This window comes from Bradyrhizobium sp. LB8.2 (assembly GCF_040548035.1).
Classification (GTDB): Bacteria; Pseudomonadota; Alphaproteobacteria; order Rhizobiales; family Xanthobacteraceae; genus Bradyrhizobium.
On sequence record NZ_JBEPQV010000033.1, the window covers coordinates 1 to 54,466 of the forward strand.

58 protein-coding genes and 5 pseudogenes (1 of these 63 cut by a window edge) are annotated in these 54,466 nt (G+C 63.2%); 34 read left to right on the top strand and 29 right to left on the bottom strand.

Annotated elements, in window-relative coordinates; all coding sequences use genetic code 11:
- Together ABIB06_RS30860 and ABIB06_RS30865 are read right to left on the bottom strand one after the other, a co-directional pair.
- Positions 1-240: transposase (locus tag ABIB06_RS30860; protein ID WP_354051777.1), on the bottom strand; the 240-nt coding region annotated here is incomplete at its 3' end.
- Positions 241-317: 77 nt separating this feature from the next.
- Positions 318-1,256, bottom strand: coding sequence for a LysR family transcriptional regulator (locus ABIB06_RS30865; RefSeq protein ID WP_247446539.1), 939 nt, complete (start codon positions 1,254-1,256; stop codon positions 318-320).
- Between the two features lie 212 nt (positions 1,257-1,468).
- Here ABIB06_RS30865 and ABIB06_RS30870 point away from each other — a divergent pair, with 212 nt between their 5' ends.
- The 12 genes from ABIB06_RS30870 to ABIB06_RS30925 all read left to right on the top strand — a co-directional run bounded on the left by ABIB06_RS30870 (position 1,469) and on the right by ABIB06_RS30925 (position 12,155).
- Positions 1,469-2,548, top strand: a complete 1,080-nt coding sequence (locus ABIB06_RS30870) for an ABC transporter ATP-binding protein (RefSeq protein WP_354051775.1) — start codon at positions 1,469-1,471, stop codon at positions 2,546-2,548.
- 35 nt (positions 2,549-2,583) lie between these two features.
- Positions 2,584-3,300: an HAD family hydrolase gene (locus ABIB06_RS30875; protein WP_354069793.1), complete on the top strand. Its 717-nt coding sequence runs from the start codon at positions 2,584-2,586 to the stop codon at positions 3,298-3,300.
- A 15-nt stretch (positions 3,301-3,315) separates the two neighbouring features.
- Positions 3,316-4,623, top strand: coding sequence for an NAD(P)/FAD-dependent oxidoreductase (locus ABIB06_RS30880; protein ID WP_247446535.1), 1,308 nt, complete (start codon positions 3,316-3,318; stop codon positions 4,621-4,623).
- 28 nt (positions 4,624-4,651) lie between these two features.
- Positions 4,652-5,698: an ABC transporter substrate-binding protein gene (locus ABIB06_RS30885; RefSeq protein WP_247446534.1), complete on the top strand. Its 1,047-nt coding sequence runs from the start codon at positions 4,652-4,654 to the stop codon at positions 5,696-5,698.
- A 68-nt stretch (positions 5,699-5,766) separates the two neighbouring features.
- A complete protein-coding gene (locus tag ABIB06_RS30890; RefSeq protein ID WP_247446545.1) occupies positions 5,767-6,579 on the top strand; it encodes an ABC transporter permease in 813 nt (270 codons plus the stop codon).
- Positions 6,576-7,361: an ABC transporter permease gene (locus ABIB06_RS30895; RefSeq protein ID WP_247446533.1), complete on the top strand. Its 786-nt coding sequence runs from the start codon at positions 6,576-6,578 to the stop codon at positions 7,359-7,361. The genes ABIB06_RS30890 and ABIB06_RS30895 overlap by 4 nt, the downstream gene beginning before the upstream one ends.
- Before the next feature lie 164 nt (positions 7,362-7,525).
- Complete coding sequence (locus ABIB06_RS30900) at positions 7,526-8,131, top strand: phospholipase effector Tle1 domain-containing protein (RefSeq protein ID WP_247446532.1); 606 nt, start codon at positions 7,526-7,528, stop codon at positions 8,129-8,131.
- Positions 8,132-8,280: 149 nt separating this feature from the next.
- On the top strand, positions 8,281-8,658 hold the full coding sequence (locus ABIB06_RS30905; RefSeq protein WP_247446531.1) for a hypothetical protein: 378 nt from the start codon (positions 8,281-8,283) through the stop codon (positions 8,656-8,658).
- A 9-nt stretch (positions 8,659-8,667) separates the two neighbouring features.
- Positions 8,668-9,117 carry a hypothetical protein gene (locus ABIB06_RS30910; RefSeq protein WP_247446544.1) on the top strand — a complete coding sequence of 150 codons (450 nt, stop codon included), beginning with the start codon at positions 8,668-8,670 and terminating at the stop codon, positions 9,115-9,117.
- Between the two features lie 3 nt (positions 9,118-9,120).
- Positions 9,121-9,846 carry an SOS response-associated peptidase gene (locus ABIB06_RS30915; protein ID WP_354051770.1) on the top strand — a complete coding sequence of 242 codons (726 nt, stop codon included), beginning with the start codon at positions 9,121-9,123 and terminating at the stop codon, positions 9,844-9,846.
- A 153-nt stretch (positions 9,847-9,999) separates the two neighbouring features.
- Positions 10,000-10,407: a hypothetical protein gene (locus tag ABIB06_RS30920; RefSeq protein WP_354051768.1), complete on the top strand. Its 408-nt coding sequence runs from the start codon at positions 10,000-10,002 to the stop codon at positions 10,405-10,407.
- On the top strand, positions 10,308-12,155 hold the full coding sequence (locus tag ABIB06_RS30925; protein ID WP_354051767.1) for an exonuclease domain-containing protein: 1,848 nt from the start codon (positions 10,308-10,310) through the stop codon (positions 12,153-12,155). Before ABIB06_RS30920 ends, ABIB06_RS30925 begins: the two co-directional genes overlap by 100 nt.
- A gap of 274 nt (positions 12,156-12,429) precedes the next feature.
- Here the strand turns inward: ABIB06_RS30925 and ABIB06_RS30930 are convergent, their stop codons facing one another.
- Positions 12,430-14,121 (bottom strand): recombinase family protein, encoded by a 1,692-nt coding sequence (locus ABIB06_RS30930; protein ID WP_247446528.1) that lies wholly within the window; start codon positions 14,119-14,121, stop codon positions 12,430-12,432.
- 239 nt (positions 14,122-14,360) lie between these two features.
- Here ABIB06_RS30930 and ABIB06_RS30935 point away from each other — a divergent pair, with 239 nt between their 5' ends.
- A complete protein-coding gene (locus ABIB06_RS30935) occupies positions 14,361-14,630 on the top strand; it encodes a hypothetical protein (RefSeq protein ID WP_354051764.1) in 270 nt (89 codons plus the stop codon).
- A 54-nt stretch (positions 14,631-14,684) separates the two neighbouring features.
- Here ABIB06_RS30935 and ABIB06_RS30940 read toward each other — a convergent pair.
- The 4 genes and pseudogenes from ABIB06_RS30940 to ku form a co-directional block, all read right to left on the bottom strand.
- Positions 14,685-14,998, bottom strand: a pseudogene (locus tag ABIB06_RS30940) (DUF1330 domain-containing protein).
- Positions 14,999-15,074: 76 nt separating this feature from the next.
- Positions 15,075-15,380, bottom strand: coding sequence for a hypothetical protein (locus ABIB06_RS38935; RefSeq protein WP_456664274.1), 306 nt, complete (start codon positions 15,378-15,380; stop codon positions 15,075-15,077).
- Positions 15,381-15,642: 262 nt separating this feature from the next.
- A complete protein-coding gene (locus tag ABIB06_RS30950; protein ID WP_247446525.1) occupies positions 15,643-15,870 on the bottom strand; it encodes a hypothetical protein in 228 nt (75 codons plus the stop codon).
- A 20-nt stretch (positions 15,871-15,890) separates the two neighbouring features.
- Complete coding sequence (ku, locus tag ABIB06_RS30955; RefSeq protein WP_247446524.1) at positions 15,891-16,820, bottom strand: non-homologous end joining protein Ku; 930 nt, start codon at positions 16,818-16,820, stop codon at positions 15,891-15,893.
- A 165-nt stretch (positions 16,821-16,985) separates the two neighbouring features.
- Here ku and ABIB06_RS30960 point away from each other — a divergent pair, with 165 nt between their 5' ends.
- The 3 genes from ABIB06_RS30960 to ABIB06_RS30970 all read left to right on the top strand — a co-directional run bounded on the left by ABIB06_RS30960 (position 16,986) and on the right by ABIB06_RS30970 (position 17,951).
- Positions 16,986-17,210, top strand: coding sequence for a hypothetical protein (locus ABIB06_RS30960; RefSeq protein WP_247446523.1), 225 nt, complete (start codon positions 16,986-16,988; stop codon positions 17,208-17,210).
- A 1-nt stretch (position 17,211) separates the two neighbouring features.
- Positions 17,212-17,460 (top strand): hypothetical protein, encoded by a 249-nt coding sequence (locus ABIB06_RS30965; protein WP_247446522.1) that lies wholly within the window; start codon positions 17,212-17,214, stop codon positions 17,458-17,460.
- Positions 17,461-17,750: 290 nt separating this feature from the next.
- Positions 17,751-17,951 (top strand): hypothetical protein, encoded by a 201-nt coding sequence (locus tag ABIB06_RS30970; RefSeq protein ID WP_345946939.1) that lies wholly within the window; start codon positions 17,751-17,753, stop codon positions 17,949-17,951.
- Positions 17,952-18,035: 84 nt separating this feature from the next.
- Here ABIB06_RS30970 and ABIB06_RS30975 read toward each other — a convergent pair whose 3' ends face one another.
- Positions 18,036-18,824, bottom strand: coding sequence for a GGDEF domain-containing protein (locus ABIB06_RS30975; RefSeq protein WP_247446521.1), 789 nt, complete (start codon positions 18,822-18,824; stop codon positions 18,036-18,038).
- A gap of 194 nt (positions 18,825-19,018) precedes the next feature.
- Positions 19,019-19,333 (bottom strand): annotated as a pseudogene (locus ABIB06_RS30980) (hypothetical protein); the annotation flags it as partial.
- Positions 19,334-19,420: 87 nt separating this feature from the next.
- On the opposite strand from ABIB06_RS30980, the gene ABIB06_RS30985 reads away from it, so the two are divergent.
- Positions 19,421-20,128, top strand: coding sequence for an alpha-L-arabinofuranosidase C-terminal domain-containing protein (locus ABIB06_RS30985; RefSeq protein ID WP_247446520.1), 708 nt, complete (start codon positions 19,421-19,423; stop codon positions 20,126-20,128).
- Positions 20,129-20,212: 84 nt separating this feature from the next.
- On the opposite strand, the gene fdhD is transcribed toward ABIB06_RS30985, so the two are convergent.
- Positions 20,213-21,040 (bottom strand): formate dehydrogenase accessory sulfurtransferase FdhD, encoded by an 828-nt coding sequence (fdhD, locus tag ABIB06_RS30990; protein ID WP_345946938.1) that lies wholly within the window; start codon positions 21,038-21,040, stop codon positions 20,213-20,215.
- A 117-nt stretch (positions 21,041-21,157) separates the two neighbouring features.
- On the opposite strand from fdhD, the gene ABIB06_RS30995 reads away from it, so the two are divergent.
- Both ABIB06_RS30995 and ABIB06_RS31000 read left to right on the top strand, forming a co-directional pair.
- Positions 21,158-23,479, top strand: a complete 2,322-nt coding sequence (locus ABIB06_RS30995) for an FdhF/YdeP family oxidoreductase (RefSeq protein WP_354051759.1) — start codon at positions 21,158-21,160, stop codon at positions 23,477-23,479.
- An 84-nt stretch (positions 23,480-23,563) separates the two neighbouring features.
- Complete coding sequence (locus ABIB06_RS31000; protein ID WP_354051757.1) at positions 23,564-23,998, top strand: PPC domain-containing DNA-binding protein; 435 nt, start codon at positions 23,564-23,566, stop codon at positions 23,996-23,998.
- A 4-nt stretch (positions 23,999-24,002) separates the two neighbouring features.
- Here ABIB06_RS31000 and ABIB06_RS31005 read toward each other — a convergent pair whose 3' ends face one another.
- The 6 genes from ABIB06_RS31005 to ABIB06_RS31030 form a co-directional block, all read right to left on the bottom strand.
- Positions 24,003-26,423 (bottom strand): membrane-bound PQQ-dependent dehydrogenase, glucose/quinate/shikimate family, encoded by a 2,421-nt coding sequence (locus ABIB06_RS31005; RefSeq protein ID WP_354051756.1) that lies wholly within the window; start codon positions 26,421-26,423, stop codon positions 24,003-24,005.
- Between the two features lie 126 nt (positions 26,424-26,549).
- Entirely contained in the window at positions 26,550-26,825 is a 276-nt protein-coding gene (locus ABIB06_RS31010; protein ID WP_247446515.1) for a cytochrome C oxidase subunit IV family protein, read from the bottom strand.
- Positions 26,822-27,463, bottom strand: coding sequence for a cytochrome c oxidase subunit 3 (locus tag ABIB06_RS31015; RefSeq protein ID WP_247446514.1), 642 nt, complete (start codon positions 27,461-27,463; stop codon positions 26,822-26,824). Before ABIB06_RS31015 ends, ABIB06_RS31010 begins: the two co-directional genes overlap by 4 nt.
- Positions 27,456-29,063, bottom strand: a complete 1,608-nt coding sequence (gene ctaD, locus ABIB06_RS31020; RefSeq protein ID WP_247446513.1) for a cytochrome c oxidase subunit I — start codon at positions 29,061-29,063, stop codon at positions 27,456-27,458. The genes ABIB06_RS31015 and ctaD overlap by 8 nt, the downstream gene beginning before the upstream one ends.
- Positions 29,060-30,001, bottom strand: coding sequence for a cytochrome c oxidase subunit II (locus ABIB06_RS31025; RefSeq protein ID WP_247446512.1), 942 nt, complete (start codon positions 29,999-30,001; stop codon positions 29,060-29,062). The genes ctaD and ABIB06_RS31025 overlap by 4 nt, the downstream gene beginning before the upstream one ends.
- 35 nt (positions 30,002-30,036) lie before the next feature.
- The gene (locus tag ABIB06_RS31030; RefSeq protein WP_247446511.1) at positions 30,037-30,420 is read right to left on the bottom strand and encodes a hypothetical protein; all 384 of its coding nucleotides are present in this window, start codon (positions 30,418-30,420) and stop codon (positions 30,037-30,039) included.
- Positions 30,421-30,510: 90 nt separating this feature from the next.
- On the opposite strand from ABIB06_RS31030, the gene ABIB06_RS31035 reads away from it, so the two are divergent.
- From ABIB06_RS31035 to ABIB06_RS31060, 6 genes are read left to right on the top strand one after another with little or no spacing between them, the layout of a single operon-like run.
- Entirely contained in the window at positions 30,511-31,167 is a 657-nt protein-coding gene (locus ABIB06_RS31035) for a cytochrome c3 family protein (protein WP_247446510.1), read from the top strand.
- Positions 31,164-34,049 (top strand): TAT-variant-translocated molybdopterin oxidoreductase, encoded by a 2,886-nt coding sequence (locus tag ABIB06_RS31040; protein ID WP_247446509.1) that lies wholly within the window; start codon positions 31,164-31,166, stop codon positions 34,047-34,049. Before ABIB06_RS31035 ends, ABIB06_RS31040 begins: the two co-directional genes overlap by 4 nt.
- Entirely contained in the window at positions 34,046-35,401 is a 1,356-nt protein-coding gene (gene nrfD, locus ABIB06_RS31045) for an NrfD/PsrC family molybdoenzyme membrane anchor subunit (RefSeq protein ID WP_247446508.1), read from the top strand. Before ABIB06_RS31040 ends, nrfD begins: the two co-directional genes overlap by 4 nt.
- The gene (locus tag ABIB06_RS31050) at positions 35,394-35,924 is read left to right on the top strand and encodes a DUF3341 domain-containing protein (RefSeq protein ID WP_247446507.1); all 531 of its coding nucleotides are present in this window, start codon (positions 35,394-35,396) and stop codon (positions 35,922-35,924) included. The genes nrfD and ABIB06_RS31050 overlap by 8 nt, the downstream gene beginning before the upstream one ends.
- Entirely contained in the window at positions 35,921-36,451 is a 531-nt protein-coding gene (locus ABIB06_RS31055; protein WP_247446506.1) for a c-type cytochrome, read from the top strand. The genes ABIB06_RS31050 and ABIB06_RS31055 overlap by 4 nt, the downstream gene beginning before the upstream one ends.
- Entirely contained in the window at positions 36,448-37,551 is a 1,104-nt protein-coding gene (locus ABIB06_RS31060; protein ID WP_247446505.1) for a hypothetical protein, read from the top strand. The genes ABIB06_RS31055 and ABIB06_RS31060 overlap by 4 nt, the downstream gene beginning before the upstream one ends.
- Here the strand turns inward: ABIB06_RS31060 and ABIB06_RS31065 are convergent.
- Positions 37,493-38,476 (bottom strand): thioredoxin domain-containing protein, encoded by a 984-nt coding sequence (locus ABIB06_RS31065; protein WP_354051752.1) that lies wholly within the window; start codon positions 38,474-38,476, stop codon positions 37,493-37,495. The genes ABIB06_RS31060 and ABIB06_RS31065 overlap by 59 nt on opposite strands.
- Positions 38,477-38,548: 72 nt before the next feature.
- On the opposite strand from ABIB06_RS31065, the pseudogene ABIB06_RS31070 reads away from it, so the two are divergent.
- Positions 38,549-38,752, top strand: a pseudogene (locus tag ABIB06_RS31070) (cysteine hydrolase); the annotation flags it as partial.
- A gap of 977 nt (positions 38,753-39,729) precedes the next feature.
- Entirely contained in the window at positions 39,730-40,173 is a 444-nt protein-coding gene (locus ABIB06_RS31075; RefSeq protein ID WP_247446502.1) for a nucleotidyltransferase family protein, read from the top strand.
- Here the strand turns inward: ABIB06_RS31075 and ABIB06_RS31080 are convergent.
- Positions 40,163-41,527 (bottom strand): carbohydrate porin, encoded by a 1,365-nt coding sequence (locus tag ABIB06_RS31080; RefSeq protein ID WP_354051748.1) that lies wholly within the window; start codon positions 41,525-41,527, stop codon positions 40,163-40,165. The two genes, ABIB06_RS31075 and ABIB06_RS31080, sit on opposite strands and share 11 nt — an antisense overlap.
- Before the next feature lie 266 nt (positions 41,528-41,793).
- Between ABIB06_RS31080 and ABIB06_RS31085 the strand changes: the two genes are divergently transcribed.
- Both ABIB06_RS31085 and ABIB06_RS31090 read left to right on the top strand, forming a co-directional pair.
- Entirely contained in the window at positions 41,794-41,994 is a 201-nt protein-coding gene (locus ABIB06_RS31085; protein WP_247446500.1) for a hypothetical protein, read from the top strand.
- Positions 41,995-42,013: 19 nt separating this feature from the next.
- Positions 42,014-42,418 (top strand): hypothetical protein, encoded by a 405-nt coding sequence (locus ABIB06_RS31090; RefSeq protein WP_247446499.1) that lies wholly within the window; start codon positions 42,014-42,016, stop codon positions 42,416-42,418.
- 318 nt (positions 42,419-42,736) lie between these two features.
- Here ABIB06_RS31090 and ABIB06_RS31095 read toward each other — a convergent pair whose 3' ends face one another.
- The 6 genes from ABIB06_RS31095 to ABIB06_RS31120 all read right to left on the bottom strand — a co-directional run bounded on the left by ABIB06_RS31095 (position 42,737) and on the right by ABIB06_RS31120 (position 48,825).
- Entirely contained in the window at positions 42,737-43,186 is a 450-nt protein-coding gene (locus ABIB06_RS31095) for a low affinity iron permease family protein (RefSeq protein WP_354125685.1), read from the bottom strand.
- 30 nt (positions 43,187-43,216) lie between these two features.
- Positions 43,217-44,089: an SDR family oxidoreductase gene (locus ABIB06_RS31100; RefSeq protein ID WP_247446497.1), complete on the bottom strand. Its 873-nt coding sequence runs from the start codon at positions 44,087-44,089 to the stop codon at positions 43,217-43,219.
- Positions 44,082-45,923, bottom strand: a complete 1,842-nt coding sequence (locus ABIB06_RS31105) for a glycoside hydrolase family 15 protein (RefSeq protein ID WP_247446496.1) — start codon at positions 45,921-45,923, stop codon at positions 44,082-44,084. The genes ABIB06_RS31100 and ABIB06_RS31105 overlap by 8 nt, the downstream gene beginning before the upstream one ends.
- A 799-nt stretch (positions 45,924-46,722) precedes the next feature.
- On the bottom strand, positions 46,723-47,142 hold the full coding sequence (locus ABIB06_RS31110; protein ID WP_247446495.1) for a cupin domain-containing protein: 420 nt from the start codon (positions 47,140-47,142) through the stop codon (positions 46,723-46,725).
- Positions 47,143-47,236: 94 nt separating this feature from the next.
- The gene (locus ABIB06_RS31115; protein ID WP_247446494.1) at positions 47,237-48,001 is read right to left on the bottom strand and encodes a molybdate ABC transporter substrate-binding protein; all 765 of its coding nucleotides are present in this window, start codon (positions 47,999-48,001) and stop codon (positions 47,237-47,239) included.
- Between the two features lie 659 nt (positions 48,002-48,660).
- Positions 48,661-48,825 (bottom strand): hypothetical protein, encoded by a 165-nt coding sequence (locus ABIB06_RS31120; protein WP_247446493.1) that lies wholly within the window; start codon positions 48,823-48,825, stop codon positions 48,661-48,663.
- Positions 48,826-49,131: 306 nt separating this feature from the next.
- Between ABIB06_RS31120 and ABIB06_RS31125 the strand changes: the two genes are divergently transcribed.
- From ABIB06_RS31125 to ABIB06_RS31140, 4 genes and pseudogenes are all read left to right on the top strand, one after another.
- Positions 49,132-49,341 carry a response regulator gene (locus ABIB06_RS31125; protein WP_247446492.1) on the top strand — a complete coding sequence of 70 codons (210 nt, stop codon included), beginning with the start codon at positions 49,132-49,134 and terminating at the stop codon, positions 49,339-49,341.
- Positions 49,342-49,565: 224 nt separating this feature from the next.
- Positions 49,566-49,721: a hypothetical protein gene (locus tag ABIB06_RS31130; protein WP_354051743.1), complete on the top strand. Its 156-nt coding sequence runs from the start codon at positions 49,566-49,568 to the stop codon at positions 49,719-49,721.
- 98 nt (positions 49,722-49,819) lie between these two features.
- Positions 49,820-50,038 (top strand): hypothetical protein, encoded by a 219-nt coding sequence (locus tag ABIB06_RS31135; protein WP_247446490.1) that lies wholly within the window; start codon positions 49,820-49,822, stop codon positions 50,036-50,038.
- A 520-nt stretch (positions 50,039-50,558) separates the two neighbouring features.
- Positions 50,559-51,422: pseudogene (locus tag ABIB06_RS31140) on the top strand (3'-5' exonuclease).
- Between the two features lie 234 nt (positions 51,423-51,656).
- On the opposite strand, the gene ABIB06_RS31145 reads toward ABIB06_RS31140, so the two are convergent.
- From ABIB06_RS31145 to ABIB06_RS31165, 5 genes are all read right to left on the bottom strand, one after another.
- Positions 51,657-51,824: a hypothetical protein gene (locus ABIB06_RS31145; protein ID WP_247446546.1), complete on the bottom strand. Its 168-nt coding sequence runs from the start codon at positions 51,822-51,824 to the stop codon at positions 51,657-51,659.
- Positions 51,824-52,129: a hypothetical protein gene (locus ABIB06_RS31150; protein WP_247446489.1), complete on the bottom strand. Its 306-nt coding sequence runs from the start codon at positions 52,127-52,129 to the stop codon at positions 51,824-51,826. Before ABIB06_RS31150 ends, ABIB06_RS31145 begins: the two co-directional genes overlap by 1 nt.
- Positions 52,130-52,164: 35 nt before the next feature.
- A complete protein-coding gene (locus ABIB06_RS31155) occupies positions 52,165-52,374 on the bottom strand; it encodes an ATP dependent DNA ligase (protein ID WP_345946937.1) in 210 nt (69 codons plus the stop codon).
- Between the two features lie 82 nt (positions 52,375-52,456).
- The gene (locus ABIB06_RS31160) at positions 52,457-52,795 is read right to left on the bottom strand and encodes an ATP-dependent DNA ligase (RefSeq protein ID WP_354069806.1); all 339 of its coding nucleotides are present in this window, start codon (positions 52,793-52,795) and stop codon (positions 52,457-52,459) included.
- 185 nt (positions 52,796-52,980) lie between these two features.
- The gene (locus ABIB06_RS31165; protein WP_247446488.1) at positions 52,981-53,151 is read right to left on the bottom strand and encodes a hypothetical protein; all 171 of its coding nucleotides are present in this window, start codon (positions 53,149-53,151) and stop codon (positions 52,981-52,983) included.
- Positions 53,152-54,279: 1,128 nt separating this feature from the next.
- Between ABIB06_RS31165 and ABIB06_RS31170 the strand changes: the two are divergent.
- A pseudogene (locus ABIB06_RS31170) lies at positions 54,280-54,466 on the top strand (PHP domain-containing protein) (it continues 1,495 nt past the right edge of the window).

The window sequence follows — 54,466 nt, forward strand, 5'->3', positions numbered from 1 at the left end:
CATCAGCTGGCGTTCCGAGCGGATGCCGTAGAACACCTGCAGCAGCAAGGCGCTCAGCAATTGCTCCGGAGGGATCGAAGGACGTCCCTCGCTGGTGTATAGCTTTCCAAGGCGGTTCAAATCACTCAAAACATCCCGGACAAGTTCCCGGACCTTCCGCAGCGGATGGTTCGCTGGCACTCGCTTATCCGGCGCGATGTACGAAAACAGGCCGCCCTGATCCGTAGACCTGCCGCGCATGATCGTCTCCGCCGATTCGAGATGACAAAGTGAATCATCAAGTCCCCTCCCTGGCGAGGGGGTTCTTCAGCAGAGTGCTAGTAGCACGCCGCCATCGCGCCGAGTTTCGGATAGAGCTTGTCGATGGCCGCGATCTCGCTGCGCATCTGGGCGGTGATCCAGTCGCGGATCTCCGCGGCGATGGGGCGCATCGGGCGATTGCGCGGCGGCAGGAATTCGCAGATGCGGCGGGTGGTGGTGAGCCTGTCGGAGGCCGGCACCAGCGCGCCGGTCAGCAACCAGTGCGAGGCGACCGTCAGCCAGCCGAGCGCGATGCCCTGGCCGAGCAGCGCTGCCTGCATCACGATGGCATAATCGGTGAAGCTCAACGCCTTGGCGGCGCCGCGGCGGCCCTTGAGCAGCGACGAATAATCCGCGGCCCAGTCGCCCGGCGTCTCGGCGAGGCGGATGATGGTGTTGCTCTCTGCGGGATCGGTCTCGCCGAGATAGCTGGGGCTGCACATCGGCAGCATCACTTCCTTCATCACCAGCGTGCCGCCGGAGGATGGCTCTTCGCGGTCACGAAAGCGCATGCCGACGTCGACATTCTCCACCGGTCCGCGCAACGCGCCGGAGATCAGCTGGAAGCGCAGATCGACCTGTGGGAATTGCCGCTGCAGCTTGTCGATGCGCGGCATCAGCCAATGCGTGGTGAAGGCGGAGGAGACCGACAGCGTCACCGTCTCGGTGCCCTTGCGGCGCCGCTCGATCTCGATGAGGCCGGTTTCGATGCTGCGAAAGCCTTCGAGCACGCGGCGATACAACAGCTCGCCTTCCTCGGTCAGCACCGCGCGCCCCGCTTTGCGGTCGAACAGGCGGACGCCGAGATGCTCCTCGAACTGGCCGAGCATGCGGCTCACCGCCGGCTGGGTGACATTCAATTCGGCGGCGGCAGCCGTGAAGCTGCCATTGCGCGCTGCTGCGTGGAAGACGAACAGGGCGTTACTGGAGGGCAGCATCCGGCGCAGCTCGGGCATAACGCCATGTTATGAGCGCGGTGAGAATTTGGCAATTGCCGAGTTTTGCCAAGTCTGGTGACATTGGCATCGCAGCCCAAAGATAGGGCGTTCGGGAGAAGATTTGGTGCGGCGCACGCTGCGGCCGTGAATGCTCCAGGACGCTGTCTATAATGCAGGCTCATGGCGCGCAGTGAGGCACGCCATTGCAGCGAACGAGGCGAGGTCGATCGTTGGACAAGCGGGCGGAAAGCGTCGAGATCAGGTCCGCGAGCAAGGCGTACGGCGCCGTTCGCGCCCTCGACGACGTTTCCCTCAATGTCGGCGCCGGCGAGTTTGTGTCGCTGCTCGGTCCCTCCGGCTCCGGCAAGACCACGCTGCTCGGAATACTGGGCGGCTTCATCCTGCCGACTTCGGGCACAATTCTCTTCGGCGGCCGTGACGTCACCTACATGCCACCGCACAAGCGCGACATCGGCGTGGTCTTCCAGAACTACGCGCTGTTCCCCCATATGAGCGTCGGCGAGAACGTCGCCTTTCCCTTGCGGGCACGGCGCCTGCCGAAAGCGAGCTGGCCCGACAAGGTGCGCGCGGTGCTTTCGATGGTCGGCCTCGCCGGCTACGAGGAGCGGGGCATTGCGCAGCTCTCCGGCGGCCAGCGCCAGCGCATCGCGCTCGCGCGCGCCATGATCTTCGAGCCGCGGCTGATCCTGATGGACGAGCCGCTCTCCGCGCTCGACAAACAGCTCCGCGAATCCATGCAGATCGAGCTGCGCGCGCTGCACCGACGTATCGGCGCCACCATCATCTATGTCACGCATGATCAGCGCGAGGCGCTGACCATGAGCGACCGTGTCGCGGTGATGAAGGACGGCCGGCTGATCCAGATCGATGAGCCCGAGCGGCTGCACGATCATCCCGCTGATTCCTTTGTCGCGAGCTTCATCGGCGAGGCGACGATGCTGCCGGTCCGCCGCGTCGATGCCTCCAGCGTAGCGCTCGGCAACGCGCTTTTGCGCAGCGCCCGCGCCATTCCCGACGGCGACGCGCTGATGCTCGCCGTGCACAGCGAAAAGCTCCTGATCGACGATGGCGCGCAGGATGCCGCCTGCAACCGCTTGACCGGGACGGTCACCGACATTGTCTATCAGGGCGAGAGCCTGCGCATTTTTCTTTCGCTCACTGACGGCATCGCGCTCAGCCTGCGCCAGCCGAGCTATCACCAGGCCTATAGCCGCATCCCGCCGCTCGGCGGCAGCCTCACCGTCACCCTTCACCCCGAGGACACCATCGTCGTGCCCCGGACGAACTGAACCCACGCCTTGTCCAACCGAGAGAATAAGCCAAAATGTCGACCCAAGCCGCTTTCAGCAATTTCAAGATTCTCACCTTCGACGTCGTCGGCACCTTGATCGATTTCGAGACCGGCGTGCTCTCCGCGGTGCGCAGGATCTCCGGCAAGTCGCCGACCGAGCTCAGCGACGACAAGATCTTCGAATTCTACAAGCGCGGCCGCGACCAGCATTACGAGCGCTCCAGCGAGGTGATGTTCCACGTCTATCGCCACCTGGCCACCGAGCTCGGACTGCCGGCTGACGATGCCTCCTGCGACGTGTTCCAGCTCTCGGTGCTGCGTTGGGGACCGTTTGCGGATTCGGTCGAGGCGCTGAAGCGCCTGCGTACCAAATTTCGGCTGGTGGCGATGACCAATGCGGACCGCGTCGCGCTGTCCTGCTACGCGCACGCGCTCGGCAATCACTTCGACGACACCGTCTGCGCCGACGACACCGGCGTGGCAAAGCCGAACCCGGAGTTCTTCGCCTACAACAAGGGGCGTCAGTCCGCTTTCGGCTACAAGCAGTCCGATATCCTGCACGTGGCGCAGAGCCAGCACCACGACATCGGGATCGCGCGGAAGCTTGGCTACAAGGTGTGCTGGATCGAGCGCCGCCAGGGCATGGCAGGCTTTGGCGGCACGCCGGCCGTCGAGACGCTGACCAAGCCGGACTTTCATTTCCCGACGCTGAAGGCGCTGGCCGACGCGGCCATCGGGCCTGCGGCGTAATCCATGAGCGCGGGCATGACACGGGACTGGAGCGCGCTGCCATCGGCCAATTCGCTGTGGGAAGCCACGGCGGGGCCGGCGCGCGCTTTTCCCGTGTTGTCGGGCGAGAGTAAAGCCGATGTCGTGATCATCGGTGCGGGCTATACCGGCCTGTCCGCCGCGCACCACATCGCCAGGAGCGGCCTGTCGCCGGTCGTGCTGGAAGCCAACCGGCCCGGCTGGGGCGCGAGCGGGCGCAATGGCGGCGTGATCACCGCAAAATTCCGTCTCTCGTTCCGCCAGATCGACGCCACCCATGGCCGCGCCATGGCCAAGCGGATGTATGAGATCGCGCATGAATCGACCGATATGGTCGAGGAGCTGGTGTCCGAATTCGGCATCACCAGCGCAAACCTGACCCGCACCGGCCAAGTCAAGGCCGCGCATAACGCGACCACGCTGAAGGCTGCGATCGACGAAGCCAATTGGATGGCGGGCGAGATGGGCGACGCCGAGCTCCGCATCCTCGACAAGCGTGGAGTGCGCGACGAGACCGGCTCGGACATCTTTGTCGGCGGCGTGCTCAATCCCGGCTCGGGCGGCATTCATCCGCTGAACTATCTGCGCGGCCTCGCCGATGGTGTCGCGCGCCGCGGCGTTTCCATCTTCCAGGAATCGCCGGTGATGAAACTCCGGCGCGAGCAGGGCGGCATCGTCGCCGAGACGCCGCAGGGCGCGGTGCGAGCAAAACAGGCGATCATCGCCACCAACAGCTATTCCGATCTCAGCGGCGCGACCGCGCATCTACAGCGCACGCTGATCCCGTTCCGCAGCGCCCTCATTGCCACCGAGCAGCTGCCGCAGAATCTCGCTGGCAAGCTGATGCCGACCGGGCGCACCTACACCGAGACCAAGCGGATGATGCGCTGGTTCCGCATGGTCGACAACCGCGTGATTTTTGGCGGCCGCGGTGCCTTCGGGAAGCAGGACTCGAAAGCCGCCTTCGACGCGCTGCGCAAGGCGATGATCGGCATCTTCCCTGATCTCGCCGATCTGCCGCTCGCCTACAAATGGTCGGGCCTGGTCGGCATGACCTTGGACTCGGTGCCGCATATCGGCCGGATCGACGATCGCACGCTGGTTTCGATGGGCTACAACGGCGCGGGCGTGGCGATGTCGAGCCTGATGGGGCGCTATCTCGCCGCCTTCGTGCGCGGCGAAACGCCCGCGGTCGGGTTGCTCGAGGTTAGCCGCATGAAGGCCATTCCGTTTTATCCGTTGCGCGAGCCCGCCGTGCGCATGGTCGCCGGCTGGTACCAGTTTCTCGATGCGATCGGTCAGTGAGATCTCTTTGGCGATGGAGGAGGCGAGAATGAAGGCGAAACGGAATTTGGGATTGGGCTGCGCGTTGCTGGGCGCGATCGGAGTTACCACCGCGGCGAATGCCGCCGAGCAGATCACTTTCGTCTCGCAGGGCGGCGCCTATCAGCAGGCGCAGACGGTGGCGATCCTCGATCCCTCCGCCAAGAAGCTCGGCATCACCATCAATCAGGATTCCATTCCCGACGCCTGGCCCGCGATCAAGACGCAGGTCGGCAGCGGCAAGCCGATCTGGGACGTCGTCGATACACCTACCGGCTATTGCCTGCGCGGCGGCGAGCAGGGCCTGATCGAGAAGCTCGACTTCTCGAAGATCCCGAACGCCGCGGCGATGCCGGAGGGCTATCGCAGTCCCTATTCGGTGTCCTACGAGTTCTATTCCAGCGTGCTGGCCTACAGCCAGAAGACCTTCCCGAAGGACCCGCCGAACAGCTGGGCCGATTTCTGGGACGTGAAGAAATTCCCTGGCCGGCGCGCGCTGCGCAACCATCCGATCGCTACGTTAGAGGCCGCGCTGATGGCCGACGGCGTTGCGCCTGACAAGCTCTATCCGCTCGACGTCGACCGCGCCTTCAAGAAGCTGGAAGAGATCAAGCCGAGCATCACGGTGTGGTGGACATCGGGCGCGCAGTCGGCGCAGCTCCTCAATGACGGCGAGGTCGACATGGAGATGGCGTGGAACGGCCGCGTCAGCGCGGTCGCGAAGGAGGGCGCGAAAGTGTCGTTCACCTACAACCAGGGCATCCTGCAAAGCACCTCGCTCTGCATCCTCAAGGGCGCGCCGAACCTCGACACCGCCGTGAAATTCCTCAACGAGGCCGTCGATCCCGTGCACCAGGCCAATCTGCCGCTCAACATCGATTACGGCCCGGGCAATCCCAAGGCGTTCGAGACCAGCGTGATCAAGCCGGAGCGCGCCGCCCAATTGCCGAGCGAGCCGGCCAACGCGGCCAAGCAGGCGCTGATGTCCTACGCCTGGTGGTCCTCGCCGGCCGGCGAAGCCGCCGAGAAGCGCTGGGCCTCGTTCATGCAGAAGTAAGCGAGGCAGCGTTGACGATGTCTGTGCCAGATCCATCGCAAAAGCATCAACGTCGTGAGCACGGCCTGATGCTGGCACTGGTGTCGCCGGCGCTGCTCGTGATTTTGCTGCTGATCGTGCTGCCGGTCGGCTGGCTGGCCTGGCAGTCGATCTACCATGACGGCTTCACACTGGAGAATTATCGCCGCGTCTTCACCGAGGACATTTACTGGCGGAGCTTTGCGCTGACCTTCGAGATCAGCCTCGCGGTCACCATCATCGCGCTGCTGCTCGGTTACCCCGTGGCCTATCTCGCCAATTCCGTGCCGAAAGGCTGGAGCATCCTGATCCTCTCGCTGGTGGTGCTGCCGTTCTGGACCAGCGTGCTGGTCCGCGCCTATGCGTGGCTGGCGCTGCTCCAGCGCACCGGCGTGATCAACCAGTTTTTGCGTTATCTCGACGTCATCTCCGAGCCGTTCGCGCTGGTGCACAACACATTCGGCACAGTGGTCGCGACCGTGCACATCCTGCTGCCGTTCATGGTGCTGCCGCTCTACGCCACCATGCAGAAGATCCCCGGCGATCTCATGCAGGCCGGCGCCAGCCTGGGCGCGAGCCCGTCGCTGACGTTTGTCCGCGTGTTCCTGCCGCTGTCGCTGCCGGGCGTGCTCGCCGGCTGCACCATGGTGTTCGTGCTCTGCCTCGGCTTCTACATCACGCCGGAACTGCTCGGCGGTGGCCGTACCGTGATGGTGTCGATGCTGGTGAGCCGCAATGTCGAGCTCTACAACCAGTTCGGTGCGGCGAGTGCGGTCGCTGTGGTGCTGCTCGCCAGCGTGCTCGTGATCTTCTTCGTCGTCAGCCGCTTCATTTCGCTCGATCGCGTGCTGGGGCAGAAATGACGCGCATCTCGCCCGCACGGATCGCCCTCTACGTGATCAGCACGCTGGTGCTGGTCTATCTGATCCTGCCCGTGCTGATCATCGCGCCGATCTCGTTCTCCAGCGCGCGCTTCCTGACCTTTCCGCCGCCGTCCTTCTCGCTGCGCTGGTATCAGCAATACTTCGCCAATCCGACATGGATGCAGGCGACGCGGGTGACGCTGACAGTCGCGTTTCTCACCGTCGTGATCGCGACCCCGCTGGGTGTCGCAGCTGCCTACGCCATCAGCCAGTCGAAATTGCGCGTCATGCGGCTGATCCATATGATGCTGCTGCTGCCGCTAGTGGTGCCGATCATCATCACCGCGGTCGGCATCTTCTTCGTCTATGCCAAGGTCGGGCTGGTCGCGACCCTGCCGGGCCTCGTGCTGGCGAATGTGATGCTGGGCCTGCCTTACGTCATCATCTCGGTGCTCGCAGGCTTGCAGAGTTTCGAGCCGGCGCAGGAGATGGTGGCGCGCAGCCTCGGCATGAACCGCCTGCGCAGTTTCTTCGCGGTGACTCTGCCTCAGATCAAGTCCAGTGTGGTTGCGGGCGGCATCTTTGCTTTCATCTCGGCAATGGACGAGACCATCGTCGCGCTGTTCATCTCCGGCGGCCAATATCAGCCGCTGACCAAGCGCATGTTCACGGCGCTGCGCGACGAGATCGACCCCACGATTGCCGCGATCTCGACGCTGATGACGGCGGCGTCGTTCATGCTAGTGCTGCTGGCGAGTGCGCGGCAGAAGAAGGGCGAGTGAAGGGGCGATCCTCACCCATTCTCGGTGTCATCGCCCGACTTGAGATCGGGCGATCCAGTATCAAGATTGGGAAGCCGAGCGGTGGCGACGCCGCGCCAGACCGATGGGCCGCGTGTAGCGGATTTCCCCTCTTTCGCCCTCTTTCGCGGGGGATGACAGCTGGAATGTGGGAGGCCGCTCCGGACTCGTTGCATCGGTCACTTCGACGAATTGTGGCATCGTGTCAGGATGTTCGCCGGCATGCTCTTTGCGCGCTCGCCATCGATGAGCATCGCGCCAAGTTCGCCCCCACGATCTGGGACGTCCATCGCAGCACCGCCAAGCCGCGACCACTTTCGAGCGTTGAACAACGTTGGTTCGTGGGCGCGCACGCCAACGTCGGCGGCGGCTATGAGACCGACCTGCTCGCGCAGTCTCCGCTGCGCTGGCTGATGAAGAAGGCGGAATCGCAGGGGCTGGCGTTCCGGTCGGAGGTCGATCTGGACGGCGACGACGTCACCGGGAAGATCAAGAACTCCTATAGTGAATTCATGTATGGCGCCTACCAGATCATTTCCCCACCGTCATTCTATCGAACTATTGGCGCTGCGCCGGATGCGCGCGACGACGGGATCCACACCAACGTCAACGAGACCATCGACGCCAATGTTTTCAAACGATGGCGAGCCGATCCAACCTACCGGCCGCAGAACCTCGTGAAAAGGCCCAGCGCAAACACGTGGATCCAAGCCAGCTGCAGACTTCGGTCCGCGCCGACGATCCCGGCGTAGTCGTGCCTGATCCATAGCCGTTCGGATGCTCGCCGAACTTCCACATTGGAGCCGAGCGGACAATAGGGGCCGTGGTCAGAGTTTCCGACTCGACTGATTGTTCTTGTTATGTTCTTATGCGGCATGACCGACCGCCCGCGAGCTGGCGCATGCCGACACCCCGACAGATGGAAAAGCTGGCCACAGCCGTCGGCAGGAAGGCCCCTGCGGCGCGTGGGTTGAGCCCGGGCGATGACTTGCCGCCCGAATATTGGCAGGCTCTCCTGGACGATGCGGGCGCCGACGCCGGCGATCCGGACCCGGGGCCGTCCGGACGCCTGCTGCCACTGAGCCAAATTCCCCAGCATTTACTCCGAGTGGGCTGCCGGCGCTGCGGCCGGACCGTCGAGATCCAGAAGACGGATGCCGCGCGTTTGTACGGTCCGGAGGCGATCTGGCGGGACATCGGCCAGCGCCTCTTGGACAACACCTGCACGCAGCGGACCGGTCGCCATGAGGAAGACGGCTGCTGGCCGCGATTCGAGTAGGCCTCGGCGATTGCGCCGAAGTACCACCCGACGCCCCTCTCCGGAGGCGACCGCAAGGCCCTCGCTAGGGAACTCGGCAAGTCTCGGGCGATGACCTCGATCCTGGCCGCCCAGTCTGCCGATGCCCGGGCCAAAGGGGAGGCGCTAATCCGACAAGCCGACAGGCTGCTGTGCGAGTCGTGGAACGAGCGCATGTGGGCCAACGGCGAACCGATCGATCCGTCGCCGACGATCGACCAGGCCGTCAACGGTGGCCATCCTTGGCTCGAGATCGAATGTTCGCGGTGCAGGACCAAAAGGGACGTCGACTTGGCCGCGCTGCGCCATCCGCCGACGACCTTCGTGCACGACTTGGCAAGCCGGCTCCGCTGCGGCAAGTGCGCCAAGGCCAATCGCCGGCCGGCGGCCAGGCTGCTACAGTTGGCGCAGCGCCCCCGGCAGGCCGCTCCGGAGACCTGACGGATGTGCAACCTCTATTCCATCACCACCAACCAGGCGGCCATCAGCGCGCTGTTCCGCGTCGTCAACCGTTACGTCGGCAACCTCGCGCCGATGCCCGGCGTCTTCCCGGACTACAAGGCGCCGATCGTCCGGACCGGTGCCGAGGGCCGCGAGCTCGCGACCGCGCGCTGGGGCATGCCGTCGTCGTCGAAAGCGCTGATGGACGCCACCAAGAAGCGCGCCGAGAAGCTGCAAGCCAAGGGCAAGACCGTCGATTTCAAGGAATTGCTCCGGATGGAGCCGGATGGCGGCACGACCAACATCCGCAACGTGAAGAGCAAACACTGGACGCGCTGGCTTGGTCCGGAGAACCGCTGCGTGGTGCCATTCAACAGTTTCAGCGAGTTCAACAAGGCCGAAGGGGGCGACATCTGGTTCGTGCTCGACGAAAGCCGACCATTGGCGTGCTTCGTCGGCATCTGGACCAACTGGACGTCAGTGCGGAAGGTGAAGGAAGGCGAGACGACCAACAACCTCTACGCGTTCCTGACGACGGAGCCGAATGCCGAAGTCGGCGCCATCCACCCGAAGGCGATGCCGGTGATCCTGACGACGCCCGACGAGGTCGAAACCTGGATGACGGCACCGGCGGACGAAGCTTTGAAGCTGCAACGGCCGCTTCCGGACGGGGCGCTCCGGATCGTCGCCCGCGGCGCGAAGGAAGATACCGCACCTGCGCTTTCCTAACACCGCGCGAGTCCGGGTCCTGGGTTCGTGCGGCGGAAGGACGGCGCAGCCGGCGAACATCGACGGGCATTCTAGAGCCCATCGAGGCGCTTGACTCCATGCATGCCATTCGAACAAAACTAGAACGAACGATTCCCTCCGCGAAGGTACCGCTTGGCCAAACTGCCGCAACTGCCCGTCTACTATTACCTCGACCACTTCGCCGAGATGCTCGGGTTCGTGCAGCGGACGTATGAACCCGTTCTCGGTCCGGATCATCACGCGTTCATAGCGCGGTTCGAGCGCCTCTCGAGAGACGCCCGATGCCTGTTGGTTCGTATGATCAACCGGCGTGGTGCCATATTCAACCGATCCCTGTTCAACTACTCCGAGATCGATGACGTCGAGCGGGCAATCTTCGATTTGACAGCGGCCGGTCACGCGCGCGCGCTCGGGGAGGCCGACTATGCGGCTTTCGTCTCATGCCTGCCGAAGGACGTCCTCGTCACAGGCGCGCAGGCGGCGGCCGAGGAGATGTGCGCAGATCATGGTCGAAGCCGAAGTTCATCGACTACTATCTAGAGCTTATCCCCTTTTCGGTCGCGGCGCAGCACTGCGGCGCACACAACTTCATCGCGCTCGATGGAACGCGGCCGATCCAGTTTCTGCTGTACCTGTATTTCGGCAAGACCGAGGTGAGCTTGAAGAACTTCGCGCTGCGCGACCTGGGGATCCTTCGCACCAATCGCGAGACCTCGTTCAGCGCGCGCTTCACCGATGCGGAGGAAGCGCTTGCCTCGTTCCACTACAGCCAGGTTCTCGACAGCCTCGAAGAAGGATCAGAGCCCGTCCACAGGCGGGCCGCCATCGACGTGCTCACCGGGCCCGCCTGCGGGACCCAGTTCGGCGGCGATCTGCGCAATCGAGCCGCGCATCAGACGGGACTCTTCTTCGAGAAAGCGGGCGAGAGCGATCTTGCCCGACAGCTGTACCGGGCGGGGTCTTCGCCGGACTGCAACGAGCGCCTGGTTTGCCTGCTTTACAACACCGGCGATCGGATCGGAGCCGAAGAACTGCTGCACCGGATGATCGATGATCCCGCCAGCGACGGGGAGCACCTTTTCGCCACCGACTTCTACGCCCGCAAGTTCGGCGGACGGCGTACGGGCCTCTACACCGAAGTGTTGCGGTCCGGCCGCGCGATCACCGTCGACGACACTTATCGCGGCAACCCCGAAGCCGGCGTCGCCGGCGTTCTGCGGCGCGAGGGCACCAAGGTTTTCTTCGCTGAGAATGTGCTGTGGCAAACTCTGTTCGGCCTGCTCTTTTGGGACGAGCTCTTCGAGAGCACCCGGATGCCCAGCGGGTTCGATTGGCTACCCCATTGCCTGAAGGACCGCAGCTTCCGTCGGCTGTTCGCCGCGACGATTGACGAGAAGCTGGCTGCCATCACGTCCGGAGCTACTCTTCCGTTGATCCTCCGCACCGTCGCAGCGAAATGGGGCCGCCCAAATGGGATATTCAGCTGGGATCACGTGCAAGTGGACGCGCTGCGCGCGCTGCTCGAAGGATCCGATCCGGCTGGCATCGCCAGCATCATCGGCAGCATGTGTGACGACTTCCGCGGGATGCGAGACGGTTTCCCCGACCTGATGCTGGTGCAGGACGGGAAGGCGTCCTTCATGGAGATCAAGGCGGAAGGGGATGTGATTCGCCGTAACCAGTTGACCCGCCTCCGCCAACTCGGCGCCGCTGGCATCATGGCCGAGATCGGCCGGGTCGATTACCGTTTCGACCCCGCGCAGGATTACGTGGTGGTCGATATCGAGACGACCGGCTCCTGGTCGAACGGCGATCGCATCACCGAGATCGGTGCGGTGAAGGTTCGCAATCACTGCGTCGTCGACGAATGGCATTCTCTCATCCATCCGCAGCGCTCCATTCCCGCAAAGATCGTTCAGCTGACCGGCATCACGAACGAAATGGTTCGCGACGCGCCTTTGTTCGCAGAAGTTGCGGATCCATTCATGGAGTTCATGGCCGACGGCATTTTCGTCGCCCATAATGTCAGTTTCGACTACGGCTTCATCGCCTACGAATTCGAGCGGATTGGGCGACGCTTCAGATTCCCGAAGCTCTGCACGTGCGCCGGAATGCGGCGGCGCTATCCGGGACACAAATCCTACGGACTTGGAAAGCTTTGCGAGATCTACGGCATAGACCTCAAGAATCATCATCGCGCCTTGTGCGATGCGAGGGCCTCGGCGCAGTTGTTGAATCTCATCAATCGGAAGCGGAGCGAAGAGAGACACAGCGCTGAAGCAGCGTAAGGTCTCTGATACGAAAAGCTGCCAGGAACCGCGCCGTGTGGCCGATATTCAAGCGAATCCAGTCGATCGTGACAACAGTTCATTAGCCGCAGCGTTCAGGCTCATTTCTGATAAAGAGAAATATCACTTGCTCCGTCGGGCAAAACAGTGGTTCATAAGGCGCTGGTCCTAGCTGACGAAGGAACCAGCCCGATGGCAAATGACGTCCACACTTCCTCGGAACTGTCCAAGATTGCGAAGCTGAATGGTGACTTCCGAAGGAATTACGGCACGCTCATCGGAGCGATTTTGTATCTCCGCACCGTGGGCGCCGCCCGCAGAAGCCGTTGGCTTTGGGCCGGCCTGATTTCGATCGCTTTTTCGACGGTTCTGAGCTGGTTGGGGCGGCACGGTTGGTTTTTGCCAGCGTTGCCTTGATGGCACCGAACAATGCCCCCTTTTCCTCGTAAAGCGCGCCCCGACGTCGACGAAGGGAGTCAGATGAGAGCCAGACATAGCGTCCTGACCTCAACGGTGCAGGCAACAGCACGTAGTCCTCGATCTCCCGATTCGCCGCATCCAACCGCATCACGGCAAGTAGGCCCGATGAGATCTGCCTTCGGTAGGCTTTCCATTGCGCAGCGTGGTCCTTTCCACGATGCGCCAGTCGTCGCGCGACCAGAAACGAAACCACCCGCGCGCCTCCGACATCAAGCCCGATGCCGTCCGGAACAAGATCAGCCTGGAGACCAAGTTCCGTTCGCAGCGCCTCGGCGAGTTCGCTGGCATGCCTCGATTGTTCAGCGGCCCAAAAATCCCGGTTATCGATCCAGTCGCAGTCGCGCGGCGACACATATCCGATCAGCGCATAGGCCTTCCGCAGCGAACCGAAGTGCTTCACGTACGAGGAGACGTGATTGAGACCCAGCGTCGTATTGATGATGCGCGAGTTGAGCTTACCCCGCCGGCGGAGCGCGAGACGAAGGCGCAACAGCATCTCATCTTCCGGAATCTCCACGCGCCGCTCGGCCAGCAGCTTATGGGCGCGTGAGAAGATGCCCGGATCGACGATAGGCTCGATGGCGGCAGCGCCCCGGACCCAAGCGTTGTCCGGATTCTTGACCAGCTTCTGCCCCAAGCGTCTCGAGGTACGATTGTAGATAGTCTTGCCGATATAATTTTCGTTGCAGAGAATTGTCGGTATCATACCATCGGTCCAAGGTCGGCCATTGTGATTGGCGATGCCCGCGTCGTTCAGTTGGCGCCTGATATCGCTGTACGATTTCCGACTGTTGACGAACTGGTCGAATATGCATCGGATGACCTCCGCCTCTTCGGCAGAACCATGCTGCAGCCGAACGCGATCCGACTGCAGAGCCTTGTACTGACGCTTCTCAAGCTGGCCCTTCGGATGCTCGCTTTCGTCGACCATCAAGCGTCTGAGGCCGTAGCCGACGGGAGCGCCAACGCGGTATCCAAGGCTCGCCACCCGGCAGTGTCCGGCGTGCACCTTGACGGAGAGCTCTCGGCTCCACTCGGCGGCCATGCCGCGCTTCAGGCTTTTCGCGATCCCGGAAACAAAGGTGCCGTCGTTCTTGAATATCTCCGCGCAGTATTCGACCTGGACGCCGCTCCGCTTGCACAGGAATTCGTAGTAGGCACTCTCGTCGACATCTTGGAACCGGCCCCAGCGACTGACGTCGTAAACGAGGATGTGGTCGAAGTCGGCTCGGCCCGATTGAACATCTTCGATCAGTTCGATGAGACCAGGACGCCCCTTGATCCGGAGGCCGCTGCGGCCCTCGTCGCGATAGGTGCGCACAATCGTGAGCGCGTTCGTCTCGGCATAGGCGGCTATGACCGCCATCTGGTTCTGGATCGAGTAACGCTGGAGCTCCCTCGACATTCGAACGTACTGCGCAGCACGGCGCGATCGGGTCCGCCTCGCCAAGCTTGTCCCTTTGGGAACAACGAGCCAGTTACCCATGCACCCCTCCTGCCACTTCAGAGGTACCCGCAATTGCAAATACACCTCCTGCGGCCGGGATAGCAATGCTTCCAGAAGCACTGAGCGCGCCTCATGCCGGGGCCGGAAGTTGGCTTGTGCACAGAGCCGCGGAACACGGGGACAAACCTCAGCCCTGCCGATTGCGAATCCCTGCTGCGTGCTAACCGCCCGGAACGAGAAGACGGGCGAAAGGATTCGTCCCGGCAGGAGCAAGCTCGATGCTGTTGACGAAGGAAAGACGGCCGGCGAACCGCACGCTGCGCGGCTGGGCGATCAACGTGCTGCAGGAGGCCGGCGCCATCCACGAATGCGAGGAACACGGTTGGGCGCGTGACCGCGCGGATCCGCATGCACGAGAGCGTGCCTTCGATATCACCAGACAGGAGCTGCCGTCTGGGGTCCCTCCGGACGATGCCGTCGCGGAAGTGCGCGAGGTACTGGATTCGATCGGCGACAGCTGTCCGGAGTGTCTGCCGGAAGATGTTTGATACCGTGAACCGTCCCGGCATTACTGCAGGACGTCCGGGCGCCCCGATTGATTTCTAGGTGCCGGGGAAAGCCCAACCGTTTATAGTGGCGATCCCTTCGCGCAGCTTCTTTACTGGAACGTATTCCGGCGATTCCCACCATGAATGGATTGCTTCCATGGACGGAAACTCGAACATCACCACCGGTCGCTCGTCGTGCTCGCCCTCGAGGACATCGACCTTGGCGCCCCGCGCGACGACTTTGCCGCGAACTTCACCATCAGCGGAACGACGGCTTCACGGTATTTCTGATACTGAGCTTGGTCGGTGACCGTCACTTGGACGACAAAATAAGCTGTCAAAATGGCCTCCCTGCTCAAAGGGCACATCAAACCGCAATCAGAGCATGCCGACAAGTAGGGGTATTTGCCTTCCAGTCACGACGGTAGATCGGATGTTGCCGGCCTACGCCCGGGCGCTGCGCAGGGCGCGCTTCAGCTTCTCCCGCTCGCTCGCCCATTTCGCGTCTTCGGCTTCGATCCGCTTTTCGATCGCAGCCCGCTCGGCATTGAGTGACTCGGACCGTTCCTGGTGCTCCCGCTCCTTCTCTCGCGCTGCCTCCTCCCTGCGCCGGTCCGCATCGCGCCGTTTCTGCTCGCGCTCGAACTCCGCGGCGGCCTTGCGAGCATCCTCCATGCTGATCTTTGGAAGCGGTGGCTTGTTCGAGGCCGAACCCCCAGGTTTCTTCGCGCGACTTTCTTCCTGGTCCAAGTCCGGCAATTCGGCATGCTCGGCGAACCGACCGCTCGATCCCGCCGGCGCTTCAGCACCACGCCGGGCTTCGCCATGGTGGCGGCGACGACTTCCGGATCGTCGGTCTCTTTGGCGTGCCCCTGATGGAAGAGTTACTGCCTCCGCCCCACGCCTCGAGCGCCGCTTTCATCGAGCGCGCGGCGATCGCAAGATCGTAGAATCCCAGCGAGGTCTGATACGTCTTGAGCTTTCGCGCCATGTCGCGCCCGCTCGCTGCTCGTCAGCGCCGGCGGGCGACCCACATTCCCAGCACGAACGCGACGGCGAGCGATTGCAGGGGCGCCTGGACGGTTACCCTGCGGAGGCGGTCCGCCCAAACGATGGCGGCATCCTTCGCGGGCTGGGCCGGTCGCCGGCGGGCCCCGGAGGTCTGCTCGTTGCCGTCCATCTCGTTCGTCAGCCCGGAGGCTTCGGTCATTGCCGAGGCTTCCTTCAAATCCATATCCATGCGGCTCTCCTATTCCGTCGTTAGGCGGTCTTCCGCTGCGGCTTGGCCGCCGGCTTCTTCGCCGCCGCATCCTTCGCCGGCTTCTTGCCCGCGATCGGCATCAGCATCTCCTTCTGGCCGGCCGCCGCCTTCTTCGCCTTCTTGACCGGCTTCTTCGGAGCCTTGGTCTCCGCCGTCGCGGCGCCGACGCTCTTGCGCAGCGCGTCCATCAGGTCGACGACGTTCTCGCCGCGCGGACGCTCCTTCGGAGTGATCGGCTTGCCGGCGCGCTTCTGGTTGATGAGATCGATCAGCGCGGTCTCGTAATGGTCCTCGAACTTCTCGGGGGCGAACCGCCCGGCCTTCTGATTCACGATGTGCCTGGCGAGATCCAGCATATCCTTGGTCACCTTCACGTCCTGGATCTCGTCGAAATACTCCTGCTCGCTGCGCACCTCGTACGGATAGCGCAGCAGCGTGCCGACCAGCCCCTTGTCCATCGGCTCGAGCGCGATGATGTGCTCGCGGTTGGTCAGCACCACCCGTCCGATCGCGACCTTGTCCATCTCGCGGATGGTCTCCCGGATCACCGCGAAGGCGTCATGACCGACCTTGCCGTCCGGGCGGATGTAGTAGGGGCGGATCAGGTAGCGCGGGTCGATGTCAGTTCTGCCGACGAACTCGTCGATCTCGATGGTGCGCGTCGATTCCAGCGCGATCTCCTCGAGCTCCTCCTTGGAGACCTCGATGTACTGGCCTTTGTCGAGCTCATACCCCTTGACGATGTCCTCGTTGGGCACCTCATCGCCGGTGTCGGCATCGACCTTCAGGTACTTGATCCGATGGCCGGTCTGCCGGTTGAGCTGATTGAACGAGATCTTCTCGCTCTCGGACGTGGCCGGATACAGCGCAACTGGGCAGGTGACGAGGGACAGGCGAAGGAAGCCTTTCCAGTTGGCGCGCGGGGCCATTACGCAAAACTCCTCGAGGGCGGCACGGATTCAAGACGATTCAATTGGTCTGGTTCCGACAATCGCCCGTCCTGCCCTCGATTCATCTTTAACGGGGCATCCCGCCGCGCCAGCGGAAGTAGCGGTCTGCTTGACTAGCATCGAACAAAGAGAGAACATTGGGGCATGGCCGCCCCCGAGACGTCCGCGCCCGCCCCTGACGACCTGGAGGCCGCCGCCGACCTGGCCATCGCGGCCTGCGGCGGTGACGCTCGGGAAGCCGTCAAGGCGCTGATCGTGGCGAACAGCTTCCTGGAAGTCCAGGTCGACGAGCTACGGGCGGCGGTTTCCGCCGGCTACGCGCGCGGCCGGTTCGAGGTACTGCGCGATCGAAAGGACTGGTACGACTGAGATGGCTGAGGTCACCTACTACGTCGCCCTGCCCTTCGTAGCGGCCGATGACGGCATCGCCGCCGGCGAGGCGGTCGAGTGCTTCAATCCGAACGCCGCCGTTATGCAGGCCGAGGCGCTCGCGCGCAAGCCGGGCCACGTCGGGGCGGTGGCCTTCAGTCGCAGCGGGGACCCGGCGACCGGCGAATTCGGCGACGCCAAGGGCATCCGGAAGTTCGGCGAGGTGCCGGACGATCTGAGCGCGCTGTGACTCCCGATCAGTTCTTCGCCTGGGTGACCGCGCACGAAGGTCGCTTTGAACTCGTGGATGGCGAGATCGTGATGCTGGCCCCGGCCGCACGACGGCACGACCGCGTCGTCGTGAATCTCCTCACCGCCATTCATGGCCAACTCCGTGGAGGTCCATGCCGGCCACGCGACGCATGCCGGATCTGGGCGTAGACTGCGGACGCCCGGAGGATCAGTCGTTGATGGCCGTCGCCGGCGACGGGCGGGTTCGACCTGACCGTAAAGCTTTCGGAATATCAGTCCGTATCGCGCGTGGACCACATCCTGTTCGTGGATACCGAAAATCCGCGCGTGCTTCTGTATTCGCGCGTCAATGGCTTTTGGAAGGACCGCCTGGTCGAGGGGCTCGATGCCGTCATCCAACTCGAAAGGCTGAACGTGACACTCGGCCTGCGAGATATCTACGACGGACTGGAGTTGCGGCCGCGACAGCCGATCGGAGGAATGCCGTGAAGGTCGCCGAGCTCATGGGATGTCGACGAATTCAACAGCTGATGCTGCTGAACGAGGCCGCCGTAGGTCCGGCACGCCCTCGGGCTACGCCGCGATGGAGTCCACCAGGACGTCCGCCCGGACCACGCGATTGCGACCTCGATGCTTGGCCGCATAGAGCGCCTGATCGGCCATCCGCATGATCTTGCCCAGATCTATTTCGCCATGGGATTCGGCGAGCCCGATGCTGATCGTCACGTTGGTCGAGGCACCTTCAGCGACGACTGCTTCGGCGGCGCAGGCCTGCCGCAGATCTTCGGCGTATTGGGCAGCGCGTTCCTTGGACACCCCGGTCATCACAACGGCGAATTCCTCGCCGCCATGCCTTGCCACCAGCATCTGCCTTCGCTCCGCGAAGGAGCACAACACCTGCGCCACCGCGATGAGCACCTTGTCTCCGAACTCATGCCCGAACTGGTCGTTGATCGCCTTGAAGCGGTCGATGTCGCACATCAGCACGGTGGTCGGCAGGTTCGCATCGCGCGCCTTGGTCAAGGCCGATTCGGCGGCCTGATCGAAGCCCCGTCGGTTGAGCAGTCCGGTCAGCTGGTCGGTGCCGGAGATTCGCTGCAGTTCGGCGCGCGTCAGCGCCAGCTCGCGCATCGTCAGCGCGGACCGGTAGCTCAGGGCCGCCGTCAGCAGCCCCGAAATCATCATGCTGATTAGGATGGACGATTTGGTCACGAAGCCGACGCGCACCAAGGCATCCGGATCGGGTCCGAACTGCAGGAGGCACAGGGACAACGTCAAGACGACGGTCAGGCCGACGCTCACGGCGGAACGGCCCATCGTGTGGCGTAGCGCGTCCCGGTGCGTAATGATGTCGATGGCCATGGCTCTGCCGTCGTAAAGCGGCCAGCATCCGCCCCCTCACCTTCAAGGCAGGTTAAGGCACGCTCCGCTCCGAAGACGCCGTTAACGCCGACCTAAAGACGAAGCTCAAATTGCGATGGTCAGCCATGAAAAGCGCAGCGGCCTGGAGTCCTGCGCTTCAGAAACCTCGCTTGAGCCTGTCGCTTCGCGGCAAGTAGGCTGATGCGAGTCATGTCCCAGTCACGCTCTTCGTCGGCGGGATAGTTGATCAGGACGCAATGAACCGGCCGCCCCGAGAAGTTGCAGCGGTTGTACAAAACCTTGTCGCCCTTGTAGCTGGACACTGCAAAGAACCGTGGTGTCACTCGCTTGTACTGAATGCGAGGAGGCGGATGCTTCTTTGCCAGAAAAGCAGCGGGAGCATCGTTCTCGACGTTGGACGCGGCCTGGATCGTGAGGTCTGCGCGCCCGTCGGCGGTTTAAAAGCGTTGCCCGTAACCCTCGGGTCGGCCCGCTGCCTCGGTAAATATTTAGGACGCTCCACGGCTACTTTTCCAAGCATGGCGACAAGTCTCATGACTTCATGGCTGAAGCCGATCTGGTCGGTCGATATATCGATGAAATCGTCGCCGTCGCAGACGGGGTCGCTGCGCCGGCGATCGTCCAAGCGGATCATGTTGTCCTTCGACGAATGGAATGTCTGGTATCGCACGCGCGACCGCGCGACCCGCACCAAGCCGGGTTGGCCGGAGGCTCCGGCCATTCTCGAAGAGCTTTATACGATGGAAGACACCCTGGTCTTCGGCGCTGCGCTCCTGACGCTGATCAACCGATGCGACCGGGTCAAAGCTGCCTGCGTGGCTCAACTCGTCAATGTCACTGGGCTGATCATGACCGAGACAGGGGGACGGGCCTGGCGCCAACCGATCTTCTATCCGTTCCAGCATGCGTCGCAGTGGGCCCGCGGCACGGTCCTCGACATGCGCCTGATCTGCGGAACGTTCGCCGCAAGCAATGGCGAACGGTTTCCCGACATCGTCAGCACTGCCGTGCTGGCGGAGGACGGACAGAGCCTCGCACTGTTTTGCGTCAATCGTAATTTCGGACGGGCAATTGATCTGGACATCGATCTGCGCGGGTTCAAGCTCGACAGCTTCATCGACAGCCGCGTGATGACATCGGCGGACCTGGACGCGACGAATACCGCTGACGATCCCGAGCGCGTACGACCTGAGCGAGGCCCTGACGCCACGATCGACAACGGCGTATGGCAGCTGAAAATACCACCAGCGTCGTGGAGCGTATTTCGCTTCGCATGCCAGTGACAGAAATCACCTCGAGACGGTCCATGACATGCTTGGCCCATCGGGGTTAGGCAAATCGGCTGGAGCCCCGCCGGCGAGTGCCCTTCATAGCTTGATGCCGGCCGGACCACAGAAGACTTCAAACTCACGTCCGCGTGCGATGCCGGCGAGCGTGATTCCGCCGGCTTCAGCCGTGCGTATCGCAAGCCCGGTCGGCGCCGAAATGGCAACGATGATGCCGGCGCCGATCGCGGCGGCCTTTTGCACCATCTCGACTGACATTCGGCTCGTGAGCACGACGGCGCCAGTGCGGCCTGAAAGTCCTCGTGTCGCAAGGGCTCCCGCGAGCTTGTCGAGCGCGTTATGGCGGCCAACGTCCTCGCGCACGATCATGTTGCTGCTCTCGGGTTGAAAAAATCCGGCGGCGTGAGTGGCGCGGGTCGCGCGGCCCAGACTCTGCGCCGCGGTGAGCATCTCGATCGATCGGCTGATTTGCTCGGCTGTCAGGCTGAGCTGCCGCTTGGCGGGTCGGATGATCCGGTTGGCTTCGCGCAGGCTTTCGATTCCGCACAGGCCGCAGCCGGTGGGGCCGACCAGGTGCCGCCGTCGCTCCTTCAACTGTCGGCCGGCATTTGGCCGCAGCCACATCCTCAGCTCGACGCCGTCGGGTCCCGGAACGACCAGAAGCTCATCGATCTCGCCCACGTCCTGGATAATGCCCTCGGTGAGGCTGAAGCCGAGCGCGAGATCGGCCAGGTCGGCAGGCGTGGCCATCAGAACCGCCACGGTCGTTCCGTCGTAGACGAGCGCGACCGGGCACTCCTCGGCAACCTCACGTTCATCCTGCACGCCGCTCGACGTGAGCCGGGGCATCCTGACGGAAGCAGTGGGGGCCGACAGACGGTCGCGTTCGCCGAAGCGGGAGCCATGCATGGTGTGTGCCCTACGACGATGTATCGACGCGCGAGATAGCTCAATGTTCCGAATGCCGAGGAACTAGCGACCGGCTCTCCGGTTTTCCGGTCGGGGCTTGCAGCTGAAGGGCCCGTCATGCGGCAAAAAGCAAAAGTCGAGAATTATGATTCGCCGGCTGGAGGCTGGGGATCGCTGAACGCCGTCATGCATATTCTCACGCAGGAAGAGGTCGCGATCCTCGGCAGCGAGATTCTGCTGAAGCAGAACAAGCCAGGCGGTTACATGTGCGTGAGCTGCTCCTGGGCCAAGCCCGCGGATCCGCATCCGTTCGAGTTCTGCGAGAACGGCGCGAAGGCCACAGCCTGGGAAATCACCGGAAAGACCGTCACGCCCGATTTTTTCGCGCAGCACCGGCTGGCGGAGCTGCGAACCTGGTCCGACCATCAACTGGAGGAGCAGGGGCGCCTGACGACGCCGATGCGCTACGATCCCGGCAGCGATAAATATCTTCCGGTGGCGTGGGAGGACGCGTTCCGGGAGATCGGCGCCGAACTGAACAAGCTCGATCCATGCTCCGTCGTCATGTACACGTCCGGCCGCGCCTCGCTGGAGGCCAGCTACATGTACCAGCTGTTCGGCCGCATGTACGGCACCAGCAATTTCCCCGACAGCTCCAACATGTGCCACGAGTCCACATCGGTGGCGCTGCCGCCGGTGATCGGCGTGCCGGTCGGCACGGTGCTGCTGAAGGATTTCGACAGCACCGACTGTATCTTCTTCTTCGGTCACAATACCACGACCAACGCCCCGCGCATGCTGCATCCGCTGCAGGAGGCAGCCCAGCGCGGCGTGCCGATCGTGACCTTCAATCCGTTGCGCGAGCGCGGACTGGAACGCTTCGTCAATCCGCAAAATCCGGTGCAGATGATCGCGGGCGGTACCCGCATCAGCTCGCAATACCATCAGGTGCGTGTCGGCGGCGACGCCGCGGCCATCGTCGGCATTTGCAAATGGGTGATCGAATCCGACGATCTCGCGCAGGCGAACGGCAGCCCGCGGGTTGTCGACGCCGATTTCATCGCGCAGCACACCGCCGGATTCGAGGAATTTGCCGCGTTCTGCCGCGCGCAGGATTGGGGCGAGATCGAGCGGGCGTCGGGTCTCGCGCGCGCCGCGATGCTCGACGCCGCGAACGCCTATATGGGCGCGAACGCCGTGATCGCCAATTACGGCATGGGCATCACCCAGCACAAGCACGGCGTCGAGACGGCGAAAATGATCGTCAATCTGTTGCTGTTGCGCGGCAATATCGGCAAGCCCGGCGCCGGCATCTCGCCGATCCGCGGCCACTCCAACGTGCAGGGCCAGCGTACCGTCGGCATCTCCGAGAAGGCCAAGCTGGTGCCGCTGGACAGGCTCGCCGAACTCTACGGTTTCGAGCCGCCGCGTTGGGATGGGCTGACGACCGTGGATGCTTGCGAGGGCATTTTGAAAGGCGACGTGCGTGGCTTCGTCAGTCTCGGCGGCAATTTCGTGCGTGCCATTCCGGAGCGGTCGCTGATGGAGCCGGCATGGTCGGGCTTGCGTCTGTCGGTGCAGATCGCGACAAAACTCAATCGCAGCCATATCGTGCCGGGCGAGGTGACTTACCTGCTGCCATGCCTCGGCCGGATCGAGATCGACCAGCAGGCGGGCGGCGCGCAGGCCGTCTCGATGGAGGATTCCACCGCTTGCGTCCATGGCTCCCGCGGCCAGCGCAAGCCGGTCGCAGAGCACGCCCTGTCGGAACCGGCGATCATCGCCGGCCTCGCCAAGGCGACGCTGAAGCCGAACCCCAAGATCGACTGGGAGAGCTGGGTCGCCGATTATTCACGCGTGCGCGACGCCATCGAACTGACCTACCCCGATCAATTCAAGGATTTCAACAGGCGCATGTTCGAGCCCGGCGGCTTTCCGCGGCCGCTCGCCGCGCGCGAGCGCAAATGGAAGACGCCCAACGGCAAGGCGAATTTCACAGTGCCGAAGGCGGCCTTCAGCCCTCCGAATGAGACCGACGGCGTCTATGAGCTGATGACCATGCGCGCCGACGGGCAGTTCAACACCACGATCTACAACGAAGACGACCGCTTCCGCGGCCTCAAGGGCAGCCGCTACGTCGTCCTGATGAACCCGGCTGACATGGAAGCCGATGGTCTCAAGTCGGGTGACACCGTCACCCTGGTGACCGAAGCCGGCGACGGCGTCGTGCGCAGCCTGAGCGAGCTCCAGGTCGTCGCCTATGACATCCCGCGCCGGAGCATCGCCGGCTATTACCCGGAGTGCAACGGGCTGATCCCGCTGTGGCACCACGCGGAAGGCAGCAAGGTGCCGGCGGCGAAGTCGGTTCCGGTGCGCGTGTTCAAGGCCGTGGTGCCTGAGATCATCGACGGCGGAGAAATTCCGATCACGACGGTCTGAGCAGGCGACGAACGTGACGGAACGGATGTGGCGCGACGCGGGTTGCCGGTCGGCAGCATCTGCGGCAAGCCTACGGACTGTCCGATGAAATCAAAGTCGATCAATGACGGCGTCGAACGAACATTCGTCCTCATCCTCGATCCCGGGGAAGAGGCCTTCAAATCCATCACCGAATTCGCCGGTCGCGAGAAGATCACGGGCGCCTCTGTGTCGGCGATCGGTGCCTTCTCGACGGCAAAGGTCGGCTGGTTCGACTTCGCCGCCAAGACCTACAAACCGATCGAACTCAACGAGCAGTGCGAGGTGCTGAGCCTGCTGGGCGATGTCGCACAGGGCGATGACGGCAAGGCCAGCCTGCATTTGCATGCCGTGCTCGGTCTACAGGACGGAACGGTACGCGGCGGGCACCTGCTGTCGGGGTCGGTTCAGCCGACCCTCGAGGTGATGATCAGGGAGACGGTGGTTCATCTTCGCCGCAGGAAGCGCCCTGATCTAGGCATCGCGCTGATCAGCATTTAGCCCGTCATGACGCTTTCGACGGCAGGGCGTAGGCGATCAGCTCGTCGCCGATCGGCGTCTCCATGAAGTGATGACCGCCGGCCATGATCACGAGGTACTGCTTGCCGTTTTCCTCATAGGTCATCGGTGTCGCCTGTCCACCGGCCGGAAGCTTGTCCTGCCAGACCGTCTTGCCGGTCTTGATGTCGATGGCGCGGATCAGATTGTCGGTCGCCGCCGCGACGAAGATCAGGCCTCCCGCCGTGATGATCGAGCCGCCGTTGTTCGGCGTGCCGATCGTGATCGGCAGCATCGAGGGAATGTTGAACGGGCCGTTGGTGCGGGCCTCGCCCAACGGGCGGTCCCATATCGTCTTGCCCGTCTTCAGATCGATGGCGCGGATGCCGCCGTACGGCGGCTGCTTGCACAGCAGTCCCGTTCCCGGCAGTCGCCAGCCGGCATTGACGTTGATGGCATAGGGCGTTCCGGCCTGCGGATCGCCGGCGCCCTCGACACCGCCGATGCGGCCGCGGGTCTGGTCGCGCGGCGTCCAGCCGCGCTTGTTGGCCTCATCGCGCGGGACCAATCGATTGTAGTTCGGCATATCGTTGTAGTTCGCGACGATCACGCCGCGCGCCGGGTCGATCGCGATGCCGCCCCAGTCCGATCCGCCATTGTAGCCGGGATACTCGATGTATTTTGTGTCGGTGGTCGGCGGCGTGAAGATACCCTGGTAGCTGGCACGCTTGAACTCGATGCGGCAGATCATCTGATCGATCGGCGACATGCCCCACATGTCGCGTTCGGTCAGATCGCGCTTGGCCAGCGTATGGTAAAGCGAGAACGGCTGCGTCTTCGACCGCTGTTCGGGCTCGACGCCGCCTTGCGGCACATTGCGCTCCTCGACGCCGGCCAGCGGCTTGCCGTTGCGACGGTCGAGCACAAAAATGTCCCCGCGTTTGCTGGGCAATACAAGCGCGGGGACCGTGCCCTGGTCGGTCGGGAAATCGACCAGAGACGCTTGGGATCCCAGATCATAGTCCCAGACGTCGTTGTGAACGGTCTGGAAATGCCAGGCGACCTTGCCGGTGGTGACGTCGATCGCGACCAGCGAGGTGCCGAACTCCTTCTCGCGATCCGAGCGGCTGCCGCTCCAATAGTCGACCGCGGAGATGCCGAGCGGCAGATAGACCAATCCGAGCTGTTCGTCGCCGGACGCGGTGGTCCACATGTTGGGTGTGCCGCGCGTGTAGGTCTGGCCCTCTGGCGGAACGGCCGGCGCGTCGGGCTTCACCATGTCCCAGGCCCATTTGAGGGCGCCGGTGGTCGCGTCATAACCCTGGATCACGCCCGAGGGCGCGTCGCGCTTCTGACCGTCGAGCACCTGATGCCCCGTTACGATCACATTCCTCACGATGGTTGGGGCCGAGGTGATCGAGTACATGCCGGGATCGTGACGACCGATGCCGAGCGCGGTGTCGACCTCGCCGCCATGGCCGAAGGCCTGACACCGCTTCCCGGTCTTGGCGTCGATCTCGATCAGCCGTGCATCCAGCGTCCCCAGCACGATCCGCCTCGCGCAGGCCGCCGTGACGTCGGCATCAGGAACGACGAAATAGGCGACGCCCCGGCAGGCAGCCGTATAAGGGATGGACACGTCCGGGACCTGCGGATCGAAGCGCCAGCGCTGCTGGCCCGTGGCTGGATCCATCGCGATGACCATGTCCTTGGGCGTGCAGACGAAAAGGGTGTCGCCGACCTTCAGCGGCGTATTTTCAGAGCCATAGGTGCCCTTGGTCTCGGAGACCGGTAGATCCTTGGTGTGGACCTCCCACACGCGTTTCAGCGAACCCACATTGGCGGTCGTGATCTGATCCAGCGGCGAATAGCGCCGCGCGCTGAAGGAGCCGCCATAGGCCGGCCAGTCCGCGCCAGTTCGAAGCGAAGAGGGATCGTTCATGGTCAGCGCAGGAGAGGAAGACGCAGAAGGAGCAGGCGCGGTATCGGCCCGCGCGCTTGCGATGCGCGGTCCCGCGAACATGGCGACGGTCGCGGCAAGCAGGAGGACCGAGGCGGCGGCGAACGCCGGCACGGTGCCGCGCCGAGAGGACGTCAGGGTCGGACTGACGATCAGCGTCAGCAGCAAAAGCACCGCGGGCCCGACCACGCGCGGGACCAGCGCCCATCCGTTGATGCCGACCTCCCAATAGGCCCAGGCCAGCGTTGCCAGGAAGACAAGGAGATAGAGCAGCGCGCCTTCGGATTTACGCATGACCAGAAGGATGCCCGACACGATGAGACCGATGCCGGCACAGAGATAATAGGGCGATCCATGCAGCGAGATGAGCCAGGCGCCGCCGATCAGCAGGACGATGCCGATGACGGCCATGATGACGCCAACAACAGGCGCCGCCCAGGTGTTGAAAATCGACCGCGCGCGTGACATGGCAGACCTCGTCCGATCGTGAGGGAACGTGGGGTCAAACGCAAGTCGTGTCGATCGTTCCTCCGGACTGTGGTATCCAATAGTTGCATCGGCCGTTGCGCGTGCCGACCGAACCCTAACCGAATCCTACGTTCGCGTCATAAAGTCCATCAAGCCGAGCCAGAGCAGGATTCCGAGCCAGAACAAGCCGGCGCCGGCGAAGACCAGCGTCAGCCCGTTGCTATGCCGCAACTCCATGAAGACCGCGGCAACGAGTCCCGCCTTGATGGTGCCGATGCTCAGAGCCACGACGGCATTGCCGGCTCCGAGCGGGACGTAGGCGAGCATCACGGTCAAGGCCAGCAGGGCCAGCAGCCCGAGCCAGGCTCCGATCAGGACAGGCGGTGGTCGCCATTCTGTCATGAGGACCGTCCCGGCAAATAGATCAGCGCGAACAGAAAAATCCAGACAACGTCGACGAAGTGCCAATACAGCGCCGCGCTGTGCAGGGCCGTCCGGTGGCGCGTGGTCGGCGCCTTCCGGCAGATGGTTGCGAGCGTGATCAGCAGGCAGATTCCGATGAACATGTGCAGGGCGTGGATCGCGGTCGCAATGAAGTAGAAGATGAAGAACAGCTGGATGCCATTGGCCAGCGGCCCGGCGAAGTGGAAGTCGATTCCCGGGACCAGATGATCCTCATATTCGTTGCTGTACTCGATGCCCTTGAGCACGATGAAGACGAAGCCGAGGCAGGCCGCACCCACGAGCAGCCGCGTGACGATCCTGGCGGTCCTGGGCGAGAAGATCTCGACCGCCCAGGCCACGAGGAAGCTCGATGTCAGCAGAACCGCCGTGTTGGCCGTTCCAATCACGATATCGGTATGCCGGCTGCCCTCGGCAAAGGCATGCGGATAGGCGTGCCGATAGACGAGAAAGGCGAGGATCAGTCCGCCGAACAACAGCACCTCGGTGGCGATAAAGACCCACATCCCCAGCTCCGCGGTGTGGTCGCGTTGCGCAGCCGAGAGATATTGTGGTGCGACGGCGGGAGCTTCAGGCATTTTGCGGCTCCGCCTCGAAGTCGCGGGAGTATTGATAGGGCGCCCGCGTCACCACGGGCTGGGTCGGAAAATTGAACTCCGGCGGCGGAGAAGATGTCTGCCATTCCAGCCCGGTGGCGTTCCACGGATTCGCCGGCGCGCGGGCACCGAAGAAGGCGGAGTAGCCGAGATAGAACAGCGGCATCAGATAGGCGACGGCGAGCATGGCGGCGCCACCGGACGAGAGCACGTTCCAGACCTGGAATTCCGGCGGATAGACGTGATAGCGCCGCGGCATGCCCTCCGCGCCGAGGATGAATTGCGGAAAGAACGTCAGGTTGAAGCCGAAGAAGATCAGCACCGCGGCGGCGCGAGCCCAATATTCCGAATAGAGCCGGCCGGTAATCTTCGGCCACCAATAATGCAGGCCGCCGAAATAGGCCGTCACCATTCCGCCGACCATGATGTAGTGGAAATGCGCGACGACGAAATAGGTGTCGGTCGCGTGGACGTCAAAGGCGAGGCAGGCCAGGAACAGGCCGGTGAGCCCGCCGATCGTGAACAATCCGATGAACCCCAGCGCATAGAGCATCGGCGCGTCGAAACGCAGGGAGCCCTTGTGCAGCGTCGCGGTCCAGTTGAAGACCTTGATGGCCGAGGGCACCGCGACGATGAAGCTCATGAAGGAGAAGACGAGGCTTGCGACCAGCGACTGGCCGCTGACGAACATGTGATGGCCCCAGACCAGGAAGCCGAGCGCTGCAATGGCCAGGCTCGCCCAGGCTACGAATTTGTAGCCGAACACGGGCTTGCGCGAGAAGCAGGAGATCAGCTCGTTGATGACGCCCATGCCCGGCAGGATCATGATGTAGACGGCGGGATGCGAGTAGAACCAGAACAGGTGTTGGAACAGCAGGGGATCGCCGCCGATCCTGGGATCGAAGATGCCGACACCGAAGAAGCGCTCGGTCGCCATGAGCAGCAGCGTGATCGCGAGCACCGGCGTCGCCAGCACCAGGATCACGGACGTCGCGTAGAGCGACCACAGGAACAGCGGCAGCCGGTACCAGGTCAGCCCCGGGGCGCGGAGCCGGTGGATGGTGACGATGAAATTGAGGCCGGTCAGGATCGACGAGAATCCGGCGATGAAGACCCCCGCGGCCGCGGCCATCACATAGCTGTTGGAATAGAGCGTGGAGAACGGCGTATAGAAGGTCCAGCCGGTGTCGATGCCGCCCGCGAAGATCGCAAACAGCGTGAGCGAGCCGCCGAGCATGAAGATGTACCAGCTCATCAAATTGAGCCGGGGGAAGGCGAGGTCGCGCGCGCCGATCATCAGCGGCACGATGAAATTGCCGAGCGTGTTGGGAATCGAGGGGATCAGGAAGAACCACACCATGATGATTCCGTGCATGGTGAACAGGCGGTTGTAGGTATCGGAGCTGACGAGATCGGCTTGCGGGGTCGCAAGCTCGATCCGGATCAAGGTGGCAGCCGCGCCGCCGATGAAAAAAAAGACGATCAGGCTGGCGAAATACAGGATCGCGATCCGCTTGTGGTCCGTGGTGGTGAACCATGATTTCAGCGTGTAGTCCGTCGTGAGATAGTTCTTCTCGCTCATGATGGGCGTCCTGCGAGCGATTTGATGTAGATGACGAGCCGCAGCAGCTGATCCTCGCTGACCTTGCCCTCGAACGATGGCATCAGCGGCTCGTAGCTGGCGACGATCTGGCTGCGCGGCAACAGGATGGAATCCCGGATATATTTGTCGTCCGCAATCACGCTGCTGCCGTCGGACAGCGGCACCGGCTTGCCGTAGAGACCCTCGAGCGGCGGTGCGCGGACCTTGCTGCCATTGCCGTGGCAGCCGCTGCAGCCGAGCGCGCGAAACAGCTGGCCGCCTTCGTCCGCAAGCGGGCTCGAGGGGGCCTGCTGCGCCAGCCATTTCGAGAAGTCGGCCGGCGCCATTGCCACGATCTCGCCGATCATGCCGGAATGATCGGTGCCGCAATATTCGGCGCAGAACAAATGATAGCTGCCGGGCTTGTCGACCTCGATTTCGATGTCCTGGTAACGGCCGGGCACGACGTCGTGCTTGAGCCGCAATGCGGGGATGAAGAAGCTGTGAATGACGTCCTGCGACGCCATCACCAGGCGGATCGGGCGCCTGATCGGGACGTGCAGCGCGTCGATCTCGGACTGGCCGCCGGGATGCTGCGTCTTCCACATCCACTGTTTTGCCACGACGAACACGTCGAGTTCGTCCGCGGGCGTCTTGTAAATCTGAAAATAGACGACTGAACCCCAGATGAAGAGGCCGAGGAAGCCGATGAACGAGGCGGCGGTCCAGCCGACTTCCCAGCGCCAGCCTTTCTCGACGCGATGGTCGCGGTCGGTCTGGTTGCCGGCGCGGTAGCGGGCGCAAAACAGCGCAAGCAGGAAGAACAGCAACCCGAGCACCAGCGCACTCATGATCAGCAAGCCGGCGAACAGCAGGTCGACATCGCCGGCATGCGGCGAAAGCCCGGGCTGCCAGAACGGGATCCACTGGCGCCACATCTACGGCACCCTCCATCGACGCGCATAGATTGGCATCATGGAGAGGGCCACCCCGGCAATCCCTTGCGCAGCAGGATGTCGATTGCGCGATCGACGGGGATGCGAACCGTTCCCCGGCTGCGATCGGTCCAACCGTAATCGCGCGTGAGCTGCTCCTCGTCATGCCGTACGATCTGCAACGTCTTGCGAGGGGCAACCTCGAGCGGCGGCACGTTCGAGCTGAGCGCAGGCCGGCTCGCGGGCGTGGTGCGGGTGCGTGATTGCGGGAAGATCAGCGGCAGCACGAGAGGCGTGACCACGACGAAAGTCGCAAGGCCGGCCGCGAGCCAGACGACGAGGCGCATCGAGACGTCCGACCGCTCGTAGCCGAAGCGCTTGCTTTCCGCCGCCATACCGATGTCCTCGATGCGGCGGGACAATTCCGCATCGAGAAGAGTGTTCCAAGTTGGAACCAATGTCCAAGGGCGAGAATTGTCGATCCGACAGCTCGCGATCGGGTCACAGCGAGAATGGCGCAAATATTCTCTTCTGTGGCGGACACGTGGTTACGCCTGCTTCTGGTCGGCGGCCTGTCGCTCGCAGGCGGCAGCATCGTGGCTGCCGTCGGTTTCGCGCACTCGGCCTACATGACGGACACCGGCATCCGCCCACATCAGCCTGTGCCGTTCAGTCATCGCCACCACGCGGGCGAACTCGGCATCGACTGTCGCTACTGCCACAGCAACGTCGACGCCGGTCCGCGCGCCGGCCTCCCACCGACCGAGACCTGCATGACGTGTCACTCGCAGATCTGGACCAACGCGGCGATGCTGGCGCCGGTCCGAAAAAGCCTTGCCGACCACACGCCGATCCAGTGGACCCGCGTCGCAAAGCTGCCCGATTACGTGTTCTTCCGGCACGACATCCACATCGCGAAGGGGGTCGGCTGCGAGAGCTGCCACGGCCGCGTCGACCAGATGGCGCTGACCTATCGCGCGAAAGCGTTCACGATGGAGTTTTGCATCGATTGCCACCGCGATCCCGCGCCGCATCTGCGTCCGAAAGGTCATGTCACGGACATGGCTTGGAAGCCGCCTGCGAACCCGCGCAAGCAAGGCGAAGCGATTGCCGCTCACGAGGGTATCCGTTTCGGCGAGCTCACGCATTGCTATGTGTGTCACCGATGAAGCGGCGCATTGACCATCAGCCTCGGACGGCGGGCGGGGAGCCACTCTGGGCGGGCATCGAAGAGCTCTCGGACGATCCACGATTTCAGGCCTTCATCGAGGCGGAATACCCGGCGGTTCAGCAATTCTCGAAGACGGCACGACGCGAATTCCTGAGATTGATGGGCGCGTCATTCGCGCTGGCGGGGCTGACCGGCTGCGAGAAGAGCTCGTTGGTTGCGGCGCTGCCTTACGTCGACCAGCCCGCCGCCGAGACGCTCGGCCTGCCGCGTTACTATGCGACGGCCGTGCTGCTCGACGGCTTTGCGCAGCCGGTGATCGCCACGGCCTACGCCGGTCGGCCGACCAAGCTCGACGGCAATCCCCGCCATCCGGTCACGCAGGGCCGCAGCGACATCTTCATGCAGAGCGCAGTGCTGCAATTGTACGATCCCGATCGTGCGGCCGCGCCGACCCGGCACGGCGAGCCCGCGAGCTGGAGCGACGTCGAGGCGGCTATCGGCATCATGCGCGAGAGCTGGCGGGTCGATGCGGGTGAGGGCGTGCGGTTGCTGCTCGGACCGACGACGTCTCCGACGCTGCTGCGGCAGATAGAAACCTTCCTGAAGCAATTTCCCAACGCGCGCGTTCATCGGCATTCGGCCGCAGGCGCGGATGCGAGACGTCAAATCGCGGCTGCGGTGTACGGGCAGGCCTTGGACCTGCACTATGTGCTCGGCGAATGCGATGTCGTCGTCAGCCTCGACGACGATTTCCTGGGGCCCGGACCCGACCAGGTGCGCAACGCGCTGGGCTGGTCGCAAGCGCGGCGGCGGTCCGATGACCGGCCGGGCAATCGCCTGTTGATGGCCGAGAGCGTGCCGTCGGCCACGGGCGCGATGGCGGGCCAGCGCTTGGTCGCCGAGGCCCGGCGCATGCCGCTGCTGGCGGAGGCGCTGGCAGGCGCGCTCGGCGTTGCCGGCGCGTCAAAGGCGCAGTTGACGGAGGTCGAAAGCCGCTGGGTCGCGACCGTGACCGACGCCTGCAAGGATCGGGCAGGGCGCTCCTTATTCGTCTCGGGCCTGAGCGGAGGTCCGAGTACGGCTCACTGGATCGCCCGGATCAATGAACAACTCAAAAATGCCGGCCAGACACTCCGGTTTACAGCGCCGATCGCGGGCCCTCCGAATGCCCGCTCGCTGGCTGAGCTCGTGTCGGATATCAATGCGGAGCGCGTCACCGCGCTCATCGTGCTCGACGGCAATCCCGCCTACACGGCGCCCGGTGAGCTCAATGTCGGCGACGCCATCAAGCGCGTGCGCGTGTCGCTGCATATCGGACTGCATCGCGACGAGACCGGCGCGCTGTGCGAGTGGCAGCTTCCGCTGGCCCATGCGCTGGAAAGCTGGAGCGACGCCCGTGCCGTCGATGGCACCGCGACCATATTGCAGCCGCTGATTTCACCGTTCCACGACGTCAAGACGGCGCATCAGATCCTTGCGATGCTGCTCGGCGAGATTGACCCGGTCGTGGACGGCGCCGTGCGCGTGACCTGGCAGATGAGCTTTGGCGATGCGTTCGGAGCGCGCTGGAAGCAGGCGCTGCACGACGGCTTTGTCGACGGCGCCGCCCCCTTCATCACGGTCGCCACCGCGAGCACGGCAATCTCGCCACCAGGCCCCGCCGGCGAACTCGACATCGTGTTCCGGCCCGACCCGACCGTGTGGGACGGGCAGTTCGCCAATGTCGGATGGCTTCAGGAGCTGCCCAAGCCGCTGACGACCGTGACCTGGAGCAACGTGATCGCGGTCAGTCCGGCGCTGGCAAAGCGTCTCGCTGCGGTGAATGGCGATCATGTCGAAGTGGCGGTCGGCGACCGTCGCGTCACCGGTCCGCTCTGGATCATGCCGGGGCAGGCCGGAAGCACCGTCGCGCTCTGGCTCGGCTACGGACGGACGCGGGCAGGGCGTGTCGGCAACGAACTCGGCCACGATGCCTACCGCGTACAGCCCGCGGCCGCGCCGTCGCTGACCGGGGGCAGCCTGCGCAAGCTCGACGCCAGCGAAGACCTGGCGGTGACCCAGCTGCATCATCGCATGGAGGGGGTCGACCTCGTCCGCGAGGTCAGCCCCGGCCATGTCACGCCGCCGCCAAGCCCGGATCAGGCCAGCCTCTATGCGGCCTGGCCATCGTCGAAGAACGCCTGGGGCATGGTGATCGATGTCGACAGCTGCATCGGCTGCAATGCCTGCGTAACGGCCTGCACGGCGGAGAACAACGTGCCCGTGGTCGGGGCCGACCAGGTCAAGGCCGGCCGCGAGATGCACTGGCTGCGGATCGCGCGCTACTACACCGGCGACATCGAACAGCCGCGCAGCTTTTTCCAGCCGGTGCCATGCATGCATTGCGAGGAGGCGCCTTGCGAGATGGGCTGTCCGGTGCACGCGACGACGCACAGTCCTGAAGGCGTGAACCAGATGGTCTATAACCGTTGCATCGGCACGCGGACCTGCTCCAGCTACTGCCCTTACAAGGTGCGACGCTTCAATTTCTTCGACTATCGTGCGCCGGCCGAGTCATCCGAGCATGCCGCCCACAATCCTGATGTCACCGTGCGCTCGCGCGGCGTCATGGAAAAATGCACCTATTGCACGCAGCGCATCGAGGCGGCGCATATCGCAGCCGACAAGGAGAACCGGTCGATACGTGACGGCGAGGTGATCACCGCATGCCAGCAGGCCTGTCCGACCAGGGCCATTGTGTTCGGCGATATCAACGATCCCAATTCCGAGGTGTCACGGCTGAAGCGAGACGGCCGGCACTACGTGCTGCTCGAGGAGCTGGGAACGCGGCCGCGCACGACCTATCTGGCGCGCTGGCGCGACGACGAGGCGCAGGGATGAGCGATCGCACCGACATCCTGCCGACGCGTCAGAGCATGGGCGGAATCGCCGACCAGCTCACCGGCATTCCCCTGCATTTCCCGGCCCAGCGGCGCTGGCTGATCGCGATGGCGTTCGCGAGCGCGCTGCTGCTGTTGTTGATGGTCTCGGTAATTGCGCTGTTCACCCGCGGCGTCGGCATTTGGGGCATCAACATCCCCGTGAACTGGGCGTTTGCGATCCACAACTACGTCTGGTGGCTCGGCATCGGCCACGCCGGCACGCTGATCTCGGCGCTGCTGCTGCTCACCGGCAGCGAATGGCGCAACTCGCTCAACCGCTTCGCCGAGACCATGACCCTGTTCGCGGTGGTCTGTGCCAGCATCTACCCGATCCTGCATCTCGGACGACCCTGGTACGTCTATTGGATGTTTCCCTATCCGGCGACCATGGGGGTGTGGCCGCAGTTCCGCAGCCCGCTGGAATGGGACATCTGGGCGGTTTTGACCTATCTGACGGTCTCGATCGCGTTCTGGTACACCGGCCTGATCCCCGATCTCGCCGCCGCGCGCGACCGCGCGACCCGCCGCGGCTGGCAGATCTTCTTCGGTGTTCTTGCGTTGGGATGGCGCGGCTCGGCCACGCATTGGCTGCGCTGGTCGCAGGCCTACCGGTTGATGGCAGGGCTTGCCGTGCCCCTGGTCGTCTCCGTCCACAGCGAGGTGTCGCTGCTGTTCGCCGCGGGACAAATCCCCGGCTGGCATTCGACAATTTTCCCACCTTACTTCGTGCTCGGCGCTGCCTTCTCCGGCTTCGCCGTCGTGTCCATCATCGCGGTCGCGCTGCGTTCGTGGTTCGGATTGCAAAACCTCGTCACCGACGATCACCTCGATCTGCTCGGAAAAGTGCTGCTCGCCACCGGCTTGATGACGGCCTATGGTTACGTCTTCGAAGTGTTCGACGCGCTCTATTCCGGCGAGCCTCATGAGCTCCAGACGCTGGCCAATCGTTTCACCGGCGCCTACGCCTGGTCGTATTGGGGCGCGGTGGTCTTCAACTTCATCCCGCTGCAGGCGCTATGGTGGCGCGTCGTCCGGCGGACCGGATGGATGCTGCTGCTGATCTCGGTCTCCGTCGCGGTCGGTATGTGGCTCGAGCGCTACATGATTCTCGTCACCAGCCTTTACCGCGACTTCCTGGTCTCGTCCTGGGGCCACTTCACGCCGACGTTCTGGGACTGGTCGACCTATTTTGGCACGATCGGTCTCTTCCTGGTGCCGTTCCTGATCGCCATCCGGCTGATCCCCATGATCTCGATCTTCGAGACCAAGGAGCTTCTCCACCAGGAGAAGGAGGAGGAGCGGCATGGCTGAGGAATTCTACGGCGCGCTGGCCGAATTCAAGAGCCCCGAGGACCTGATCACCGCCACGCGGAAGGCGCGCGCGGCCGGGTACCGCAATCTCGACGCTTTCACGCCGTTTCCGGTCGAGGGGCTGGACCGCATCCTGCACCTTCCGCGACCAAGGATCTCCTTCGTCGGGCTGGCGGGCGCCATCTTCGGGGCCGGGATCGCGCTCGCGATGCAGCTCTATACGAACTACGACTACCCGCTCAATGTCGGGGGCCGGCCGGTCTATGCGCTCTCGGCCTTCGCAGTCGTGACTTTCGAACTCACCATCCTGTTCTCTGCGCTGGCCATGCTGTTCGGGATGCTCGTGCAAAATGGGTTGCCGCGGCTGAACTATCCCGTGTTCGGCGACACACGCTTCTTTCGCGCCAGCAAGGACCGCTTCTTCCTCTGCGTGAGCGCGGAAGATGCCAAGTTCAGTGCCAACGAGACCCTGGTCTTTCTCAGTGGCACGGGGGCGCTTTCGGTGGAGCTTGTGCCGGGATGAACAGACTACCGTTCATCATCGCGCTTGCGATGCTGCTCGTTGGCTGCGACCAGAACATGGATTCGCAGCCCCGCTACAGCGACTATTCGCGCGCGCCGCTGTTCCGGGGCAGCGTGCTGCGGCGCCCGCCGGCTAATACCGTCGCCCGCGACGATCTCGACCGGGAGAAGGCCGCGACCACCAGACCAACGCTTTCCATCGAACTTTTGGCGCGAGGACGGCAGCGTTTTGGCATCTTTTGCTCGCCCTGCCACGGCGCCGGCGGCGACGGCAACGGCATTGTGGTCCAGCGCGGCATGCCGCATCCGACGAGCTATCACGACCAGCGGCTGCTCACCGCCGACGACCAGCACTTCTTCGACGTGATCACCAACGGCTATGGCGCGATGTATTCCTATGCCGCGCGGGTGCCGCCGGCCGACCGCTGGGCGATCGTCGCCTATATCCGCGCGCTTCAGCTCAGCCGCCACGCCTCGCTCGACGACGTGCCCGCGGACGAGCGCGCCAGGCTGGAGGCCTTGCCATGAGGCGTCGTATCGGCTTTGTCACAGCGGTCACGGGCCTGATCCTGATCGCCGGGCTCGTTCTCGACGCGCGGTCGACGGTTGCCGCTTATCTCGCTGCCTGGATCGCGTGGAGCGCGGTTCCGATCGGAGCGCTGGCGCTGTTCATGACCAGCTATCTGGTGCGGCGACGCTGGACCGAGGCGCTGCATCCTGTCTTTCTGGCGGCCACGGGCACCTTGCCGGTCGCGGCGCTGGCGTTCATTCCGGTCCTTCTCTTCATGAAGGAGGTCTATCCGGCCGCAGCCGATCCGTCGTCATTGCCGCCATTCAAGGCGGCCTGGCTCATGCCGTGGTTCGTCATATTGCGAGCCGTGCTTTACTTCGCGGTCTGGATTGCGTTGGCCAGTTGGCTCCGCGGCGCCTGGCGCAATGACGAGCCCATGGTGCGCGCAGCCTCGACCGGATTGATCGTGTGGGCGCTGACCGCGTCGTTCGCAGGGATCGACTGGATGGAGGCACTGGAGCCGGATTTTCACTCGTCGATCTACGGCCTGCTCTATCTCAGCATCGCGATGGTAAACGGGACAGCCTTCGTCGTAGCGGCCGGGCTATTGTCGATGCGGCAGATCGGACCGAGCCGCGGCTACAGCGCGCTGCTGATGTCGGTGTTGCTGCTGTGGTGCTATCTCCACGCTATGCAGTACATCGTCATCTGGTCGGGCAATATCCCGAACGAGGTCTCCTGGTACATCGCGCGCTCCGACAACGGTTGGCAATATGCCCTCGCCGGGGTCGCCTTCGGGCAATTCGTGGTCCCGTTCTGCGCGATGCTGAGCTCCAGGGTACGCTCGGACCCGCATTGGCTACTGGCCCTGTGCGCGCTCACGCTGGCGATGCGGTGGCTGGAATCCGCGATCCTGATCCTGCCGGCCATTCACGGGCTTTCCGCCGCCACGACCGTCGTGATGCTGATTGCTGCCCTGCTGCTTGTTGGCTCGGTTCTGTGGCTTGCGTTCGACGCGCTGCTGGCGCGGGAGGCCGAGCGGAGAGCGCCGCTGGACGTCATCTGGCCGCGAATTCGCGGCGAAACAGCAGCCCGATCAGTCCGCCAAGGGCGATGAGGCTGATCGAGGCGGCGGCGAGCAGCAGCCGCCGAGCCGCGAACGTATAAGTGCCGCTGGCCGGATCAAAACCGTAGCAGAGCAGATGGATCTGGTCGGTCCAGCCTCCGACATGTCCGCGGCCGGCCTCGACCAGCGCCAGCCGCAGGCTGGTCGCATCGACCGCCAGCGCCGAGAGCGCGCGCGAAATTCGCCCGTCTGGCGTCACAACGAAGGCAGCAGCGGAATGGGCGAATTGGTCGTGCGCGGCGTCGTAGACCGTGCGCAACCCGAATACACCGGTCAATGTCTCGACGTCCGATGCCGCTGCACGCAGGAAATAGCTGTGGTCCGGCAGGTCGCTTCTCGTGCTGACCTGCGCGGTTTTCATGGCCAGCGCCTGGGCCGCGCTGTCCTTGGGATCGAGACCGACGACGATGAGCCGGAAATCCCTGCCCGCCTTCAATCCGGTATCGGCAAGGGCGTTCGATACGATCGATATCGTCGGTCCGCAGAGCGTCTCGCAAGTGTAATCGGCGAGAATCCAGACGGTGGGAATATCGCCGAGCCAGCTTTGCAGCGGTGAGTTGCGGTCCCTCAGATCGCGCATCTCGGTACGCAAGGGCAGTTGGGCGTCGAGGTGAGGGACGAGGCCGACCTGCTCGAGCTGCGAAGCCGTGACGGCCGCGCGCGCCGGCATCGGAGCCGCGAGGCAAACGACAAGCGCAACGATCCATCCCGCGACCCCTGTGCGGGCTTTCCTTTCGGAATTGCCGATCAAGCGTTGGGCCTGCAAAATCTCTGGATCTCCGGATGATGCCTGCAACGAACATGCGCAACTGACAGATCGTGGATCAGCAGGTCCTCCATCGATTAATGTCCTTGGTGAAGAAGCCCATATTGTACGTTTCCTTTCGCAATGGCGGCTTTGGAACGCCGCTTCCATACGCAAGTTCCTATTGCCGGGCGCGGCCGGGAGACGCCCGGGCACTCCGCGAACCCATGACGATTGGTGGCTATGAGGGACAGCAAGTCGGAACGCGCCGAGATCCGGGATCCAGTTCATCTCTGCATCGACATGCAGAACATCTTTGCGCCCGGAGGTCTGTGGGCAACGCCATGGATGGAGCGCGTTCTGCCGACGGTTGCAGCGATCGCGTCGCGCTATCGGGCACGAACCATCTTCACGCGCTTCATTACGCCGCAGCAACCGCACGTGCGCGAGGCGTTGCGCGATTTGAGCATGCTGCACGCGCTCAATCCGCCCTCCAGCTTGGTCAGCCTCGGCGTCTGGTGGGAGCCCACCAGGCTGATCCGAAGTTCGGCGCATGCGGGCGAGCTGACCAAGCTGTGATGCCGTTCCTTCAGGGGTCCATGAAGCGCTGCAGGCCTGCAAATGGCAGACCTGTTACGCGGCTTGCAGACGCCATCGTCGGCTTAAGCGGCTGAGCCTCCCCTCAGAAGATTCCGAAGAGGGTGAACACCGCGACCTCACCCACGAAGGCGACGGTCATGATTGAAACCGTGAGAACCACGTCGCCTATCGGCATTGGGGCCATTGGCTGCTGCTTCTCGCTCGAATGCCCCTGTGCTGAATTCATGAAGGCATGAAAAGGTTTCGGTTCCGAGGGCTGCGTCCGGGCGCTTTCTGGGGCAACCCCAAGGACATGGAGCAAATCGAAGATCGGCGCTCGTCATGACGGGCGCCTGACCAAGGGTAGGCCTCGTCGGCTGAGACACCCCTTCGGCCGTTAGGCGAAGGCCAGGCTGGCTGGAAGCGCAAACCTCGCTCCCTGCCGTATTTCCGCCGACGATACAGCACGGGGTCTTCAGCGCGGGAAGGCTGCCGCAGCTTCCGGCTTTCGTCTCCTCGGGCAAGCCGGAACTCGCCCTTCCGAAGGGATCCGAACGCCACCTAGCCGGCCACTGACGCCAGCGTGATCTACGAGCAGCTGCTCATGGTCGTGGGCCTGCTGGACGCCAAGATCAGGACGATCCGCGAAAGACCGGCGTTCCCAGGGTAGTGGAGGAATGCTCAAGGGATGGCTGGGTGGCACCAACAAGCTGAAGCGGCAACTATCGGCGCAAGGACCTGGATACGCGCGCTTCCGACTCGGTCCGGCTAGTTGTATTTTAACCGGAGTTCCTGAGGCGGCGGTATAGAAGCCGTACCAAGAAATGTCGCGGAAGGCCGGTTCGATGAGACCATCGACTTCCATCGCTGAGCACGGCAACCAGGTTCGTGAGATCCTGAACCGCGCAGGCATGCGCAACCCGAAAGTGTTCGGATCGGTGGCGCGCGGCGAGGACACCGACTTGGACATTCTGGTCGAGGCGCCTCCGGGCACCTCGCTTTACGATCTGGCACGGGTCGAGATCCAACTCGAAGAGTTGCTCGGCTGCAGGGTCGAGGTGCTCACGAAAGGCTTCATGGCGCCTGAGATGCGACTGGTCCTCGCAACCCAGGCTTTACGTGACGCCCGTCTTTCTACGGTTTGGCACTCAGCTAGGTGTTCACCGCCGGCGTGGGCCTTCCGCGTCGCGACGTTTCACTTTCGACATGGCCAATTGGAGCTTTTAGCCCACTGCTCTTGGCTCCGGTCAGCACATCTAGCGCAGCGCGCGTCCGGTCTCAGAACTTGAGCGTGGTTCTGAGACCGAACACCAAAGCGTTCCTGAGAGCCTTTCCAGCGAGCGGGCCCGCCGGCAGCGTTGCACCGCCGCCGGGATGGACGATGTACTGGAAATTCGGTTGCACCGTCCAGCCATCCTTGACCTGATATTGATAGACTGCAGTCAGCAGGCCTTCAAAGCTTCGCACCGGCCAATTCGGATCGACGAGCGTCCGATAATCCCAGTCGAGCGCCTGCGCCCGTTTCGAAACGTGGGCATAACCCGCTGCGATCCCGAATTTGTCGTCTGAACGGTCGTCGCGCAGACCGATGAATTCGATGCCGGCATCCGCGTACAGATCGATCAGGTTGCGATCGGCAGGCGCGCCGGCAACGCGAGTGAACACGCCGATGCCGCGATCGTCGCTATGCGGTACGCGATAGATCTGTTGCTCGAACACTGCCCAGCCGCCGATGTCCCCCGACAACAGCAGGGGCCCGCCGCTGCTGGCGGGAGCGGCGAGCGAGACCCCATTCGACGCGAGGTGCTGGTCCGTGAAGGAGCCGAAGTGCCGCCAGCCCCCGAGCTTGATCTGGCCGCTCAGGTTCGGATCGCCCTTCTTGTTGTTCCAGGCGTACTGGATCTGCCCGAGCAGGAGAGGCGGATCGTTGACGCGGAAATTCACGCCATAGCGGTTGCGCTCCTGCGGATCGCCCGGACCGGGACCGGCCTGGTCGCCATCGAAGATTCCGCCAAGTACCGCAAGCTGGTCGGTCACGTTGACGAGCAGGCGGGCTCCCATCGCGGCCAAAGGCGGCGAAGGTCCGCCGCTGGGCAGGTCGAGCGACGTGACGGCCGGCCAACCCATGGAAGCATTCGTGAACACATCGGTGTACTTGGTGTTGAAGAATTCGCTGTCGGCGGCCAGCTGCCCGAACTTCAGCGAGAGCTTCTTCGCGCCCCACTGCTTTTCGAAATAGGCTTCGTACAGCCGCGTCGACGGCAGAGCTTCGATTCCGCTGACGACGAAAAAATTCTGCAGATTGGAGCGCGACAGCCCGTCGCCATGGATCTGGAACATGTTGGCGTGAAAGGTGAGCTTGTCGATCCCGACGAGCTTCTGCAGATCGATGTCCACGGCCAGGTTAAGTCGGCCTTCGTAGATCGCGCCCTGCTTCAACCCTCCGGACGCGTTGCCGAACACCTCGCCGATGTAGGTCGCGGCGAATTTGACGCCGTACTTCTGCAACGGATTGGGCAGAAGGCCGAGCGTCTTCTCCTCGACGGTGCTCTCTCCCGTGTCGGGATCGGCCGGCTTGTCGTCGTCGGTCTTCTTGTCCTCCTGCGCCATGGCGTTGGCTGCAAGGAGCAAAACGACCGACATCGAAAGAGCCGCTTGCCGGTATGCCTTCCTTGGCCGAGACACGGGAGCTCCTCATGCTGGAAGTGCCTTCAGGGATTTGCCTGATCTTCCGGCGCAAGTCCACCGGTCCACGAGGGCGACCTTGCCTTCGGTCGTTTGGGATCTTAGGTCGCCTGCCTCTCCGAATTGGGGCAGCTACTCTGACACTCGCGGTGTTCAAGATTCCGAATTCCAAAAGCGAAAAATTGCGCTAGGATGAGGCTTTCCCGCATGGGGCATTTCATTTCATGTTCGACACCTCCACTACCGCGCTTTTGCGCGCGGTCCTCGACGAAGTCCGCGAGAGCGTTTCGCGCCGCGAGAGCGGAGTGCGCACCCACGTCGCTGCGAAGATTCTGGAAGCTGCTACGCGCGGAGAGGTGTCGCCCGAAGGTCTCAGGCAGGTCGGGCACCAAGCTCTCTCGCAAGCGCCGACCATGTGGCGCTGACCGGACCGAGGGGGCGGGGGTGAATTTTCAGGTCACGGTGCTGAAGATCCTGGTGGGCTACCCGGATGGATTTGCCGTGATGGCCGACCTCAAGCGCGACATGGCGATCCTGGCGACCAGCGGTCGGGACTGGGCCGATCGCACCAAGCGGCTGGCGGCGCGCATGCCGGACCTCGACATCTTTTCGCAAGGCCTGGTCGCGCGCGAAAGTGGCGGCTGGAAGATCACCGTCAAGGGGCGGATGGTGCTGGAGTTCATGGAGGCGCGCCCGGTCGCCGAGCAGGCCATAGAGTCGGAACTAGCCGTAGACGCGCCGCTGCCGTCGCTGCCGCAGCCGGCCGAGCGGGCGAGGCGGCGTCGCGAACGTCGGGAGCGTGCGCGCGGCGCGCGGGAACGGGCGCGGGCGAACGCTTCCTCTGCGTAGTGGCGCCGTACAGAACGCTACTGGGATCGAAGCCGCAGCTCATTGCGGCGAGGAGAGCGCATCCGCGCAGGTGCGTGATCTCGTTGCCGACCAGTGGATACTCACGGCGCCGAGATCGTCCGAAATCCCGGAACTTCCGGATCACGGTGGCATCGCCGAAGTCGTCCATCGCCGGATCCCTGCGGCTGAAGGCGACGGCGCCGGATCGAACCGGTGTCCCGATGGGTAGTCTAGCCTGCCGGCGGACCCGGCAAATTCCCGAGAATGCGGTGGTCCTCCAGCAGGACGGCTTCCGGAACAGCAGGTCGCGGATCCAGATCATTCCGTTGCGGCTTTCCAGCCCCTGAGGGCCGTCCCCGTGCTGCGCTCGACCACGTCTTCGGCGACGGCTTTCGCGCGTTCTTCGCAGCGCGCGCGCAGATCCTCGAGCTCGTCCGCGCTCAGATGCTCGATTCCCACGAAGCTATTCTGCACGATACCCGTCCGGATCAGCTCATCCAGTTTCACCTGGATCGCGGCACTGTCCCGGTTCTGCGAGTTTTGGATCAGGAAGACTATCAGGAAGGTCACGATGGTCGTCCCGGTGTTGATGACGAGCTGCCAAGTGTCGGAAAACCGGAACAGCGGTCCTGTAACGGCCCAGATGACGATTACCGCGCAGGCTAGGACAAACGTCGATGCACGCCCTGCCCCCTGCGAGGCCTTGTTGGCGATGGACGCAAACAGCCGCCGATGCCGGCGCTCGCTTTCCTGATGGCCCTGCCGCATGGCATTCCTCCTTTCCGAATGAAATCCCGCTTAGCCGCCGGTCGCGAATCCTGGGTAGAGGCTCATCCCTCCGTCCACGAACAAGGTGGCGCCAGTGACGTAGTCGGCCATGTCAGAAACCAGCCAAGCCACCGTCTGCGCGATGTCGTCCGGTTCTCCGATGCGCTTGTACGGCACCAACGTCATGAGCCGTTCGTAGGCATCCGGGGTCTCCCATGCGGGCCGGTTGATGGGCGTGCGAATGGCGCCAGGAGCGACCCCGTTTGCGCGAATGGCAAATGGGGCGACTTCCTGGGCGATGCTGCGCATCAACTGCATGACGCCGCCCTTCGACGCTGCGTAGTTGACGTGACCGGCCCAGGGTATCTCCTGGTGAACGGAGCTCATGAACACGAGCTTGCCCGCCGCCGCGGAGATTCGGCTCACCACGCCGCGTTTCTTGAACTCACGAACGGCCTCTCGCGCGCACAGGAATTGGCCCGTGAGATTGACGTCGATCACCTTCCTCCACTGCTCGAGGGTCATCTCGTCGAAAGAGGCATCTCTCTGCAAGCCGGCGTTGTTCACCGCAATGTGGAGGGTCCCGAAATGATCGACCGCGTGGGCGAACATCGAATTGACCTCGTCCTCCTTGCTGACGTCCGCCTTGATGGCGATGGCGCGGCGACCGCCGGCTTCGATTTGGTGCGCCACCTCCTCCGCCGCGGCCGGGTCGGCCACGTAGTTCACGACGACGTCGGCGCCCGAAGCAGCGAGACCCAGCGCCACAGCCTTGCCGATCCCTGAATTTGCGCCGGTGACCAACGCCGGTTGTCCCTCCAGGACGACGGGAAAACGGACGGCTGAACGCTGTCTCGCGCCCGGCGGGACGGGTCCGGCAGGGTCGGTTGTCGCTTCAGGCATGGTTGGCTCCTGCAGTCGTGCTCTGCGCTCCTTCGCTCGGCAGCGACTTCTTTCCGCCGCGTGTTTCGGAGGGCTTGTCGCGGTGAGTGAGGTTGTGCGCCGTGTTCACCAGGGCGATGTGGGAGAATGCCTGCGGGAAGTTGCCGACCAGTCTGCGCTTCGAGACATCGTACTCTTCGGAGAGCAATCCGACGTCGTTGCGCAAGGAGAGAAGCCGCTCGAACAACGCCTTCGCATCGGCCGCACGGCCTATGAGCTGATAGGCATCGGCGAGCCAGAAGCTACAGGCCAGGAACATACCCTCGCCCGGCGGCAGTCCATCCTTGGTTGCGCCCGTGTCGTAGCGGCGCACGAAGCCATCCACGACCAGGTCGCGTTCGACGGCTCCTACGGTCGAGATGACACGTGGATCATCCGGCGGGAGAAAGCCCACGGCAGGAATCAGCAACAGGCTGGCGTCGAGCTGAGGCTCGCCATAGACTTGAACAAAGGACTTGCGGTCCTCGTCGTATCCGCGCCGACACACGTCCGCATGGATCGCATCCCGGACCGCGGTCCAATCGTCGACCGGCCCCTCCATCCCGAATTCCTTGGCGGACTTGATCGCACGATCGAAGGCCACCCATGCCATGATCTTCGAGTATGTGAACTGCTTGCGGCCGCCTCGGACCTCCCAGATGCCTTCGTCCGGCTCGGTCCAGATTGCCTTCAGATGATCGAGCAACGCGCATTGGACGGCCCATGCCCGCTTGTTCTCGGCGAGCCCCCCGCGCCGCGCCTGGTAAAGCGCGTCCATCAGTTCGCCGTAGACGTCCAGTTGTAGCTGCTGGTGGGCGGCGTTGCCGATCCGGACCGGCTTCGAATTTTCGTAGCCGGACAGCCATGGCACTTCCCACTCGGTCAGCCGGCGTTCGCCGGTGACCGAGTACATGATCTGCAGTTGGTCGGGGCTGCCGGCGACCGCGCGAATGAGCCAATCGCGCCAGGCGCGAGCCTCGTCGTAGTATCCCCCGTCCATGAACGCGAGCAGCGTGAGCGTGGCATCCCGAACCCAGCAGAACCGGTAGTCCCAGTTGCGAGGGCCGCCGAGCTGCTCGGGCAGAGACGTCGTCGCGGCCGCGACGATCCCGCCACTCGGCTCGAACGTCAGCGCCTTCAGCGTGATGAGGGAGCGGAGAACCTCGTTCGAATACGCCCCAGCCGCCCGGCATCGGCTGGACCAGTCCCGCCAAAAACGCTCGGTGTACTCCAGAAGCTGGAAAGGATGCGCGGCTGGCGTTTCCTCCTGATAGGAAATCTGATGACTGAGCACCAAGGCTCTACGTTCGCCCGCCGAGACCACGAACGAGCCCACGGTCGCCATCTCCTCGCCCTGCAGCGGCACGTCAGCCCGCAGCACCAGCATGGAGGCTCCGGCCACCAGGGATCGTGCGCCATCATCAAGCCGGCTGACCCATGGCACGGAGACGCCGTAGTCAAAACGCGCCGCCAATTCGCTCCGCATCTCGACCCGGCCATCGAGTCCTTCGAGGATCCGGACGATGCGCGATTTGTCGGATTTGGGCGGCATGAAGTCCGTGACACGAACGCTGCCGTCGTCGGTTCTGAAGGTCGTCTCCAGGATCAACGTGCCCGGCCGATACCGGCGCTCGGCTGAGCGCGACGCCACGGGCGCGACGCGCCAATAGCCGTTGTCTTCGGACCCGAGTAGCTTTGCGAAGCAACTGTCGGAGTCGAACCGCGGCAGGCAAAGCCAGTCGATGGAGCCATCAAGACCCACCAACGCTGCGGTCTCGCAGTCGCCAATCAGTGCGTAGTCTTCGATTCGAGCCATAGGGAAACATTGCGGGCAATAGGTGCCGCCTCCGTAGACTCCAGCCGGGTTGGCTCAATGCTTCTTGCGCTCCAATGTTCCTTGGGCACACTCAGAGAACCATCCTGCTGCTCGAAAAGCGGATGGCGCAGAAGGTTGCGACCTGCGAGCAGGCCTTTTCGCGATCGCTCCAATGACGCGCCAATAGGCTGATGCACCTTTCGCTTGGCATCGGTCGCGGCTTCAATCCTGATTCATCCCGGCAATGACGCCAAGGAACCATCCGCTGAAGAAAGCCGTACTAAGCATCATGAGATTGGCCGTTGCGGAGAGGCAAGTTTGTCTTGAACATGGTCGAATCCGATCAGCCCCCAGCAGCGTACAAATGAGAGCGCCGAATGCAGGGGCCAAAGCGCCCGCCGCCGCGTGCGAGCCGATGGGCCGGGGCAGCCCCGCGCGAGTTCCGTGAGAGATTCCAAGGATCGACGGAACGATACCTCGAAACTCAAGACGATCACGATCAGACAGGCAGCGAGGAAGTACGTGGACATGTGCCTAAGAGCATTATCGGCTCATTTCAAAAGCCGAGCAGATCGAAGTTTACCAATTGCGATATTGATTCCTTAAACGGGCGCGACGCGCACAACGTCCGCTGTGGGTCAGAAATGCGAAGAACTCGACGTGAGCAAATCTGGTCCGCCATGCTTCAGTGAGCAGGCCTCAATGAAGCGGGCCGCTACTTCGCTGATGGGCCAACAAGCGACATCCGCGCGGTCCGATAGAGATAAAAGAGACCGCCAACGGAGGCAACCTCGATAAACTACTTCACGTCTGTCATCACGGGTCTGTCTTTGGTCTTGATGCCGATCACCCGCGTCTTCGATGGCTTGTCCGTAGCGTTCCGGCCGAAGTGCTTGGTGTTCGGTGGCGTGTACACAACTTCACTGGCGTTAACTATCTTGGTTCCGACACCGTCGATTTCAAAGATCTGCTCGCCCTCGATGAGGTAGACGGCTTCGTAACCTTCCTCATGCTGGTGCAGCGGAAGCCGAAAGCCAGACGACCACTCTGCTGCGTAGATGATTGCCTCTTGGCCGGGCAGATTGACCAAGTCCGTCTTGAATATTCGCTTGGTTACGTATCCCGGCACCTGAGCGCGGATGCTGTCGGGCAGGCCCAACCCAATGATGATGCCGCCCACAAAAGGCCCGCCGAAAAAATAAGGCGTTTCATGACGCACTCATCGTCGAGCCACCTTCGGGTGGCGTTCCTGAGACCCAACATCTAAGACGCTTGTCATCCCAGCACCCGCTGGCGCAGGGAGATCCGTCGGATCAGCCGGGGTTCATGCCCTTGGATTTGATGATTGCAACTGCCGCCGGACCTTTAAGGTAATCAATGAGGGCCTTGGCAGCGGTGGTCTCTTTGGTTTCTGATCCAACCGCGGCCGTAAACACCACATTTTGTTGCAGTTCGGCCGGAAGTGGCCCGACGACATCCAAACCGGGAGCGGTGAGAACGTTGATAAGGAATAGGCCCAATTCGACTTCACCCTGGGCAACCACCGCGACGACCTGCGCAGGGTTGGGCTGCGCCCTCATCTTCGCCTTCATCGGCTCGGTGATTCCAAGGCGATCAAATACCTTTGCGATTGAATAGCCGGTGGCGCTCTCCGGGATCGAGGCAATGGACTGAGCTTTGAGCAGCGTTGCCTTGAGCGCGTCCGCGTTGCCGATTTCAGGCTTTTGAGCGCCAGAGCGGATAGCAACGCCGAGGCCAACGTGGGCAATATCGATTGTCGGACCTGCCGCGAATTTAGCTCGGGACGACGCGTCCTGCATAACTTCGACAGGTACAACACCAACATCAAACGGCTTGCCCGACGTAGCCTCCTTTATGAGGTTCGGAGTGGTGCCAAAGAAAATCTCAAGCCTGTGACCAGAGGCTTGCTCGAACTGCGGTTTGATATCTGCCCAAACGCCTGACATTGCTCCACCCGCCAGAAGCCTGAGTTCGGCAGCCTGCACGTTGGCGGACGGCGACAGCACGAGCACCAGACCCAGCACTGAGGCGGCCACTGGGAGCGAATACCTCTTCATGACAAAACACCTCATTTGCGGCGCTCTATGACGGGATTTTACGGATGGCACGCGCACCAGCATGAATATTCACGCTTCTCGGCATTCCTGCAAGATAGACGACGGCTACGCCCGATGTCTCGGTTGTTGGGTCAAAAGCGCCGTTGACTGGCCTCGTGTCACTTCCTGTCTCCCCCGATCAGCAGATCCTATTTAAGGCAAACCGAATTTCGCCATCGGGCCAGAAGGCGACATTCAAGGTGTAAGAAGAGCGACACCACTGGCTTTCAGCGCGAAGGGGTCGTCGCGCCTCAAACGCGCTCTTTTGCAGGAACTGCCAGACGCGGCCAGGCTCCTGTCTGGAATCAGCCAAGGCGATGCTGATCTCCGCGAGTGCGGCGACAAGGACGGATCCACAAGCCCGATCGGCGGAAGAAATATCGCGCGATGAACAGGTGCCGCTACGCGGCGAACGCGTTGGGCAGCATGCGTAGACGTTCGGTCGATCGGCGGTGAGCTCAGATGGGCCGTGATCCTGCTCCTCGTCCTCGGGATCTGTCTGGTAGAGGCGCGGCGGAGGCGCAGCGCACGTGAAGACGGCTACGCCATGATGCGCTGGCCCCTCGGCTGCGATGGTCCTCGCCCTCGCCCCGAGGAGGTCTTTTGCGGAGCCAGCCGGCCTATCGCCACATGGTGGGCGCCTCGTTCCAGGCTCTCCGCCCGACCTGCTTGAGCAGGAGCTTCGAGGCCACATGTGTCCGGGTGCCGGTTTCATTGCGGGACACGGTTTCGCAGACCTCATCGAGGACGGCGCGCAAGAGCGCTGTCGTTTCGGCGTCGAACATGGAGATATCCCCCTGCGATGGCCGCATGATGCATCCCCCGTCCGCTGCCGGGATTCAAACAAGTAAAATGCTGCAAGAAAATTCACCCGAAACCGGACTTCCCGCGATGCAGGATGAGCGCAGCCCCGCCTTTGGGGACTGGGGGGGCTTGAGGGCGGAGCCACGCAGGCCACGCATTGGCGCGCAGCCTGAGGAAGCAACGACACCGGACCGGCGTCGTTCCTCGCTACGGGAAAAGCTCCGAACTCACGAATGTTGCAGACTCCGGCTCCGGACATCGTATGATCCGCGTCTGGGATTAGAGGGATGATCGCATCGAGCACCGATCGGCCGAAGTGTCCGGTATGCAAGCACCGGATGGTGCTGGCGCGCATCTCGCCTGGCGCACATGGCTTCGAAGAGCGCACGTTCGAGTGCTCGACCTGCGAGCGGACCGAAAAGATCTCGATCGCCGTGGATCCGATGAAGACGGACGCGGTCGGCTGGCTCGCCGGCGAGCTCAAGCCTCCGAAGTGAAGCGGCTTCGGCCATTGCAGTACGGAGAGCCGCCGAGCGGCGTGGGTCGTCAATCAGATCTTCCTCGCGGACATATCCGCGCTCAGCCGCCGCCGCACCACGATTGGGATTAATCCCAGGGACAGATCCATATTCGGTTGGCGCGTGAGAGCCAGTTCACACGTGCTGGCGCGAACATCCGCTACCCTTGCCGTCGTCATCGCTTTCTTCGAGGAGATCAAAGCATGGATTGGGCGGCCAAGGCGCTGGCGAACGCGACCGGCACGGATGTAGACATAGAGCAATTCAAGACCGTCGCTATCTTCTGTGGCGCGGGTCTGCTGCTGTCCATGGCGGCGGTCATGACCTTCAGCCTCGATCTCGGGGCCGCTCTCTTCTGAACGACTGCCCGCAGGGCCGCTTCCGTGAGTGGCGCGGCTTGACTCGCCGGCCGCGGATATACTCAACTCCTGCGATCAGTGATGTTGCGGGGTGCGTCATGGAGCAGCAGGAGTTCTACAGAGGTCTGGCACAACGCGTGCGCGACCTGGCCGAGAAGGCCGATCCCTTCACCAGAAGGCGTTTGCAGAAGCTGGCGGAGCAATACGACCTGAAGGGCGGTAGCGCCGTACGGCCCGCGAGAGCGGTCGAGCGCCCCCCGCCGGTGCCGCGCACGACGCCGCCGGCGTCGATCTTCTCCGGACCGGGCGAGGCCTGACGCCCACGCCCTCTTGTCGTTCTTGGTGGTGGCGCAGCGCGCCCCGATCGAGCGTGGCCGCCTTCCCGCAGCGCGCGAAGAGAGCCGCCGACGGACTCTGCCGAGGACCAAGCTCGCGTACCCAGCCGGTGGTTCTGGCCTCACCAGCGAGGGTTTGACGCCATAAGCGGGTGCGGCATCGCATTTCGCCCTGAACGCGATCCTAGCGGCTCGGAACGGGGTGGGGGGAGGCGCTGCGCCTTGCAGCGGCAACAAGCTGAGCTCCATGAACGCGACCCGGTCCGGCGCCGGGCCGTCGCTCTGGTGGCCGCCGCCGAGTCTCTGCGTGGCCGACTGATGGCGGCCGATTTCTTCCGAAGCGCGACAGAACGCAACGACGGTCCCGAGAACACGTTGGATCGCGCCAATTTCCGATACCTCGCCGCCGGCTGCCTCGGTATCGTGCGCCAGCGGCCGGCATGCCCGTCGCCGCGATAGACAGCGGGAAACGATATTTCAGAACACCATCAGCCTGGCAGCCATGGCCGATGCCCTGGACCGGTCGCCCGACTTCCGGGTGCTGCGACGCCTGGTGCCGCGGCCCGCGTCCCAGCCGGAAATCGGGCAGGAGTTCAAAACCGGCATCCTGCTCGACACCGAAACCACCGGCTTCGATCACGGCAGGGACGAGATCATCGAGCTCCGGATGGTCAAATTCGACTACGTGCCGGACGGTAGGATCGTCGGCGTCAGGGACACTTTCTCGGCCTTAACGAGCCGTCGGCGCTGATCCCGCCCGAGGTGACGGCGCTCACCGGCATCACCGACGAAATGGTGGCCGGCCACCGAATCGACGAGGCCGCCGTCACGGCCTTCGCCCACGATTCAGCCATCACGATCGCGCACAGCAGTGGGTTCGACAGGAAGTTCGTCGAGCGCTACTGGCCGGTATTCGAGCACAAGGCCTGGGGCTGCAGCGCCACCGAGATCGACTGGCGCGAACACGGCTTCGCGGGCGCGCAGCTCGGCTACTTGTTGAACGGCGCGGGCTTCTTTCACCATGCGCACCGGCGATCGACGACTGCCACGCTCTGCTGGAAGTCCTTGCCTTCCAATTGCCTCCACGGGTTCGCCCGCGCTCGCCCTCCTGCTCGAGAACGCCCGCAAGCCAACCGTGCGAATATGGGCCGAGCAGTCGCCGTTCGAACTCAAGGATTCGCTGAAGCGGCGCGGCTACCGCTGGAGTGACGGCAGCGACGGCAGACCGAAGTCTTGGTACGTCGACGTCTGCGAGGCCGCGTTCGACGCCGAACTCGCATTTCTCCGGACCGAGATCTATCTTCGCGACGTCGAACCGCGCCTGCAGACCCTGACCGCATTCACCCGTTTTTCCAGCCGAGTCTGACGAGCCTACTCGGTCGTTTCTGCCTAACGCCGATCAGTGGCCGCTTGGGTGCTCATGCATGATGGGGGTCCATCCGTCGAGCAACAGGCCGTCCCAAGCCACGACGCCTTCATGCCATATCGCCCCGTACTCGCGAAATATCGATGCCCATTTGTGGATTCCATTCAAAGATGTGGTCATTGACTTTGTCGTGGACCCGACAGGGCATATCGGGATTGAACGTATCCATCGGATTCATGCAGTATGTCCGGGGTCGACGTCCTTCGGCGTCTTCTTCTCCCGCTGAGGCGTCATCTTCGCCGGGCTTTCCTTTCCAGGCACGCCGCGGGGACCGAGCTCGTCGCGCTGGATGTCATCTTCGGAGCGCTCGGGCTCCACGCCATTCATCGGCTCGTCAGGCATCATTCCATCCTTGCCTTGTCCTTCAGGTCGCGGATTCGGATCTCGGCCTCCTCATTCGAGGTGACGATCTCCGATTCATCCGGCACCCGCGCTATCGCGGAGAGCCTTTTGAGTTCGGCGAGTTGTTCTGCGCTGGGCTTTTCCATGTTTGAATCCTCGACCGCCTGCACGACGGCTTCGTCGTCGAGCACGTCCAGCAGTTGGTTGTTGGTTTGGCCGCAATCTCTGCGGCCGGGCTCGACATGACGGGCCAGTATGTCCTGAGCCTCTTCCTCCGCCTTCAGCACTCGCTTGTCCGGTTTCATCGCCGGTACTCCAGATACTCGGAAGGCAAACGCCCCTATGAACGGCGGGTTCCTTTGCTCAGGCCCTTGAACGAACTCGCCCGCAGAAGGTTTTCGGAGGTGATGTCGCGGTACTCGATGTCTGCGTAGAACTTGGGTTCGACCCAGGTGTCCTTGGGCTTCCTGATGGTTTTCGTCAGCTTCTGCTTTGGGCTCACTACGGTGTCGAGCGCCTTGCGATCTGCGCAGACGTGGTCCGGCTCCATCCCGTGCCGACCTTGCCCATGTAGACCAAGTCCTTCCCTTCCTTCTTACCCAAATAGAGGGCGGCCACGCCCGACGGGTCCTTCATGAAGCCGACCACGGGAATTTGCCCTTCTGAACGACCTTGATCTTTTGCCAGGCCTCAACCCACTCCGACCGGTATGGGGCGTCCACACGCTTGGAAACGATGCCCTCGTAGTTCAACTTGCCGGCGGCGGCGAAAAGCGCCTGACCGTCTCCTTCGTGGTGCTCGCTATAGAAGACAGGCTCATTGAGCTCGTGCTCCTCGATCAGCTCCTTGAGCAGCTTCTTCCGCTCGATCTGCGGCTCTCCGCGTAAGTCTTTACCGTCGAGCCACAGCAGATCGAACGCGAAGTAGAGGCGGAGCTGGATGCGGTAGCCATCGTATTTGATTTCGTGAATCCACTGCGCGCCCCGAAGGCGCCTTCATCTTCAGGGTCGCCAATTGGGGGCTGATGAAGCCCGGCATCTGAGGGGCTCCCGGCTTCGGGGCCGATGCCTTGGTACGCTTCGCCACTCACAAAAAAACCCACCGCCAAGTTGGCCGGCGGGCGGTCGACCTTCCATTACCGAGTTCTGGCCCGGCGTCAGTCCGGCGTCGTCTCGGATGCCTGAGTGCTGCTGACGGGGTCAGACGCCGGGAAGCTGTCCTTCAGTCCCTTTTGCAACTCGTCATCCTTAGCCTTGTCACTCCTGATTTGCTGCTTGGGATTCTGCGCGTGCTTGTCCGGCGGGGCGGGATCAAACTTCTCGGTCATTCTATCCTTGTCCTATCCTGGCGGCAGAGCGGGGCAAAACGCTCCACTGCTGTGCGCTGTTCCTGGCGTCGCCGCGCCGGACCTCGAAGGTTCTGTGGCCCATCACCTCTGTCGTCGATGCTTTAGCAATTTTTGCATATCTTTTTCACGGTCTGGTCGACTTTGCTGTTCTCCTGATCGATCTTGGCGTCACTATCGTGTTGATCAGCGGTCGTCGGCCGACCGATGCCGCCTGCAGCGGCTCCCTGGGTATTAGCGGCAGGCGTTCCCGATGAAGCTGCGGTTCCGGCAGCATTGGTGCCGGGGCTTGCGGCATTCGTGCTGTTTCCTTCGACCGCTCCCTGATTGCGCCCGGATTGAGGGCTGGAAGTGCCGTTGGCGATACCGGTTATCGCATTGGTGGTGCCCGTGGTTGGATTGGTATTTGCATTCGGGGCAGTAGCCGACGGGCTTGCCGCCCCGCCCGAGGTCGCAGCGCCTGCGGCTCCTGCAGCGGACGGAGATGCTGCAGTCGAACCCCCTGCACCTGCAGAGGACGACGCACCGCCAGCGCTTCCACCGGCAGATCCGCCGGCACCACCGCCGCTGCCTCCACCGCCTCCGCCCCCACCTTGGGCAAATGCTGCGCAAGGGATGACGAGAGCTAAGACAAGTGCAATGCTGGAGCGTTTCATTGCGCGACTCCTTTAGCGAAGAAGCCACGCTGCTGCGTTTCGTTCCTAGGCGTTGGGTCGAGCCGACGCATCCGTTCTCAAGGGAATGTGCGAGGATGTTGGGGGCGCTCTCCCAGCAGGGCCGAGGCCAGCAACCGAACTATAGGGGAGACCAGGCGTTATCTACATCATGTCAGACGCTTTTGACTACTTCCGGGCCTACGCTATCCGAGCTCTTTGCAGGGCCCGGTCGATGCCGCACGGCAGGATGAAACATCTGCAGCTGCTGGCCGGGCGGATCTATAATCTCCTCAAGAAGGAGGCGGCTTACGGCCCGAACACGCAGCACCTTGAGGACTTCCGCGCTGCGCAGAAGCTCGAGAGATCCCTCGATCGGCGGCCTGGAGATGGCCCACCCTCTCAAAGTCACTTTGCTCAGTCGAGCTGGCCGCGCGCCGGGCGGGAGGTTCGCTAAGTGGCTTCCCTCGACACCCGCACCGTAGCGAGCCTCCTGCGAGAATACGCACAGCGAACAGCCTTGCGCGGCGGCAATCCCTACCGGGCAAAAGCCTATTCACGGGCCGCGGATAACCTGGCGGCTCTTGCGATCCCTCTCGATGTGCTCGTCGCCGAGGACCGGCTTACGGAAATCCCCGGCGTCG

What these genes read in the sequence shown, in the direction of transcription:
- ABIB06_RS31005 (WP_354051756.1), bottom strand. Translation starts at nt 26,423, where the DNA reads ATGTCACGCGCGCGGTCGATTTTCAACACCTGGGCGGCGCCTGTTGTT.
- ABIB06_RS31010 (WP_247446515.1), bottom strand. Translation starts at nt 26,825, where the DNA reads ATGACAGAATGGCGACCACCGCCTGTCCTGATCGGAGCCTGGCTCGGG.
- ABIB06_RS30925 (WP_354051767.1), top strand. Translation starts at nt 10,308, where the DNA reads ATGCCTGCCGAAGGACGTCCTCGTCACAGGCGCGCAGGCGGCGGCCGA.
- ABIB06_RS31000 (WP_354051757.1), top strand. Translation starts at nt 23,564, where the DNA reads ATGAAATCAAAGTCGATCAATGACGGCGTCGAACGAACATTCGTCCTC.
- ABIB06_RS30960 (WP_247446523.1), top strand. Translation starts at nt 16,986, where the DNA reads ATGGCCGCCCCCGAGACGTCCGCGCCCGCCCCTGACGACCTGGAGGCC.
- ABIB06_RS31075 (WP_247446502.1), top strand. Translation starts at nt 39,730, where the DNA reads ATGAGACCATCGACTTCCATCGCTGAGCACGGCAACCAGGTTCGTGAG.
- fdhD (WP_345946938.1), bottom strand. Translation starts at nt 21,040, where the DNA reads ATGCATGGCTCCCGCTTCGGCGAACGCGACCGTCTGTCGGCCCCCACT.
- ABIB06_RS30985 (WP_247446520.1), top strand. Translation starts at nt 19,421, where the DNA reads ATGAAATCGTCGCCGTCGCAGACGGGGTCGCTGCGCCGGCGATCGTCC.
- ABIB06_RS31150 (WP_247446489.1), bottom strand. Translation starts at nt 52,129, where the DNA reads ATGAAACCGGACAAGCGAGTGCTGAAGGCGGAGGAAGAGGCTCAGGAC.
- ABIB06_RS31065 (WP_354051752.1), bottom strand. Translation starts at nt 38,476, where the DNA reads ATGGAAGCGGCGTTCCAAAGCCGCCATTGCGAAAGGAAACGTACAATA.
- ABIB06_RS31115 (WP_247446494.1), bottom strand. Translation starts at nt 48,001, where the DNA reads ATGAAGAGGTATTCGCTCCCAGTGGCCGCCTCAGTGCTGGGTCTGGTG.
- ABIB06_RS30995 (WP_354051759.1), top strand. Translation starts at nt 21,158, where the DNA reads ATGCGGCAAAAAGCAAAAGTCGAGAATTATGATTCGCCGGCTGGAGGC.
- ABIB06_RS31060 (WP_247446505.1), top strand. Translation starts at nt 36,448, where the DNA reads ATGAGGCGTCGTATCGGCTTTGTCACAGCGGTCACGGGCCTGATCCTG.
- ABIB06_RS31025 (WP_247446512.1), bottom strand. Translation starts at nt 30,001, where the DNA reads ATGTGGCGCCAGTGGATCCCGTTCTGGCAGCCCGGGCTTTCGCCGCAT.
- ABIB06_RS30950 (WP_247446525.1), bottom strand. Translation starts at nt 15,870, where the DNA reads ATGGATATGGATTTGAAGGAAGCCTCGGCAATGACCGAAGCCTCCGGG.
- ABIB06_RS31095 (WP_354125685.1), bottom strand. Translation starts at nt 43,186, where the DNA reads ATGCGGCAGGGCCATCAGGAAAGCGAGCGCCGGCATCGGCGGCTGTTT.
- nrfD (WP_247446508.1), top strand. Translation starts at nt 34,046, where the DNA reads ATGAGCGATCGCACCGACATCCTGCCGACGCGTCAGAGCATGGGCGGA.
- ABIB06_RS31105 (WP_247446496.1), bottom strand. Translation starts at nt 45,923, where the DNA reads ATGGCTCGAATCGAAGACTACGCACTGATTGGCGACTGCGAGACCGCA.
- ABIB06_RS31040 (WP_247446509.1), top strand. Translation starts at nt 31,164, where the DNA reads ATGAAGCGGCGCATTGACCATCAGCCTCGGACGGCGGGCGGGGAGCCA.
- ABIB06_RS30880 (WP_247446535.1), top strand. Translation starts at nt 3,316, where the DNA reads ATGACACGGGACTGGAGCGCGCTGCCATCGGCCAATTCGCTGTGGGAA.
- ABIB06_RS31155 (WP_345946937.1), bottom strand. Translation starts at nt 52,374, where the DNA reads ATGGAGCCGGACCACGTCTGCGCAGATCGCAAGGCGCTCGACACCGTA.
- ABIB06_RS31145 (WP_247446546.1), bottom strand. Translation starts at nt 51,824, where the DNA reads ATGCCTGACGAGCCGATGAATGGCGTGGAGCCCGAGCGCTCCGAAGAT.
- ABIB06_RS31100 (WP_247446497.1), bottom strand. Translation starts at nt 44,089, where the DNA reads ATGCCTGAAGCGACAACCGACCCTGCCGGACCCGTCCCGCCGGGCGCG.
- ABIB06_RS30895 (WP_247446533.1), top strand. Translation starts at nt 6,576, where the DNA reads ATGACGCGCATCTCGCCCGCACGGATCGCCCTCTACGTGATCAGCACG.
- ABIB06_RS31015 (WP_247446514.1), bottom strand. Translation starts at nt 27,463, where the DNA reads ATGCCTGAAGCTCCCGCCGTCGCACCACAATATCTCTCGGCTGCGCAA.
- ctaD (WP_247446513.1), bottom strand. Translation starts at nt 29,063, where the DNA reads ATGAGCGAGAAGAACTATCTCACGACGGACTACACGCTGAAATCATGG.
- ABIB06_RS30935 (WP_354051764.1), top strand. Translation starts at nt 14,361, where the DNA reads ATGCTGTTGACGAAGGAAAGACGGCCGGCGAACCGCACGCTGCGCGGC.
- ABIB06_RS30975 (WP_247446521.1), bottom strand. Translation starts at nt 18,824, where the DNA reads ATGGCCATCGACATCATTACGCACCGGGACGCGCTACGCCACACGATG.
- ABIB06_RS30890 (WP_247446545.1), top strand. Translation starts at nt 5,767, where the DNA reads ATGCTGGCACTGGTGTCGCCGGCGCTGCTCGTGATTTTGCTGCTGATC.
- ABIB06_RS31120 (WP_247446493.1), bottom strand. Translation starts at nt 48,825, where the DNA reads ATGTTCGACGCCGAAACGACAGCGCTCTTGCGCGCCGTCCTCGATGAG.
- ABIB06_RS31080 (WP_354051748.1), bottom strand. Translation starts at nt 41,527, where the DNA reads ATGTCGGTCGTTTTGCTCCTTGCAGCCAACGCCATGGCGCAGGAGGAC.
- ABIB06_RS31130 (WP_354051743.1), top strand. Translation starts at nt 49,566, where the DNA reads ATGGATTGGGCGGCCAAGGCGCTGGCGAACGCGACCGGCACGGATGTA.
- ABIB06_RS31135 (WP_247446490.1), top strand. Translation starts at nt 49,820, where the DNA reads ATGGAGCAGCAGGAGTTCTACAGAGGTCTGGCACAACGCGTGCGCGAC.
- ABIB06_RS30905 (WP_247446531.1), top strand. Translation starts at nt 8,281, where the DNA reads ATGCCGACACCCCGACAGATGGAAAAGCTGGCCACAGCCGTCGGCAGG.
- ABIB06_RS30865 (WP_247446539.1), bottom strand. Translation starts at nt 1,256, where the DNA reads ATGCCCGAGCTGCGCCGGATGCTGCCCTCCAGTAACGCCCTGTTCGTC.
- ABIB06_RS30965 (WP_247446522.1), top strand. Translation starts at nt 17,212, where the DNA reads ATGGCTGAGGTCACCTACTACGTCGCCCTGCCCTTCGTAGCGGCCGAT.
- ku (WP_247446524.1), bottom strand. Translation starts at nt 16,820, where the DNA reads ATGGCCCCGCGCGCCAACTGGAAAGGCTTCCTTCGCCTGTCCCTCGTC.
- ABIB06_RS30900 (WP_247446532.1), top strand. Translation starts at nt 7,526, where the DNA reads ATGTGGGAGGCCGCTCCGGACTCGTTGCATCGGTCACTTCGACGAATT.
- ABIB06_RS30875 (WP_354069793.1), top strand. Translation starts at nt 2,584, where the DNA reads ATGTCGACCCAAGCCGCTTTCAGCAATTTCAAGATTCTCACCTTCGAC.
- ABIB06_RS31125 (WP_247446492.1), top strand. Translation starts at nt 49,132, where the DNA reads ATGATCGCATCGAGCACCGATCGGCCGAAGTGTCCGGTATGCAAGCAC.
- ABIB06_RS31050 (WP_247446507.1), top strand. Translation starts at nt 35,394, where the DNA reads ATGGCTGAGGAATTCTACGGCGCGCTGGCCGAATTCAAGAGCCCCGAG.
- ABIB06_RS31035 (WP_247446510.1), top strand. Translation starts at nt 30,511, where the DNA reads ATGGCGCAAATATTCTCTTCTGTGGCGGACACGTGGTTACGCCTGCTT.
- ABIB06_RS30915 (WP_354051770.1), top strand. Translation starts at nt 9,121, where the DNA reads ATGTGCAACCTCTATTCCATCACCACCAACCAGGCGGCCATCAGCGCG.
- ABIB06_RS31085 (WP_247446500.1), top strand. Translation starts at nt 41,794, where the DNA reads ATGTTCGACACCTCCACTACCGCGCTTTTGCGCGCGGTCCTCGACGAA.
- ABIB06_RS30930 (WP_247446528.1), bottom strand. Translation starts at nt 14,121, where the DNA reads ATGGGTAACTGGCTCGTTGTTCCCAAAGGGACAAGCTTGGCGAGGCGG.
- ABIB06_RS31055 (WP_247446506.1), top strand. Translation starts at nt 35,921, where the DNA reads ATGAACAGACTACCGTTCATCATCGCGCTTGCGATGCTGCTCGTTGGC.
- ABIB06_RS31165 (WP_247446488.1), bottom strand. Translation starts at nt 53,151, where the DNA reads ATGACCGAGAAGTTTGATCCCGCCCCGCCGGACAAGCACGCGCAGAAT.
- ABIB06_RS30885 (WP_247446534.1), top strand. Translation starts at nt 4,652, where the DNA reads ATGAAGGCGAAACGGAATTTGGGATTGGGCTGCGCGTTGCTGGGCGCG.